We start from the raw sequence: 56786 nt of genomic DNA, 5'->3' as shown, positions 1-56786 counted from the left end.
TCCGCGACAATTTCAGCGGGTTTCCGATCAGTTTTACCTCGGCCGGGGCAGCCTGCATCGCGATCTGCATTTGCCGCGCCGCGACCTGCTCGGTGTCAAAAACCTGATCCAGGGTCTGGACCGGCCCAACTGGTACTTTGCGTGCCTCAAGTTCTGCGATGACGGTTGTTGTGTCATATGACTGAACCGCAGGGCGCAATAGGGCGTTCAACGCATCCCGGTTTTCCAGCCGCGCCGGATTCGTCGCAAAGCGGACGTCATCCGCCAGATCAGGTTGGTCGATGAATTCGCAGAACCGGCGGAACTGACTGTCATTACCTACAGCAAGGATCACATGGCCATCAGCGGTTTCGTAAACGTCATATGGAACGATATTTGGATGACCATTCCCACGGCGTTGTGGCACATTGCCGGATGTCAGATAATTCACGCCTTCATTGATCAGCCACGCAATCTGGGAATCGACCAGAGCCAGATCAATTTGCTGTCCCTCTCCGGTCTGGTCCCGATGGCGCAATGCTGCCAAAATGCCAACGCAGGCATACATACCGCACATGACATCAGCGATACCAACTCCAACTTTCATCGGCGCCCCTTGGGGATCGCCGGTCAGAGACATGACACCGCCATAGCCCTGCGCCATCAGATCATATCCGGGCTTTGATGCGTTAGGCCCATCCTGCCCGTAGCCTGAGATCGAACAATAGACGAGGCTAGGGAATTCCTGCGAGAGCGATTTGTAATCCAGCCCGTATTTCGCAAGCCCGCCGGGTTTGAAATTCTCGATCAGGATGTCCGCAAACGAGGCCAGCCGCCGAATTTCCGCCTGACCTTCGGGTGTGGTGATGTCGATGGCGACCGATTTCTTGTTGCGGTTGGCTGACATGAAATAGGCACTAAGATCCGATGGAACCCCGTCGGCATCAGCGACATAGGGTGGGCCCCACTGGCGCGTGTCGTCCCCTTTAGTGGCAGGGTTTTCGATCTTGATAACGCTGGCACCCAAATCGCCCAGCAACTGTGTGCAGGTCGGTCCGGCCAGAATGCGGGACAGGTCCAGAACCTTGACGCCCTTCAGCGGTCCTTCAGATCCGGCCATCATATCCTCCGCGGTCAATCTCAGCAGCGATTACGGTGAACCTATCAGACTTGGTTGCCGCTTCCAGAGCATCCCTCAGTTCGGCGCGGGTGCGCACCGTGTGACCATTCCCACCGAAGGCCCGGCCCATAGCTGCAAAGTCGTGGCGGTCGAAATCGACGCCTACGTTCCCCATTTGCCGCTGACGCTGTTTCAATTCGATCAGGGCAAGGCTGGCGTCGACGAACACCAGGAAAATCGGGTTACCACCCATCTCGGCAACGGTCGACAGTTCTCCGGCGACCATCAGGAACCCGGCATCGCCGGAAAAGCTGATGACCGGGCGCGTGGGTTCGGCCAGTTTCAGCCCGATGGCCATTGGCAGAGCGCAGCCCATGGTGCAGAGCGCTGAAGATTGGATCAGCCCGCGTTCTTCGGAACATCCCCACATCTGGCTGAGAAGGATGCGATGTGCGCCACTGTCAGCGGTGGCCAATGTCTCGGCAGGAAGAACCGCGCGGGTTTCCGCAATTACCGCGGCGGGACCCCATACGTCATCAGTAGGGAAGGCTCGCGCCAGGGCGGCCCGAACCTGTTCGGGCTCACCGCCGGGCCAGGTGGCGCGGGCAGGGTTGCCCTTTGCAACGGCCTCGAGGGTCGCGCCGGTATCAGCCACCAGGTTCAACCCGGCCTGATGCATGTAGTGATCGTTCGGAACCGCCGAAATGTCGATGACGCGCTTTTCTTCGGGGTCCCATATCTCGCGCCAGCCAGGGCGCATTTCGATCGGGTCATAGCCCAGACACAACACCAGATCGGCCTGTTCAACCAGCGGCACCAGATGGGTGTCAGCAAGCGGCGACAGGCCCGCGCCGCCAAGGCACAGTGGATGATCCTCGGGAACCACGCCCTTGGCCTTGTAGGTTGTCACAAAAGGAATGCCAAAATGTTCAAGGAACGCCTGCACCACATTGCGTGAGTCGTCGTATAGAACATCCAGGCCGATAATCGCGATGGGCCGTTCGGCCTGTGCCACCCAGCGGCGGGCTTTTTCAACGCAATCCCCCTCGGGCGCGACGGCGGCAGGTTTGACAAGACGGCGGCGTTTGACATCGGTCACAGGCGCATCCGCAACCGAAATCGGCACGTCGATATGCACCGGCCCTGGGCGCGGCTGACTGGCGAGCGACACCGCTTTGTCTGCGATAACATCCGCGCCTTTGGCGGTCAGCATGAATGTCCCTTTGGTGATCGAGCGATAGACCCGTGCGTGATCCATGACCTGATGGGTGTATGTCAGCGCCTCATCTGCGTCGACACAGCCGGTCAGCACGATCATTGGCACCCGGTCCTGCAACGCATTGGCGACCACATTGATCCCGTTCATCGCGCCTGGACCGAGTGTGGCCACCAGAATGGCCGGGGCACCGTCGCGGTGATGCACCGCCTCGGCCATAAAGCCAGCCGCGTTCTCGTGTTTGGTCAGGTGAAAGGTTATTCCCGCCTTTTCCAACGCATCCACTAGGGTCAGCACCTCGCCACCTGGCATGCCAAAAGCGTGGCGGCAGCCAGCCTCATAAAGCCGTTGGGCCAGAATGTCCGCAGCGCGGGGCGACGAGTCCTGCATCAGTAAAGCTCCGAAAACTGTTTCAACGCAGATTGCGGAGGACAGACCCGGACGCAAGGCGCATCACGCCAGTGTGACTATTTGACAGCGGCTTCGGCCACGATCTGAAAGGTGTCATCCAATTCCTGGGCAATGTCCCTCAGGGGGTCTCCTCCCTCATAGATATAGGGCGCGAATACAAAGCTGGGCGTTTTATAGGACAGGGTGGCGGTGCCGTCCTCGTTTTCAGTCACGTAAAACCGGATCGGTGCTTCGATCATTGCGCGCACCGAGGTTTCCAGCACGCGCACCGCATAGTCATTGTTGAAGGCGCCGATCACCAGATTGCCTGGGATTGTAATCCCCCGCGCGGCGGCGGCTTTGGTGGGGCCGGCCTGCGTGACCACGATCAGACCGTTTGCCTTAACCGCCGATTTGGTGTCCGAGACTAATTCACTATAGCTTTTGCCCGTTGGATACACGGCCCATCCCGAGAGCGGTTCGTCGGCCCAGGCGGGCAGAGCCAGCAGGGCGAAGACAGTCCAAAGCAGTTTCATCCAGAGGCCTCCTTTTAAGGTGTCTGCAGGAATCTTGCCAGAAATGTGAGAACGTCGCACTCACAATCTTGTGCGCATTCGGGATTGCGCCGCGCCGCTTAAAGCCGCAGAAACGGGCGCAGGACGAAGGGAAAGGTCTGGATCGGATGCGCCTGATGATCTGCAAAACCTGTGGCACCGCACGCGATCGGGCGGCCGAGGTGCAGGCTGTGAAGGACGCACTGAAAAGGGCTGGATTGACGGATCAGGTCGAATTGAGCGAACACGCCTGTTTCAGCAGCTGCGCGGAACCCACGGCGCTGGCTATACAGGCGCAGGGGCGCGCATCTTATGTGTTTTCGGGAGTCGATGTGGCGGCGGATGCTGCGGATATCGCTGAAACTTGCCGTACTTACCTGAACAGCCCGCAGGGCTGGATTGAAGACGCCCGACCCTGCGGGCGGCTTCGGATGTGTTTGCGTGCGCGTATTCCGGCGCTTTAATCGACCTGAACCGTAGCCGCAGCACGAACCGGCACGTTATCGACCGAAAGCGGGCTATGGCTGTTGGAATTCAGCGAAACCGAAACCTCGACCTCGCCTTTGGGCAACTGATCAATGTGCATCCAACTGCCGTAAAGCCGGGCGAGCTTTTCTCCGTTGATGTAAACATGCGCGTGCCCTTCGCCCACCATGTCTGCGGTCGATGCGTTCTGCGGTGCGAAGGTAAAGTTTTTTGGCATGACATGCAGGTTCCAGCCAGACATAGGATCCTGTGTCAGAGCGATGTCCAGTGTAGGTGCATCTGTGCCTGCCGGTAGGTTCAGGGCCGTGGAATGATCGTGGGCCATGGTCTCAGTGTGTGAGGCTCCGTGAAGAGACGGATCAGAATGGTCGTGGCCATCAAATGTGACGCCATTTGCAGCAGCAATTACAAATCCTGCACCGCCGCCAAAGACCAGACCGATCACGAATAGAGCAAGTGAACGGGTCATTGTATTTCCTTGAAAACATAGGGAAACGCGCCAAGTTTACACCCGGCGCGTTCATTCGAAGTGCGATCAGGCCGTTGCTTCGGAAGGTTGCGCTTCTTTCTGCCAGAAATAGCCAGCGAACGCGCCAACCAGAACCCATGCAACCAGACCGATTCCAAAAGCTCGTGCCGCGAACAATGCGCCAATTTCAGTCGGCACAGGGCCGGTGAAAACATCGGGCTCGGGTGCACCGATAAGATGTGGCACCAACAGAAGTACTGCGGCGATCACATAGCTGATCAGGTTACCTCCAAAGGCGATCAACCACATGGCGACAAGGGCTGCTGCAACCGTTGCGAACCACCAGACCTGACGTGCATAGACATCGGCTGCTGCGACACCCGGCACTTCGGGCGCCAGGGTGAAACCTGGTGCAAGGTGGAAGGCGATAAATCCGGCCAACCCCCAAAGAACGCCGGTCCGGCCATCAATCTGATGCCCTTGACCTTCGGCTACCGACATCAGCGCAACCATCACCAGCGCATAGCCGGTATAGGTCAGCATGGTAAAGATGACACTCAGCGCATCACGCGTCAGTTCAGAGAACATGCGCGGCAGCTCGGGATGAGCCGATACGGTCTCGCCCCCGAAATGCACCAGCTCTCCGGATTCATAAAGCTCGGCATGCAACAATACTGGTTGCACAAATACCAACTGCAGCAAGGCGGCAATCAGCCCCGCTGCAGCACCAGCGAACAACGCGCTGGTCAATATACGACTGAACACGGTCTTAGTGGCAGGGGAAGCCGGTCGCGTGACGCACGTCATGCGCTGCATCATGTAGGGCCGCTGCCTGAACGTGACCGGTCAGCGTGATGAGGCCCAGACCCAGAACCACTGCAAACATGACCGGAACAAAGCCTGTACGCGCGGCGGATGCTGTTTTCGTTTGTGTTGCCATTTTGTATTCTCCTCTGCCGCCGCACCCGACGGCCGGTGTTTCGTTTTTGCGCCTGGCAGGTCTCCTGGCTTGCGGGTCGATGCCTCTGTTCGCCTTCCCCCCGGATAACCGGGAGTGGCTGGTTGAACAGGGGCTCTCCGCTTACAGTCGCGGGGGCGGCTTTGGAGTTGACCACCGAGGCAGTCGCACCAAATTCCCTCTTAGCATCCGGATTTCTCCGGCAGGACCAGACACCCCCATTTAGCCGCTATAGCTGTGGCGGTGCAATCATCATTTGCGACGTATTGTGTCAGATTATGCGCTTTTTCAGCAAATAAATATCCATGATCCAACCATGGTCGGCACGGGCATGGGCGCGGCGGTCCAGAATCTGCTGCGCAACCTCGGCCAAAGGGCCTTTGATCAGGATTTCCTCTTTCATGCCGACATATGCGCCCCACCAAATGTCCAAGTCTTCCATGTCCAGGTTTTGGAATGAACATTCGCCATCCAGCATCACCGCCACGTTTTCTGCGGTTTCCGGCCATCCTTCTTCCCGGATGCGACGACCAGTTGTTACGATATAGGGCGCGCCCAGTTCGTTGATCGGAATCGCATGGGCCGCCGTCAGCGCTTGCAGCGCGGTGATGCCGGGAATCACCCGTGTTTCTGGCTGAGGGGTCAAACGTGCCGCGATTCGCAGCGAACTGTCATACAGCGACGGATCCCCCCAGATCAGCAGCGCCACATGGCGGGCCTTCGGGTGGGCTGCGATGGCCTCCTGCCAGCGCAATGCAATCGCATCGTGCCATTCGTCCACTCCGCGTAAATAGCCATCATCGGCACGGCGTTTGGGAATGTCGAAATACGCGATTTGCGGAAGAGTATCCGCGACCTGAGCGATGATCTGCTCGCGCAGCCCTGCCAGATCGGCCTTGTTTTCGCCCTTGCGGGGGATCAGGATCAGGTCCGCCGAACGGATCGCCTGCGCCCCTTGAAATGTCACATGATCCGGGTTGCCGGTGCCAATACCGATCAGCGTCAGGTCAATCATTTTCGAACTCTGCCAGAGGTCCATACAGGATCAGGGCCGGGGCGGTGCCGATCTCGGTTTCCAACTGCTGCGACAAGGCACCGATGGTCGAGCGTTGCAGCTTTTGGTCGGGGGTCGAGACGGATTCGGCCATCAAAGCAGGTGTATCCAGCGAAAGGCCGTGGGAATGTAAGGCCCTGACCAAAAGGGGAAAGGTGCGCTTGCCCATAAACACGACGGTCGTAGCCTGTGGATCAGCCAGTGCTGCCAGGTTCAGATCTTCGGGCAGTTTGCCACTGACATCGTGGCCGGTGACGAATTGCACGCGCCGCGCGGTCAGTCGCCGGGTCAGCGGAATGCCCGCCGCTGCCGCCGCCGCTACCGCCGAGGGGATGCCGGGGATGATTTCATAGTCGATCCCGGCCTCTTGCAGGGCCACCAGTTCTTCTTCAAGCCGGCCGAACATGCCGCCATCACCGGATTTCAACCGCACAACATGCTGACCGGTTTGTGCATATTCGACCAACAAGCGGCTGACGTGATCCTGCTTGGGCGAGGGGCGCCCGGCGCGTTTGCCGACACCAACCAGATCAGCATCCTCACGCGCGTGGCTCAGGATCGGGCCACTGCTGAGGTCATCAAACAGCACCGCATCGGCTTTCTGCATCCTGTCTACCGCCTTCAGTGTCAGCAATTCCGGGTCGCCGGGGCCTGAACCGATGAAGGACACAAAACCACTCATGCCGAGGCCTCGGCGATCAGATGAAAGAATGTCCCGGTGACATTGTTTCGCACCGATCCGGTTTGCGGGCCTTCCGCGCCTTCGGCGTCGAACACGCGCGCCAGCGGGGCGTCAGGCTGTTCGATGATCGAGGAATAGTGGAACTCATGCCCGCGTAGCGCTGTGCCTTCGGCAAATCCGGCCATTGGGGCCAATAATTCCGCCTTGCGATAACCCAGGTTGAACTTGCGCTTTTCATAGGAGGTCACAAGGCCCAGAAGGCCCGCCATTTCGTGCCGGGCACCCTCTTTGTCGATCAACGCCTGACCCAGCGCCATGTAGCCCCCGCATTCGCCATGCACAGGTCTTGTCTCGGCATGTTTGCGCAGCCCAGTCTGGAAGGTGTTGGCGGCGGCCAATGTGGCTGCGTGCAACTCGGGATACCCACCCGGCAGCCAGACCAGATCGGCATCCGGGGCAGGGGCTTCATTCGCCAGCGGTGAAAACGGTAGGATTTCTGCACCCGCCGTGCGCCAGCCTTCCAGCAAATGCGGATAGGTGAACGAAAACGCAGCATCCCGCGCCAGTGCGATCCGCTGCGCCGGAGGGCGGGGTAGCACGGCTGACGATGGCCTATTTGGGCTTGAGGAAGCCGCCCGCTTGATCGCCTCCAGATCGACATGTTCACGCAGGAACGCAGCATAGCCGACAATGGCGCTTTCCAGATCGGGATGTTCCACCGCCTGGATCAAACCTAAGTGCCGCTCGGGAAGTGTCAGGTCTCCGCGTCGTGGCAGAACGCCCAGAACCGGCAGGCCTGCACGTTCCATACCCAACCGGGTCAGACGCTCGTGACGCGGGCTGGCGCAGCGGTTCAAAATTACCCCGGCAAAGGGCAGGCCGGGGTTGTACATCCGAAACCCCAGCGCCGTGGCTGCAGCTGATTGCGCCTGACCGCCGACATCCAGAACCAACACCACAGGCCAGCCCATACGCTGCGCAGTTTCCGCGCTAGATCCATGGCCAATCTCACCGGGTTTGGCGACACCGTCGAACAGACCCATCGATCCTTCGGCTACGACGATATCCGCGCCGTCAGCCTGTGCCGATATTGCGTTCAGCAGAGGATCGCCCATCGCCCAGCTGTCCAGATTGAACGAGGCGCGCCCAGCCGCCGCCCGGTGAAAGGCCGGGTCGATATAGTCAGGGCCGCTTTTGAATGGTTGGACGGTCAGGCCATCCTCGGCCAGCGCACGCAGCAGGCCCAGCATCACGGTGGTCTTGCCAGTCCCCGAAGACGGTGCCGAAATCAGAATACCCGGAGGGTTAGTCATCACCATGGCTCCAGCTTGACCAAGGGCTGTCCGCGCTTTGCGGGCGATACCGGCGGTCGTAATCCTTTGAATACAGGCAGCTTTCGTCGAATCCTTCGCCAGCCAGTGCCGGGCCAACCATGATCAGCGCAGTGCGCGAGATGCTCTCGTCCAACGCGTCTTTTAGGGTTGCCAGCGTCGCACGGATGATCCGCTCATCGGGCCAGCTGGCACGATAGACAACGGCCACTGGGCAGTCGGCCCCATAGGCAGGTGTCAGATCGGCGATCACCGTACCCAGATTGCCGATCGACAGGTGGATGGCCAGCGTCGCCCCGGTACGGGCAAAATTCGCCAACGTCTCGCCCTCGGGCATCGACGATGCGCGTCCCGGTGTCCGGGTCAGGACCACTGATTGCGCAAGTCCGGGCAGGGTCAGTTCCGTGCCCAGTGATGCGGCCGCAGCGGCAAAAGACGGCACGCCAGGGGTCACGCTGACCGGGATGCCCAGCTCTTTCAGGCGGCGGATCTGCTCGCCCATCGCGGACCAGACCGACAGGTCGCCGGAATGCAGTCGCGCAACATCCAGACCGGCCTGATGTGCGGTTGCGATTTCGGCCATGATCTGGTCCAGATCCATCGCCGCCGTGTTCACGATCTTGGCGTCGTCGGGGCAATGGTCCAGAATTTCCTCTGGCACCAGCGAACCCGCATACAGGCAGACCGGGCAAGCGGCGATGATATCGCGCCCGCGCAGGGTCAGCAGGTCGGCGGCGCCCGGTCCGGCGCCAATGAAATGAACGGTCATGTCTGTCCTCCGATGGCGATGGCGCAGGTGGCCAGCCGGTCGTCTGAAATCTGTCGGGGTGAGATCAGCCGCGCACCAGGTCCGGCGGCGGCAAGGGCGGTCGCTTCGGCAACGCTGCCGGTGCCATAGGTGGCGCGGCTGCGGGTCGAGCAGGTGAGGGTGCGCTGCCCGGCCAGATCGGCGGGGGCAATGAAATGCAGCGGCAGGGCAATGGTCGAGGCAAAATCTGTCAGCGCGGCGTGACCTTCCTTGTCGGCAACTGTGGCCAGCGCGTCCACAGCGTGGCCGGCACTCGCCTGATCATAGGCGGCGCGCAGGCTGTCCAGCGTAGCGGTCGAGGAAAATCCGATGCCTGCGACGATCATAACGTGACGCTCCATTGCACAACCGGATAGGCCGATTTCCAACCGCGCCGTGGCCCCAGGGCCGAAGCCTGTGCCAATTCGATCCGCAGCAGCTCACCGCCCAGCTTATCCTGCCATTGCGCCAGCAGCGCTTCGCTCTCCAGCGTCACCGCGTTGGCCACCAGCCGCGTGCCGGAGGGCAGGGTTGTATGCAGCCATTGCAACAGCTCACTGCTCAGCCCGCCGCCAATGAACACGACATCGGGTAGGGGCAGGCCGTTCAGCGCATCCGGGGCGGTGCCGTGCACCACCTGCAGCCGGTCTTGACCCAGCGCGTCGGCATTTCGGCGAATGCGCTCGGCGCGGTCTTCGCGGGGTTCGATCGTTGTGGCGCTGAGCGTTGGATCACACATCAGCCATTCGATGCTGATTGACCCGGTGCCGCCGCCAATGTCCCACAGATGCTCGTCCCGCTGCGGGGCCAGCGCCGAAAGGGTCAGCGCACGGATAGGGCGTTTGGTGATCTGGCCGTCGGTCTCAAAAATCTCATCCGGTTTGCCAGAGGCGCGTGGAAAGGCCTGCCCGCCGCCAGCAACCTCGAGCCCGACGCAGACCGGGTGATCGAACCCACCCAGCAGCGCCTCGGTCAGCGAGACACTGCGCGCCCGTTCGCGCGGGCCACCCAGGGCCTCCATCACATGTAGGTGTGTGTCGGCAAAGCCGGTGTCAGTCAGATAGGTGGCAAGTTCCGTCACGGCCTTACCATCGCGCAACAGCAGAATTGCGCGCAGGCCGGGGGCCAGATGCGGGCGCAGCCGGGTCAGCGGGGCCGCGTGCAGACCAAATGTCTGCGTGCTTTCCAGCGGCCAGCCCAACCGCGCAGCGGCCAGCGAAAAAGTGGATTGGCCGGGTAGGGCGGCCCATTCCCCGGCTTCGAAATTCCGCGCGATCACGGATCCGGCGCCGAACCAGAACGGATCGCCCGAGGCCAGAACCACGGTTGATCGCCCGCGAAAACCGGTCAGGATCGGCAGACCATCGGCAAAGGGCACAGGCCATTCCACCTGCTGGGCTCCGAAATCGGGAACCAAGGACAGGTGTCGCGGTGGCCCCATGATGATTTCAGCGCGTTCCAGCACTTGACGGCTTGCGGGGGGCAAGCCATCCAGTCCATCTTCGCCCAAACCCAAAACGGTCAGCCACGGAGCTTCAGACATGTCCAACCTCCTGATATTGGGCGGCACGACCGAGGCCAACGCGCTGGCAAAAGCCATTGCCGACCGGGGTATTCCCGCGACCTACTCCTATGCAGGACGCGTGGACAACCCGCGCCCGCAAGCCCTGCCGGTGCGTGTTGGTGGGTTCGGTGGGGCCGAAGGGCTGGTGAAATATATCCATGACCACAGCATAAGCCACGTTATCGACGCGACCCACCCGTTTGCTGCCGGGATGAGCCGTAACGCGATTGAGGCCTGCCATGCGGCGCAGATTCCACTTGTTGCGCTGACACGGCCCGAATGGGCACCGCAGCCCGGTGACACCTGGCTGCGCGTCCCGGATATCGCCGCAGCGGTGGCCGCTTTGTCCGGTAATCCGCAGCGCGTGTTTCTTGCGGTCGGGCGCATGCATCTCGAAGATTTCGTCAGCCAGCCCCAGAACCATTACCTGTTGCGGCTGGTGGATGAACCCGATGTCCTGCCCTTGCCGAATTGCGAGGTTGTCGTGGCGCGCGGACCCTTTGCCGAGGCTGATGACCGGGCGTTGATGCAGCGCCACGGCACGCAACTGGTGGTATCCAAGAACGCGGGCGGCGCCGGCGCGCGCGCCAAGCTGGACGCCGCGCGGGCGCTGGACATACCGGTGTTGATGATCGACCGTCCAGCCCTGCCGCAGCGGCTGGAACTGTCGAGCGTTCCGCAGGTTCTGGACTGGCTGGCTCATTCCGGGGTGAACCTCGGCGTATAGACGATCGGGTCACCGGCGCGTTCTATCACGCGGGTCAGCGATGAGCCGACGATGACAACGGTCTGCATATCGGCCATATCAGGCGTGGCCTCGACCAAGGTTGAAATCCGGATTGCCTCATCCGCCCGGCTGACAGCGCGGGCGAACAGGATCAGCCGCTCGGGTTCACATTCTTCGCGCAGGATTTCCAGCGTTTTGACAAAGCCTTCGGGGCGGGATTTCGAGCGGGGGTTGTAAAACGCCATCGCGAAATCCGCTTGCGCGGCCAGACGCAGGCGCTTCTCAATCAGAGGCCAAGGTTTGAGGTTGTCACTCAGGTTGATGGTGCAGAAATCATGCCCAAGCGGGGCGCCAGCGCGGGCGGAGGCCGCAAGCATCGCGGTGATCCCGGGCAGCACCTCAACCGATAGGTCGCGCCATTCACGGGGGCCGTTCTCCAGCGCTTCGAACACCGCTGCTGCCATGGCAAATACGCCCGGATCGCCCGAGGATACGACCACTACGCGCTTCCCTTCGGCCGCCATTTGCAACGCATGCTGAGAGCGGTCGATCTCAACCCGGTTGTCGCTGGCATGCAGCGTCAGGCCGGGGCGTTCGGCGATGCGCGCGACGTAAGGAATGTAGCCGACGACATCCGTCGCCCCAGCCAGCGCAGCGGTCACTTCGGGCGTCACCAAAGCCTCGTTTCCTGGCCCGAGTCCTGCGATCTTGACCCAACCGCTCATGGCCGCCGCCCTTGTCCGTGAACGATGATGATCGAGAAATACGGAGTGATCCCCTCGCAATTTTCCGACAATTTGCACACGCGTTGATTGGGCATCTGAGCGTATTCCACGATCCAAGCACGGTCATACAAACCGGCCGTCTTCAGGGCCCGCTTCACTTTGTCGATATTGCGCCCGATCTTCATCACCACCAGCGCGTCGGTTTGGGCCATTCGGTGGGCCAGATCGTCTTCGGGCAATGTGCCGACCAGCACGGTCAATACGTCGTCTCCCCAGGTGATGGGGTCGCCGGTTGCGGTCCACGCGCCGGACATACCGGTGATCGCAGGCACGACTTCAACTTTAGCCTCGCTACGTAATCGATTGTAAAGATGCATGAATGATCCGTAGAAGAACGGATCACCCTCGCACAGGACCACCACGTCTTCGCCCTGATCCGACAGTGTCTTCAGATGCGCGGCACAATCTTCATAAAACGCCGAGAGCAGCTCATTGTACCGCGGATCACTCAATGGAATTTCTGTGGTCACGGGGTATTCCATCGGGAATTCCACCGCGCCTTCTGGGATCATGCCATTGACGATCTTGCGGGCCTGACCACTGCGACCCGGTTTGCGGAAAAAGGCCACGTGGCGGGCAGTGCGCAGTAGGCGGTCGGCCCGGACGCTCATAAGGTCCGGATCGCCTGGGCCGAGGCCCACGCCGTATATCTTGCCCGCGTTCATTCGGCGCGGCTCGCGATGGCGTTGATGGCTGCGACTGTGATGGCACTGCCGCCGAGGCGGCCCTTGACGATGCAGGACGGCACAGGCTGCGCCTCCCACAGAGCGTCTTTAGATTCGACCGCACCGACAAAGCCCACCGGGCAGCCGATGATGGCCGCAGGGCGCGGGCAGTCGGGGTCTTCCAGCATGTTCAGCAGGTGGAACAGCGCGGTGGGCGCATTACCGATGGCCACCACGGCGCCTTGCAGATGCGGGCGCCACAACTCCAGCGCAGCGGCGGACCGGGTGTTGCTCATCTCGGCAGCCAGCGGACGCACACGTTCGTCGTGCAGGGTGCAGATCACCTCGTTATCGGCGGGCAGGCGGAACCGGGTGACACCCTCGCTGACCATGCGGGCGTCGCACAGGATCGGTGCGCCGTCTTCCACCGCGGCACGGGCCGAGGTCACAAAACCGGTTGAGAAATGCACGAACTCTTCCAGCCCCACCATACCTGCCGCGTGGATCATCCGGACGGCGACCTGTTCCTCATCGGCGTCGAACCGTGCCAGATCGGCCTCGGACCGGATGGTGGCAAAGCTTTGTTTGTAGATCGCGGCGCCGTCGGTTTCGTATTCATAGGGCATCAGGTGAAGTCCATGGTCATAAGTGTTTCGGGGCTTAACCCGCGCAGGTTTGGCTCATCTCCCGCGCGGCCTTGTTTGACAAGATCAAATCGACCATCGTGGCCGACCAGGGTGACATCAGCTGGTCCCATGCGCGCGCATCCTTTGGCACAGCCCGAGACATGCAAGTGGCCGGGAATACGCGAGGCAAGCGCGCGGGCGATATCGCGGGTCTCCACCTGCGCCTGCGGGCAGAGCGGGGCGCCGGGGCAGGCGTCAGTGGTCATCAGCGGGTCGGTGCCATCGGTGACGAACGCTGGGGCGGGTATCGCCGCCCCGCCTTCCATCAGGAACAGCCGCCAAGGGGTGACCCGCAGCGCAGAGGCACCGCAGGTCTCAATCAGCCCCGCAAGCCCGCGCGCTGGCAACTGACCGAACGCGGCTCCGTAAAACGCACCCAGTTCCACGATGCCCGGCTCAGGCAGAGCGCCAACATCACCCGGTGCGCTGCCTTGGCATTCTGACGGCAAATCCTGTGTCGCAACCACGCGGGCCATGCGCCGGGCCTCGGGCGTGTGGTGATCCGCGAACCATTCGGCCAGCGCGATCAGGTGGTCGATGGCGATTTTTTCGGTCACGCGACGCCCTGTTTCGGCCCCATCAGCGCGTAGGATCAGCCCCTCGGGGCCTGTCTCCAGCCGGATATCCGCGGAATCCCCGACCAACAGGCGATTTGGTCCGGTGTCGATGGCAAACCCAAACTTGGCTGGTAGCGACGGCAATTCGCCCAACCGGTCGATCAGTTCCTGCGTCAGTCGTGCGGTAAGATCGCCGGATTGGTAGAGCGGTGTCACCAGAATATTGCGCCGCACCTCGATACCCGGTTCCGCATCCAAAAGGTTCAGCGCAGCGAGTTCTTCCAGCAAAGGTTGGTGATCGGCCTCGGCCACACCGCGCAGTTGCAGATTGGCGCGGTTGGTCAGGTCAATGGTGCCATTGCCGAACCGGTCGGCAAGTTCGCACAGGCCTAACATCTGCGCTGCCTCAAGGCGCGCCAGCCGCGGCCGAACCCGCACGACCAACCCGTCCCCCGACATCATCGGGCGATGGGCGCCGGGGCACCAGCCCTGAACGATCGGTGCACTCATCCCAACCCCTCCAGATCGGCTCGGATCGAGTTTCGGCGCGTGTTCCACAGGCCAGCCTCGAGCAGAGCACGGAACCGGTCCTGCATGGCCTGATGCGCCTGTGGGTTCTTCTCTTGCAGAAAGGCATCAACCTCGGCGTTACCCAGTGTGGCATCGTGGTAGATGTCAAACAGATGCGGTGCAACGGTTCCCGACAGATGGGCAAAGCTTGCCATATGATCCAGCGTTGCCGCGATCTCGGCGGCGCCGCGGAATCCGTGCCGTTGCATTCCTGCGATCCAGTCAGGATTAGCCGCGCGCGCGTGGACAACGCGGCTGATTTCCTCAGAGAGGGTTCGGGCGCGGGGGGTGTCTGGGTTGGTATTGTCCAGATGGTACAGCTGCGCAGTACCGCCAGTGACTTTCTTGGCGGCGGCAAAACCGGCCTCATGCGTGGCATAGTCATTGGCCAACAGCAGATCGGTTTCGGTCAGGTCCTGAAGGTGAACAAAGCTATCGGCGTGGGCAACGCGTTGGGTAATACCATCGACATCCCGTGCAATTTGCTCGCCCTCAAGCGCAAAGGAACTGGCATCCAGCCAAGCCTGACCGGCCTGTGCGCGCGCTTCGTCCGTATAGATTTCGGATAGCTGCGTCATGTTCAGGCCATAGCTGCCGGGGGCGGGGCCATAGACACGGGCGGCCGGTGCCTGCCCGGCATATGGGTTCCAGTCTGCTGCCTCGTCCCGTTCACACAATGCTCGCACTGCCTGGCCATACAGCGCAGAAAGCGTCGGGAATACATCGCGGAACAGGCCCGAGACACGCAAGGTCACGTCTAGCCGTGGACGGCTGAGATCAGTGATTGGCAGCACCTCGATACCGGAAACCCGCTCCGACCCCTTGTCCCAAACCGGTTTCACACCCAGTAGGTGAAGCGCCATGGCGAATTCTTCACCCGCAGTGCGCATCGTGGCCGAGCCCCAGAGGTCGACAATCAGCCCCTTGGGGTAATCGCCTTCTTCCTGCAGATGCCGTCGCACTAGTTCCTCGGCCAGTTTGACACCTTGGGTATAGGCCGCGCGTGTTGGAACCGAACGCGGATCGGTGGTGTAAAGATTTCGCCCTGTCGGCAGCACGTCCGAGCGCCCGCGATAGGGTGAGCCAGACGGGCCAGCCTCGATCCGTTTCCCGGCCAGTGCGTCCAAAAGTGATTGACGTTCCGCATGCGCCGAAGGCGTGGCATCAAAATTGCCGGTCACTTCGGGGACGCGGCCAAAGACGTGCAAGCCGTCACCGAACTGGCTTTCTTTGATGTCGCAGACAAATCGGTCGATACGGGTGATCGCTTCGGCGGTACAGGTTGCCTGATTCAGACCCAGATCGCTTTCCAGACCAATGGCCTGCGCCTCATCCCGTATGTCTTCTTGTAGTCGGTCGCGGCGTTTGGGGTCCAGCCCGTCGGCGTTCGAGAATTCGTCAAGCAGGGATTCCAGCCGCACCATACGGTCCGGCGTGTCACTTGTTCGCATCGGGGGCGGGATATGGCCCAGTGTAACCGCCCCGATCCGGCGCTTGGCCTGCGCGGCCTCGCCGGGGTCATTCACGATAAAGGGGTAGATCACCGGCAGATCTCGGACCAACGCCTCAGGCCAGCAGTTTTGGGACAGGGCGACCGATTTGCCTGGCAGCCATTCCAACGTGCCATGCGCGCCGATATGGATCAGCGCGTCCGCGCCATGCCCCTTACGCAGCCAGAGATAGAAGGCAACATAGCTGTGGCGCGGGGTGCGCGAAAGATCGTGATAGTCGTCATCGCGCAGCTCGGGTGTGCCGCGTTCCGGTTGCAGCGCGATCAGTGTCTTGCCCCGGTTCAAGGCGGTAAAGTGGAACGCACCATCGGCAAAAACCGGGTCGTCCTCAGGCTTGCCCCAAATGGATTGCAGATCCGTTTGCAACTGTTCCGGCAAGTCTGCCAGCGCGGTCTGATAGGCCGCGAGCGGCCAAGCCAGTCGCGCATCCAAAAGCGTCTCGGCTATCGGTTCGCCGGGTGCTGTATCATAGCCTTCAGCCTGCAGATCGGACAGCATCGCCTCGGCCGAGGCCAACGCATCCAGGCCAACCGCATGGGCCATCTGCCAGTCCTTGCCGGGATAAGTCGACAGCACCAACGCTGGAACCTGATCTGGCTTGGGTTTGTCGCTTAGGCGCAGCCAGCCGTCCACCCGATCAATGATCGCCTCAACCCGTTCCGGCTCGGGGCGGTGGGCAAAACGGGAATATTCCAGATACGGGTCGCGCTTGCCCGGTTCCTTGAACGAAGCGATGCCCGCCGAAATGCGGCCATCCACCTCGGGCAGGACCACATGCATTGCGAGGTCGGCGGGGGACAGCCCGCGTTCCGCATCGACCCAAGCCTTGCGGCGTGCGGTGGACAAGGCGACCTGAAATACCGGCACATTGGCGGCGTCCAGCGGGGACGTTCCCGAGGCGCCTTTGCCCGAAAAGGAGGTGGCGTTGATGATTGCCGAGGGGGCCAGCGCTACGACCTGTTCGCGCAGCCAGTCAGCGGCGGTAGGGGCTTTGAGCGACGGCGCAAATAGGCCAACAGCCTGAAACCCACGCGCACGCAGACGGTGGATCAGGGCCGCGACCGGGGCAGTGTCTGCCGAGGTCAGATAGGCGCGATAGAAGGTCACGAGGATGCGCTTGGCATCACCGGCGAATGCGGTATCCGCCGGGATCACACCGCGATCCGGGCACCATACGCCACATTCCGGGATCGTCTTGGCCCCCATCACCGGGCCAGAATAAAGCCCCGCGGCCAGTGCCATTTGCGCCAGCGCAGCCTGCGCTGCGACCTCACCGCCTGTGTCGCAAAGATGCGCCAGCCGCCGCAGGGTTGAAACGGGCAGGGTAGAATAGTCATCCAGGCGCGTATCTTCACGTCCATCCGCCGGCAGGACTGCCACAGCGATGCCTTTGGCGTGGGCCAGTGCCAGAACCTGCTGCAATCCGTAGGACCAGTAGGGCACGCCACCGATCAGGCGGATCAGAATGCCTTTGGCGCCCTCCAGCGTCTGCTCGACATAGGTGTCGACAGAAAGCGGGTGCTTCAGCGCCGTTAGATTGGCCAGCCGCAGGGTCGGCATCCGGCCTTCGGGTCCACCACCACGATGCCAGCCTGCCGCGAAAGCGCCAAGATCACTGTCGGAAAAGGACAGCACCACCAGATCCGCCGGGCTCTGGCCCAGATCGGTTGGGGTCTCCGTTTCCTCTAACCCGTGGCTTTCGCGGAAGACGACGTGCATGGCTTACTCGGCGGCCTCGGTTACACCCACGAGGATTTCGCGGATTTCAGCCTCTTTGATGTCGTCATGCTCGGCGATGACCACCAGACGCGAGCGACGCTCTTCACCTGGCTCCCACGGGCGGTCGTACTGATGACGCACACGGGCCCCGACTGCCTGCACCAAAAGGCGCATGGGTTTGCCGGTAACAGCGGCATAGCCTTTGACCCGCAGGATGTTCAGTTCATTCGCCAGACGTTCGATATTGGCGACCAGCTGGGCCGGATCGGTCTGTTCCGGCAGCTCGACAATGATGCTTTCGAAATCATCATGCTCGTGATCGTGGTGGCCATCGTGATGGCTGGGACGTGCCTCCATGTCATCTTCAGCAGCGGCCTCAAGCCCCAGCACAACACGTACATCCACAGCGCCTTCGGCCACTTCGACCACGGGCAGCGGGCGCGGAGCCTCTGCCGCGATGATTTCCTTGGCCTTGGCGACCCCCTCGGGGCCAGCAAGATCAGGCTTGGTCAGCAGAATGATGTCGGCGCAGGAGATCTGGTCCTCGAACACCTCGGATAGCGGCGTTTCGTGATCAATCGAGTCATCGGCCAGGCGCTGGGCATCCACCGCAGCGACATTCGGGGCAAAGCGACCGGCGGCCACAGCTTCGGCATCGGCCAGAGCAATTACGCCATCCACGGTGATTTTCGAGCGGATATCCGGCCAGTCGAACGCTTTCAGCAGCGGCTTGGGCAGGGCCAAGCCAGAGGTTTCGATCAGAATGTGATCGGGGCGCGGCTCTAGCGCCATCAGCGCCTCGATGGTCGGGATGAAATCATCTGCCACGGTGCAGCAGATGCATCCATTGGCCAATTCCATAATGTTTTCCGCCGGGCAATCGGGGATCGCGCAGGATTTGAGGATATCGCCATCGACGCCAACATCTCCAAACTCGTTGACCACAACGGCCAGGCGCTTGCCCTGCGGGTTCTGCATCAGATGACGCACCAGCGTGGTCTTTCCCGAGCCCAGAAAGCCGGTGATCACAGTGACGGGCAGTTTTTCGAGATTGCTCATATCTAAGCTCCAATCGGGGGAATGCGGGCCGCACAGTTTTTGCGGAAATGTTCAGGACGTTCGCGCCATTTAACGAGGCCATCTTGGGTCTCGAGATATTTGGTCGCACCTTCAACAATGGTCTCGACATGATCGGTTTCATCGAGATGCTCATAGACAAAGGTCCAACGTTCGGGTCCGCCACGCAGCACAATCGAGCAGCCCTGATCGCAATTTGAAAGGCATTCTACTGCCTTCAAAGTGACGCCATCAGGAAGTTCTGCCTGCTCCAACGCCTTGTGCAGCAACGCCCCAGGACGATCTGCATCATTCTCGACGGGCAGGCCGCGGCGGCAGGTCGTGCACACCAGCAGTTCAACAGGTGTGGTCTCGGTCATGTCTCTCATCCCCCCAAATCCTCTTCGCGGGGGACGGGGTTTCATGCGGGCCACGTATTGCGACATGGGCCCGACACCGGATCACCCCGTCCGGTTTCAACTTCGGATGTTGGCAGGTCTCCCGGCTTGCGGATGTCAGAGGCTGGCCTCTGGCAGATGTCCCGCCTTCCCGGCCTGTCTGGCCAGTGGCTTTGGGCACCCTCTCCGGTCACGGTCGCGGGGGCGGCTGCGTTTGACGGATGACCGCTGACGCATTCCCTTTTCATCTGCATGTGCAGACACCAACGGATGGGACATGCGGCACGGGCAGGGGGCTTGTCAAGCGCGGCAGACGCACGGAAATCATCGAGAATGGAAAAGCGACCTGCCAATGCCTGTCAGCGGCATGTTTGGTCAGCCACATGCAAAATGACGGCAGGCGAGTTTGGGCTTTGCGCCTCGAAGATATCCAGACGAAAGGATTCGCGGGCCAGTTACTTCAAAGGGCATATCGCGTGGATTCGATAGAGCGGTCAAATTTACCGGCCGAGCCAGTGAGTCCACCGCCTTCTGATCAATCCGGTGTCAAGCTTCACTCAGCAGAGCACTGCCGTAGCGAGACGGCATGTCGCAGGCTCGAAAAGCCGAATGCGAAGCAACTGTTTGAAAGTATTGGAGGCGAGTACCGGAATCGAACCGGTGTACACGGATTTGCAATCCAGAAAGAGCGTAAGCGAAAACAACGGCTTAAGGGTGCAAAGCACCCCCTGACAAAAAGTGAACAAAAAGCGAAAGTTCCAACGGATTTTCCGCGCCAGAATGCTCACAGTAACGCTTGCAACCTTGAGGCATTGCAATGAGTTGGGCGGTCGCAAATGAATGCGCCGAGCGCCGCTTTGGCAGCGCTGCACGCAAGCAGATCATCATGTTCCTGGCTGACAAGGCGAGTGATGACGGCTCAGGCATCTGGTGCTCCAAGGGGACGATCCAGCGCCACACAGAGCTCAGCGAAAGCACGGTCAAGCGCACAATCATCGACTTCCTGCGCGAAGGCATTTTGATCGAGACAGGGCGGCGGCACTGCAAGAATGGCTACACCGTCATTTACCGCATTGTTCTGGAGCGGGTGGCCGCGCTCGAACCCACGGCCGAGCCCGATATTGAGACGGGGGTCACTGTGAACCCCGCCCAGCCTGAACCCGGTACGGGGTCCACGGTGAACGGGGTACGGGGTTCACGGTGGACCCCAAACCATCCTAAAACCATCCATAAACCACCTACGCGCAAGCGCGAAGCGGCGGAGGAGGTTGAAGATCTTGAAGCTGAGAAGATCTTGGCGGCCTATCCCGAAGACAGGATCCGAGACCGGCGGACCACTCTGCGCCTGATCGCAGCGGCTTTGAGGGCAGGGGTAGAACCTGATGACCTGAAGCAAGCGATCAAAGCCTATGCCAAGGAAAGCGAAGGCTACACGCGGAGCAAGGTCTGTTTCTCGGACAATTGGTTCAAGATGCGCCGGTGGGAGAAGGGGCTTGCCCAGGTGCTGGCCGACCGCGAGAAGGCGCGAGAGGCCGAAGCCAAAGGCCGCGCGAGCCTCGCCGAGTGGATCTACGAGCGCCATCCCCTGTGCCGCCATATCACCAATCGGCAGATCGAGGACTTGATCGCGTCAAAGCTGGTGACGCCTGAGCAGGTGCGCGCTGCGGGGTTGCAAGCGTGAGAGTATTGGCGGAACTTGAGGTATGTATCTCTTTATCTCTGAAACCGCACGGTTTCTTGAGCCACGGGGCAGAGCAGGTTTGCTCCTTATGGTCTCTAGATCATATTTTCATTTTATGATCCGTGGATCATACAACGTCGGATCCGGAAGGTTCAGCATGTGACGGCCCTAGTCTATATTGCCAATTTCCAGTTTGATGCATAATCAAAAAGAGCGCCATCTTGCGGTTCATAGATCCGTGTTGCATCCGATCGCGGGGGCTGAGATCCTACGGGCAATGCAAGTAGGGCCGCACCTTCGCTGGTTCCAGTGGTCCCACCTGATGCCTCGACCGTACAGTTCGTCGCTGCGGCAAGCATTTTGCAGAAGCATGGGTTCCCTGCAAAGGGGCCTTCGATGATGACGGGCCCGTTGTGCCCAGTGAGTGCAAGGCATTCGGCTGTCATCAGGGCCAAATAGAACCCCGTTGCGATCGTGCGTTCGATGCTGCCCTTAGGCGGCTCGGAGCCAACCCACTCGGCACCGCGGTTCTGAAACGGTCCGCTCTCTGGAATGATTGAGGGCAAGAGCATTGGCCCGCGCTGCGCGACTTCGGTTATATGGTCGTCAGTGTATGCAGCCGCGTTACCCGCAATGATGGTATCATATTCCCGCCCGCCCATGAAGCGCGCGGACGGCACGGAGTCGCCCATGGCGTTAACGTTGATCAGTGTGTCGCGCATGGGGTCAAGGTGCGTTTGACCGCCCCCGATGCTCATGGCGATGACCCATGTGCCTGTCGAAACAACAGAAAACGGAGCGGTTTTATGCAAGATGTGGGGCAGCAGCGACGCATTAGAATCGTGGATGCCACAATAGACGGGTGTTGCCGGATCAAGGCCGGTTTGTGCGGCAATATCGGGCAAAATCGTCCCAAGGACGTCCGAACATTTGTGTGGCTCTCCGATCAGATCAGCCAGATCGAGGCGATCGACCAACTCGGAAAATGAGCCGGTGTGCGGGTTCCAGAGGTCCGTGTGGCAGCCCAGCGAGCTCACGTCGCAGCCATAGGCCCCCGTCAGCCGGTAGGCCCAGTATTGCGGATATGTGACGATGGCGACTGTTTGGCCCCGCAAGTCGGGGTCTTCGGTGAATTGCCAATGAAGCTGGGCACCGAGGTTGAGGCCCATGGGCAAGCGCGGTGCGCCTGTTTCTTCAAACGGCGGTCTGATGGCGTCATAGGCGGCGGCAGTGGCATCAGGCCCATTGTGTTCGTAGTCAAGGATAGGTGCTGCGAGATCACCATCGTGACCGATCAATGCAGCGCAGGCGCCGTGGGTCGTGATCGTGATCGCGTCGATAATGTGGCTTTGATGAAAACTGGCCATCGCATCCAGCAAGAAATTCCAGATGCCATCTACATCGAAATGGGGCCAGGGCGGCCCGGCCAGAACCGTGTTGGGGCGTTTGACGACCACCAACTCCTTAAGCGTAGACAAATCCACAAGTGCAAGCTTGGCGTTTGTCTTGCCGATGTCGATGACGGCCACATGGGTCATGGCATGTGAAACATGGGCGTCAGTGGCACGGCAACGGGTTCATTGTCTGGCTTAGTGTCCATGATGTCGGCCATATGGGCCCACCACTTTTGCATGATCTCTTGATCGGGCAGCGCGCCCATTGTGTGTTCGTCTTTGCGCCAAAGCACCCCGAACAGGATGTTGGTGTCCTCGTCCAGATGGATAGAATAATCCGAGACGCCAGCGTCTTTCAGTAGCGTCACAAGCTCGGGCCAAATCTCATCATGTCGTTTCTTGTATTCGTCCCGACACCGCGGCGCCAGATGCATTTTGAAGGCGTACTTTTCCATCAGCGGGTCCTCCACATCGTCCACAGGCGCGGCAGTGCGATAACGCCGATGAGCAATGCGCCAATGACGATGGACATTACGATGCCGGGTACGTTGAGCAACCCAAGGCCGAAGGTAACGAGGCCCATGACGAAAGCGGCGATGACGACGCCGGGGATCGACCCTGATCCGCCGAGGATGTTGACGCCTCCGAGGACGACCATCGTGACAATCTCTAACTCCCACCCCGTAGCGATGGACGGGCGGGTGGAGCCCAGGCGCGAGGTCAGGCAGATCGCCGCGATGCCGGACATCAAGCCTGTCAGCAGAAACAGGATGAACTTCACACGACCCACGCGGATGCCAGAAAACAGCGCGCCGGTGGGGTTGTTGCCGATCGCATAGACCGCACGGCCAAAGTTGGTCATGTGCAGGATCACGCCGTAGATCACGGCAATGATGGCGAACAGCACGAATTCAAACGAGATCACCCACCAGACGTAGCCCTGTCCGAAGAAGGCAAATTCAGGCGGGTAACCGCGATAGGCCTGATCCCCGAGGATGATGAAACTGATCCCGCGAAACAGGGACATGGTGCCGATTGTCACAACGATGGACGGCAGGCCCAGACCGGTGACAAGAATGCCGTTGAAAGCACCACACACCAGCCCTGTGGCCAGCCCGATCAGAACCAACCCTTCGGTGCCCACGCCCATTTGCGCGGTCGCCCCCATTGCGGTGGAGGCCAACGCGATGATCGACGCCACTGACAAATCGATCTCGCCCGAGATGATCAGCAGCGCCATGGCGAAGGCGATCATCGCCTTCTCGGTGAAGTTGAACGTCGCGTCGCTGAGGTTCCATGCGTTCAGGAAGTAGGGCGACGCGAAGGAATTGGCGACAAAGATGCCAATCGCCACCAGCATCAGAAGGCTTTCCCAGCTCTTGAGTTTGCGCTCCAGCGGGGATTGCAGGCGGTCGGGGATGCTGCGCGTATTCATGTTGCGTGCTCCGCTTTTTTAAGGATGATGCGGCCCCGCGTGCGGTTGGCTTGCGCATTTACGATCACGGCGATGATGATCGCGCCGCCGGAGATGGCCATTTGCGAGAAGGGCGAGATATTCACGACCGGCAGGGCGTTGGCGATGATGCCCAGAAACAGCGCGCCTAGCAGCGCCCCGAACACGGTGCCGATGCCACCCATGATCGACACACCGCCGATCACGCAGGCGGCCACAACGGTCAGTTCAAAGCCGCCTGCAACGTCGACATAGGCCACGGCAAAGCGAGACACCCAAAGGTAGCCCGTCAGCCCAGCGATGGCGCCCGAGATGGTGAAGGCCCAGAACTGCGTCTTGCCCACGTTGATGCCCGCATAGGACGCCGCATGGGGGTTGCCCCCCGCAGCGTAGAACGCGCGACCCAGCGATGTGCGGGTCATGACGATGGTGAACAGGATCACAGCAGCAATAGCGATCCAGCTGAGGATGGGTAGGCCCAGTAGGTCCGTGCGGGGGACGGATTTGAAGCTGTCCGACATCTCGTGGCTGTTCACCCATTTGCCTTCGGTCAGAAGGAAGATGACGCCGCGAAAGATCGTCATCGTGCCAAGTGTCACCACAATGGGCGGGATCGCCAGTTTCCAAACCAGAATGCCGTTGAACATTCCCAGCAGGGTTCCAAAGCCGATGGCGATGAGCACGATGAAGATCACCGGCAGGCCGGGGGCGGCGATGTTGATCAGGGATACGACCATACCTGTTAGTGCCAGATTGGCCGCGACGGACAGATCAATGCATTTTGTCAGGATCACGATCATCTGACCAATGGCCAAGAGGATCAGTGGTGAGGTGTCGTTGAACACTGCCAACAGGTTTGACGGGACCACGAAAGCGGGAAACCGCCATGCGATGATGGCCAGGAGGATCGCAATCGCGACCATCAATAGCGCTTCGCGAGATGCGAGGAGTTTGGTCATGCGGTGGCCTCCGTGATGCCTGCGGCGTGGCTGACCAGCACTTCGGGGCTGATGTCTTCGCGGCTCAATTCAGCTGCAATCCGGCCTTCGCGCATGATGATCACGCGGTCCGACATGCCGACGATTTCGGGAATTTCTGAGCTTACCATGATCACCGCCAGTCCTTGGGCCGCCAGTTCGGCCATGAATTCATGCACCGCCGCCTTTGATCCGATGTCGATGCCTTTGGTGGGCTCATCGAGGATGATCACCTTGGGTTCGGTCGCGAGCCATTTCGCGATGACGACCTTTTGCTGATTTCCACCAGACAGGCTCCCCACATGGGTGTCCAGCGATGCGGCGCGCAGATCCAAACGTTCAGTATATATCCGAGCCAATTTGAATTCTTCAGCCATTTTCAGAAAGCCCTTACGGGAGGTTTGCTTCAACGACGGCAGGGTCACGTTCTGGAAAATCGGCAGATCGACAATCGCGCCTTGTTTGCCGCGGTCCTCGGGCACGTAGACGATGCCATGGGACACCGCATCGGCGGGGGAGCGGATGGTCGCCTCGGCCTCGTCAACACGCACCGAACCGGCGGAGGGTCTCGTGGTGCCAAAGAGCGCCTGCATGAATTCCGACCGGCCCGCGCCCACGAGGCCGTAAAAGCCAAGGATTTCGCCTCGTCTGAGGGTGAAGCCGATGTCGGCAAATTCGGTCGGGTGGTCGTAGCCTTCGACGGTTAGGACCTCTTCGCCCAGATTACGGTCGCGTTCGGGGAAGATCTGGCTCACGTCGCGGCCGACCATCATCTTGACCAGCTCGGCCTCGGTGACGTCTGCAATGGCCCCGTCGCCAACCATCTGGCCGTCGCGGAAGACGGTGTAGTTGTCGGCGATGCGGAAAATCTCATCGAATTTGTGGCTGATGAACAGGATTGCTTTGCCCTGCGCCTTCAGACCATCGACCAGCTCATACAGCTCTTCGATCTCAGCGTGGCTGAGCGCGGCGGTGGGTTCGTCCATGATCACCACCCGCGCGTCCACGGACAAGGCGCGGGAAATGGCGACAAGGTGTTTGTTGGCAGTGCCCAAGTCTTTGAGGATTGCACCGGGGTCGATCTTTGCGCCAAGCCCGTCGAGGATTTCTTTCGCGCCCTGATGCATGGCGCGGATGTCGATCAGGCCGAAGCGCCCCTTTGGCGCATGTCCTAAAAAGATGTTTTCTGCAACGCTGAGTTCGTCAAACAACACGGTTTCCTGATGGATCGCGGTGACGCCTGCGTTTTCAGCGGATTGCGGTGTGGGGAATTGAACGGCTATGCCATCGACGCGGATCTCGCCGCCGTCGGGCTGGTAGATGCCGGTCAGTGTCTTCACGACCGTTGACTTGCCCGCGCCGTTTTCGCCCACAAGAGCGGTGACCTCGCCCGGATAAAGGTCAATGGACACCTCGGACAGTGCGCGCACCCCTGGGAAGGTCTTGGTCACTTTCTTAAGGGACAGAACGGGGGCGTCAGATGGGGACACGGTGGGCCTCATGTGCAAGTCAGGAATTCGAAGAAGGGGGAAGGATGGTCTGGCGCAGTAAACCGCGCCAGACCCGGTGACATCAGAAGATGTCTTTGAAGCCGTCGATGTTGGAGCTGTCATAGGTGAACGGATCGGCCATAGCGGCGCTGCCCGTTTCATCCAACGTGACAGAGCCCATCCGGCCCATCGGAATTTCACCGCTCGGGTCCGTTCCGGTGGCCAGCGAGTGCGCGATCATTGTCGCCGAGTAGCCCAGATCAATTGGGTTCCAAATGGCAAAACTCTCGGTCGCGCCGCTTTCCACGCAACCCGCCATCTCGGACGGAAGGCCAAGGCCCGTGACGTTGATCGCACCGATCTTGCCCGCGTCAGAAACCGCCTGACAGGCTGCAAGGATACCAACGGTCGTCGGCGCGATGATCGCCTGTAGATCAGGGTAGGTTTGCATCAGGCCCTGCGCTTCGCGGTAGGACTTGTCCGACAGGTCGTCGCCGTAAACCGTGGAGACCAGATCGATGCCCGGATAGTTCGGCAGCACTTCTTCGGCGGCCGCGATCCAGGCGTTCTGGTTGGTGGATGTGGTCGTGGCCGACAAGATCGCGACCTGGCCACCATCCGGCATGTGGTCGGCTGCCAGCTTGATGATTGTGTTGCCGATCAGCGGGGTAGAGGAGGGGTTCAGGTGCATCATGCGACCTTCCTCGGCCACGCCAGAATCCCAGCTGATGACGGTGATGCCACGGTCCATGGCGCGCTTAAGGGCCGGCACGACCGCGTCAGGGTCATTGGCAGAGATCGCAATCGCATCAACGCCTTGTGCGATCAGGCTGTTGATCACTTCGATCTGGCCTTCAGCGGTGGTGTCGGTGGGGCCTGTGTAGATGATCTCTACATTGCCAAGCTCGGCTGCGGCCTCTTCGGCGCCTTCTGCGGCGGCCTCAAAGAAGCCGATGCCAAGGGCTTTGACCACAAGTGCGATGCGCATGTCGTCCTGCGCCATGGCCGTTGTGCCCATCATGCCAGCAGCCATGCTGAGGCCTGCGACAAGTGAAGTGAAAGTACGACGTTTCATATTGGTTCCTCCCTGAAAGTACGTCTGGTCGTTGAGCGGTTAAGAGGCCGCTTCATCCTCGGCCTGTCCGGCACCGGTCTCGGCGACGATCAGGGTAATTTCTGCGGCGTCCAGCATTGCCGCTGCTTTGTCTGTGATCCGGTCATCGGTGATGACCGTGTCGATCCGTGACAGCGGGCACAACAAAAGGCTGGAGCGTTGTTCGAATTTGGAGCTGTCTACGAGAACCACTAGCTCGTCCGCCTGACCGATCAGCTTTTGTTCGGCCTGGATAAGGAGCGGGTCCGCCTCCATCAGCCCCAACGGCCCAATGCCTTGCGCGCCCATAAACATGCGTTTGGCGTAGAAGTTGCGAGTCACATCGTTGTCGAAGGGCGACAGGATGATGTTCTGTTCGCGGTAGATCGCACCGCCCGACAGCATGATCGTGTTCTTGGAATGCTTCAGCAGGTGTTCTGCGATGGGAAAGCTGTTGGTGAACACCTGACAGCGGCGTGACGCCAGCGGGTGCACCATCTGAAACGTCGTGGTGCCGCCGTTGATGATGATCGGGTCGCCATCTTCACAAAGATCGACCGCAGCGCGGGCAATCGCCCGCTTTTCGGGGCTGTGAAGCGTTTCGTTGACAGCGAACGGCCGTCCGGCAAGACCCACGAACTGCGGCGGCGTTATTGCCTCGGCGCCACCACGGATACGGCGTAGCTTCTTTTGCATGTGAAGGCTTGCGATGTCGCGGCGGATCGTGGCTTCTGACGCGCCGGTCAGCCCACATAGGTCACCGACGGTGACAACGGGTCTGTCCTGTACGGCAGATAGAATAACTCTGTGGCGTTCAGTTTCGTGCATTTCGTCCTCCCACCTTCATGGTTGTTCAGATTCGCATCACCTGTCAATCATTTTCAATCACAAACAATCACTCTGCACTGCAGCATGATTGAAGCTGATTATTTTTGATTGACAGCATGCCTTTGTATACGCAGCCTAGGGGCATGTTCAGAGGGCGCGATCGAGCGCCTGCAGGGAGGAAAAGATGTTGAAAACCGCTGAAAAGCAGTTGCTTGAAAACCGTTGGTCCGACGCTGATGCGGCAGGTATGAGCGAATCGGAACTGCTGCTCTACCGCTCCAACATGCTTGGTTCGGACAAGCGGGTGACCAATTACGGCGGCGGAAATACATCGGCCAAAGTGATGGAAACGGACCCTTTGACGGGTGATCAAGCCGAGGTTTTGTGGGTCAAAGGATCGGGCGGCGACATCGGCTCGATCAAGATGGACGGCTTTTCGACCCTGTATATGGAAAAGCTGCGGGCGCTGAAGGGGCTCTATCGCGGGGTGGAGTTTGAGGACGAAATGGTGGGTTACCTGCCCCATTGCACGTTCAACCTGAACCCGCGCGCGGCCTCTATCGATACCCCCCTGCACGCCTATGTGCCGCGCACCCATGTGGATCACGTCCATGCGGATGCGATTATCGCTATTGCCGCCTCGGCCAACTCTGAAGAGCTGACAAAACGCGTGTTCGGTGACCGGATCGGCTGGCTGCCTTGGAAACGGCCGGGCTATGAATTGGGTCTTTGGCTTGAGAAATTCTGTCTTGAGAACCCCGATGCCGACGGCGTGGTTCTGGCCAGTCACGGGCTGTTCACATGGGGCGACACGGCCAAGGAATGTTATGACACCACCATTGAAGTGATCAACGTGGCGACCGAATGGCTGGCCGCCGAAAGCGAGGTTAAACCGGCCTTCGGTGGTGCAAAGCACGAAAGCCTGGACGCCGCCGACCGCCGTGCGGTCGCCGCCCGTTTGATGCCCGCAATCCGTGGTTTCGTCAGTGGCAACCAGCACATGGTTGGTCATTTCAACGACAGCGATACGGTGCAGGAGTTTGTGAACTCTCAGAACATGGAACCGCTCGCAGCGCTCGGAACCTCTTGCCCCGATCACTTCCTGCGAACGAAAATCCGCCCCCTCGTGGTCGATTTTGATCCTGCAAAGAACAACATCGATGCTGTGCTGGACGGGCTGCCCCAGCAGATCGCCGACTACCGCGACGATTACGCCGCCTATTACGAGCGCTGCAAACACGACAACAGCCCGGCACTGCGCGACCCTAACGCAGTCGTCTATTTGGTCCCAGGCGTGGGCATGATCACCTTTGCCAAGGACAAGGCAACGGCGCGGATCAGTGGCGAATTCTATGTCAACGCGATCAACGTGATGCGCGGCGCATCTGCGGTCAGTGAATATCAGGGCCTGCCCGAACAGGAGGCCTTTGACATCGAATACTGGCTACTGGAGGAGGCCAAGCTGCAGCGCATGCCCAAGCCCAAGGCGCTTGCGGGTCGTGTGGCGCTGGTTACTGGCGGTGCAGGGGGCATCGGGTCTGCCACCGCAGAACGCTACCTGCGGGAAGGGGCCTGCGTGATGTTGGCCGATATCAATGACGAGGCGCTCGCCACCACGCTGGATAATCTCACATCACGGTTTGGGGCGGATGTGGTCCGGCAGGTCAACATGAACGTCACCGACGAGACCACTGTCGCCTCCGCCTACGCGGAGCTGGCCGTTGAATTTGGCGGCGTTGATATTCTTGTATCGAATGCGGGCATCGCATCCTCGGCACCGGTCGAGGACACCACGCTTGAGCTATGGAACAAGAACATGGACATCCTCAGCACGGGGTATTTCCTGGTCAGTCGCGAGGCTTTCAAGGTCATGCGGGTGCAGGACATGGGCGGTGCGATCATTTTCGTCGCGTCCAAAAACGGCCTTGCGGCATCGCCCAATGCGTCGGCCTATTGCACGGCCAAAGCTTCAGAAATCCATCTGGCCCGTTGTCTGGCGCTCGAAGGTGCAGAGGCGGGCATTCGCGTCAATGTCGTGAACCCCGACGCCGTGCTGCGCGGGTCCAAGATCTGGGAAGGGGACTGGCTGGAACAGCGTGCAGGCACCTATGGCACCGACAAGGACGGGCTGGAGGAAATGTATCGCCAGCGGTCAATGCTTAAACGATCGGTTCTGCCCGAAGATATCGCCGAGGCCGCCTATTTCTTTGCCGCAGACACTTCCGCCAAGTCCACTGGCAACATCATCAACGTGGACGCTGGCAACGTTCAGGCGTTCACACGGTAAGAGGCAGATATGAGCTATGACAGCGCAAAAGCCCAGTTTGCAGACTGGGGCATCGACACCGAAGCCGCGATTGAGCGCCTGAAAACCATCCCGATTTCTATGCATTGCTGGCAAGGCGATGACGTGGTCGGGTTTGAGCAGAAAACAGGATCGTCTGGTGGCGGCATTCAGGCGACTGGGAACCATCCCGGTCGCGCCCGCACGCCGGATGAGCTGCGGGCCGATTTAGAACTCGCCTACTCCATGATCCCCGGGTCGCACCGACTGAACCTGCATGCGATGTATCTAGACACGGATGAGACCCCCGACCGGGATGAGATCGAGTACAAACATTTCACGCCGTGGGTGGACTGGGCCAAGGATCAGGGTCTAGGTCTTGATTTCAACCCAACGTTCTTTGCCCATGCCAAGGCGGACGACAATCTGACCCTGTCGCACCCCGACCAAGGCATCCGCGATTTCTGGATCGAACATGGGCGCCGGACCCGCGAGATAGCAGCACAAATCGGGGCAGAGCTTGGCTCCACCTGCGTCAACAACATTTGGGTGCCAGACGGGTACAAAGACACGCCTGTTGACCGCATGGCCGCCCGTCGCCGGTTGGAGACGTCCATCGACCAGATGATCGCAGCGCCTCACGACCGCGCGCACATGCGTGATGCCGTCGAAAGCAAACTCTTTGGCATCGGAGTAGAAGCCTGCACCGTCGGGAGCCACGAATTCTACATGGGCTATGCCATGAAGAACGACACGGTGCTGTGCCTCGATATGGGCCATTTCCATCCCACAGAAAACGTGGCCGACAAGCTAAGTGCAGCATCACTCTTTGTGGATGAAATCCTGTTGCACGTCTCTCGTCCGATGCGGTGGGACAGCGACCATGTGGTCCTGCAAAGCGATGATGTGCTGCAGATTGCGCAGGAACTTGTGGCCTCTGATCTGCTCGATCGAACTTATATCGGGCTTGATTTCTTTGACGCCACCATCAGCCGGACAGCGGCCTGGGTGATTGGCACGCGGAACATGCAAAAGTCGCTGTTGCGAGCTCTTCTTTTGCCGCTCGACCGATTGCGCAAAGCGGAAGACGGGCTGGATTTCTCACAGCGGTTCGTCGTCACCGAAGAGATCAAGGATCTGGATTATGGTGCTGTCTGGGCCGAAGTCTGTGCACGCCATGAGTGCCCCACAGGATTGCGATTGATCAACCAGCTTGATGATTATCAGACATTAGTTGCCGTGCGCAGCTAGCGGCTGGGTGCAGAACGACTTGAGAATAACGGCGGCGACGTGAATTGCTAGGGATTTCGAGTTCGAATCCTCAGTGCCTGTCCAATTGCCAGGTTGTTCGTGTCGGGCTATTGAAGCAGATGTTTCAAATATCCGTGTTTGAAACTCACGCATCGCTTCAGGATTGCATCTAAGTGTTTGAAAACAAATGGAGGCGAGTACCGGAATCGAACCGGTGTACACGGATTTGCAATCCGCTGCGTCACCACTCCGCCAACTCGCCTTTTCAAGTAATATCAAATACTTGCCGTGGTGTGACAGGCGTTTTAGCAGCTTTAATCCGGGGCGTCCAGTGGGTTCGGTCTAAATTTGAGGTACTGAAAATTGGATCACCCATTCGGATCACTCTAAAATCTCCACGACAGACGAAAGTTTCCGCTTGCGGGCCGTTGCTGGTTTGCCCGGGATGTGGCACAAACCCATCAACCTTGGGAAATGAATGAGCGATCCAATGACAGATTTCGCAGCCCGCCGCCGCACCATGGTCGATACGCAGGTCCGGCCTTCGGACGTTACCAAGTTCCCGATCATTGATGCCATGCTGTCCGTCAAGCGCGAGAATTTTGTGCCAGACGCGCAACGCGAAGCCGCCTATGTCGAGGGTTTGATAGAACTTGAGGCTGGACGCTGCATTCTGGAACCGAGAACACTGGCCAAGATGTTGGATGTGCTGAACATTACCAATGATGAGGTTGTTCTGGATATTGCTCCGGCGCTGGGATATTCGACGGCTGTTGCAGCCCGTATGGCGCAGTTGGTCGTAGCGGTGGAAGCGGATGAAGCGCTAGCTGCCGAAGCGCAAACGCTGCTGATGGAGGCTGACGCGGATAATGTGGTTGTTCACGTGGGGCCGCTGGATGAGGGCGCTGCCGAGCATGGGCCTTATGACGTGGTCATGATCCAGGGCGGTGTAGAAGAGGTTCCGTCTGCATTGATTGACCAGCTTAAGGATCATGGGCGTATCGCCTGCCTGTTCATGGAAGGTGATCTTGGGACCGTCCGTATAGGCCACAAATCAGGCGATCGCGTTACCTGGCGCCAGGCATTCAACGCAAGTGCACCAGTTCTGAAGGCTTTCTCGGCCGAGAGTGCATTTTCGCTATAGTCGGCGGGCAGATATATCTGCTGCCTTGATTAGTTCAACACAAAGACGCAAACTGGCCTGAGGGCTGCGTTATTTTGATTTGAGAGGATTTCGCCATGCGTTTTGCAGCAGGAGGAAAGCTGGTCAGGACTCTGGCAGTGACTGCAGGTATTGCTTTGGGCACGTTGCCTGGACGGGCGGTTTGGGCCGACAACCTGACCGACGCGTTCATCGGAGCATATAATACTAGTGGTTTGCTGGAACAGAACCGGGCGTTGCTGCGGGCTGCGGACGAGGATGTGGCGATCGCGCTATCGGCTTTGCGCCCTATTATCAACTGGACCGTCGCGGTTAGCCAAGACTATACGCGCAGCAGAAACAGTGGTGTTACGAACAGTGTAGATCCTTCGAACTTCTTCTCGGGCCTGACGCTGAGCCAGCTGTTGTATGATGGCGGAGCCTCGATTCTAGGCAAGCAATCAGCGCAGGAAACGGTGCTGTCGACCCGGCAGGCGCTGATCGATATCGAACAGCAGGTCCTGTTCCGCGCGGCGACCGCTTACCTGAGTGTTCTGCTGCAGGAAGAGACCGTATCGATTCGTCAAAACAACGTTGAACTGTCCGCAGAAGAGCTTCGCGCCTCGCAGGATCGTTTCGAAGTTGGGGAAGTTACCCGCACAGACGTCGCATTGTCTCAGGCTCAGCTTGCAAGCTCGCAGGCCGATCTGGCGAATGCGCGCGGCGATCTGAGCACTGCTCAGGCGGAATATGTGAACGCAGTTGGCAAACTGCCGGGCCGTACTGCTGGTCAGCCCAGCCTGCCAAACTTACCCCGCTCCGAGACCGAGGCTGTCAGCCTGGCCCAACGCAATCACCCGTCCATTCTGTCCGCACAGCACCAAGTGCGGGCTTTTGATCTGGTCGTTCAGCAGCAGCGCGCGGGCCTGGGTCCGAATGTCAGCCTGAACGCTGATGCGGGCGTCACCGAGAGCTATGATGACGACGATTATGTGAATGATGCGAGTATCTCGCTGAACTTCAGCCAGCCGATCTATGCGGGTGGTCGACTCGCGGCAAGCGTGCGCCGCGCAATGGCATCGCGGGACGCGTCGCGTGCCAATCTGCTGAATGTTCAAAAGAACATTACGCAGGGCGTGTCTGATGCCTATGTCCGGTTCCAAACTGCAAGCGCAAGCCTGAGGGCCTCTTCGGAACGTGTACGCGCCTCGGAAGTTGCGTTTGATGGTATCCGCGAAGAGGCAACTTTGGGTGCGCGGACCACTCTGGACGTGCTGGCTGCTCAGCAGGATTTGCTGGACGCGCAGCTTGCCGAAATTGCTTCCAGAACCGAGCGATCTCTGGCGGCTTATCAGTTGCTGCAGGCCCAAGGTTTGCTCACGGCCGAGCGTCTGGGCCTGGCGGTTCAGATTTACGATCCGACCCTTTACTATAATCTGGTGAAGAAAGCCCCCGCGCAGGTCAGCAAGCAGAGCAAAGATCTGGATCGGGTCCTGAAAGCACTGCGTCGGGACTAAACACCCAATACTGCCTGTTGTGAGGTCTGCATTGTTTGGCTACACTTGGACCTGAGGTTAGAGCGGTAGAAAACAATGACAGACAATGTCGTGAACTCCGGGATCGAAGACGTACTGTCATCGGTCAAGCGGCTGGTCAGCGAAGAAGGTCGAAAAGTTCCCGATCTGGTGCGTTCCAAGTCAGAGCGAAAGCCAGGGCGGCTTGTTCTGACTGATGCGCTCAGGGTTGGCGAGCAAACAGGTGTCGAGACGCAGCCTTTCAAGCTGGATGCTGAGTACAGCGCTGAAAAATCGGTGAAACCGATGCTTTTGCGCGCCTGCGATGTTGTTGCGGGTGATGAAGCGGAGTCGGCTACAGAGCATTCACCTGATCCAGTTGCGGAAGAGGGCATAGCCAAAAGTCTAAGTGCCAAAATTGAGGCGCTGGAAGCCGCGATCGCCAGGACCGAAGATCAGTGGGAGCCCGACGGTGACAGCGTAGATGCCTATTCAGGAACGCCAAATCAACCGTTGGAATGGCAACCCCAAGACGAAGCCCCAGATGCAGAGACTGAGACTGTTGAAAAGGCAGTGTTTGTACGGGACCCAGAGGTATCGGCTGCCGCGGATACAACAGGTTCAGAAGCAGATGCTGCCATGTCCCGGCTTGATGACGATGGCTTGCGCTCTTTGATTGCGCAGGTTGTTCGTGAAGAACTGCAGGGCGTACTGGGTGAACGCATTACGCGGAACGTTCGAAAAATGGTTCGCCGCGAAATCTACCGTGCGTTGGCCGAGCAAAAAGCCGAGTAAAAGTCAGCCTTTAATCGGCGTTTCAGCCAGTTCCAGCAAGCGGTCCAGATCCATATGTCGTTCCAGATGGTCGGCCAGACGATCAAGCGTATCTTCGACACCGTCCTCATAGTGCAGGGTGGAAGAGACTCCCAAAACCTGTAGGTAGTCGGCCCGAAATTGATCGGATGAGAATATACCGTGTAGGTAGCTTCCGCGTATCCGGCCAGTCCGATCAGCTGCGCCCTCCGGGCGGCCCTCGACCTCCAGCCAAGCGCGGGTGCAATCGTTGCCTTCGGTGCGGCCCATATGGATCTCATATCCGGTTAGCGGTTGGTGCCCCGGCAGGGCGCGTGCAGTCCGCAGGGTCACCTTTTTCTCGCCGACCATAACGGTATCCACATCCAACAGCCCCAATCCATCGACTGTACCTGGCCGCCCGTCCACACCATCGGGATCAGCAATGGTGTTCCCGAGCATCTGGTAGCCGCCACATAGCCCCAACACATGGCCGCCACGTCGGACATGGGCATAGAGGTCGATATCCCAGCCCTGAGCACGGAAGTAGGCCAAATCGCCAATGGTTGACTTGCTTCCGGGCAGCAGGACCAGATCGGCGTCGCCGGGCAGCGCGCGGCCAGCGGGCACGATCTCGACCGTGATGCCAGGCTCTGCCGATAGCGGATCAAGATCATCAAAATTGGCCATCCGTTCCAACTGAGGTACTGCAACCTTACAGGAACCGCCACTGTGGGACCGGATATCCATCATATCTTCGGCTGGCAGCTTCCAGGCATCGTCGAACCAAGGCACAACACCGATACAGGCCCAGCCTGTTCGAGCGGCGATGTCATCGCGACCTTCGTCGAATAGGGATACATCGCCCTTAAAGCGATTGATGGCAAAGCCTCGGATCATTGCCAGATCGCCAGCATCCAGCACGGCCTGAGTCCCGACGATCTGAGCAATTACCCCACCTCGGTGAATATCGCCGACAAGTACGACCGGCACACCCGCGGCGCAGGCGAAGCCCATATTGGCAATATCACCCTGACGCAGGTTGGTCTCGGCCGGGCTTCCGGCCCCTTCAACCAACACCAGATCAGCGTCGGTGCAGAGCCGGTCAAAACTCTGGCGCGCGGCTGTCATCAGCTTGGATTTATCCTTGCGGTAATCGCCAGCCTGCATCGTTCCGGCGCGTTTGCCCTGAATGACGATCTGCGCGCCTGTATCTGTTTCAGGCTTCAAAAGGATCGGGTTCATATCCGTATGTGTGGCGCGTCGTGCCGCCAACGCTTGTAGGGCTTGCGCGCGCCCGATCTCGCCACCATTTTCGGTTACTGCGGCGTTATTCGACATGTTCTGCGGTTTGAACGGGGCAACCCGCAGGCCTCGGCGCGTATAGGCGCGTGCCAATCCGGCCACCAGAACCGATTTTCCAACATTGCTGCCTGTGCCCTGAATCATGATGGCGCGAACCATGCCGTGTCTCCTGTTAGCTAACGCGCAGATGACCTGATTTGACGGTGAAGGGAAAGCCCCGGATGACGCGGCATTGTCATCATTTTTCAGTCATCGGGTGAGGGCGCAGTTTCGCACCGGAATTCATATTCGGGGTCTATGCAACAAAAAAACACGCCTCCATCAATAGGAGGCGCGTTTTTTCAAACAGACTCGTGTCTGTGATCAGGCGGCTTCGGCCTGTTGGGCGGCGTTGCGGCGCTCGCTTTCTTCGCGCGAAAGAGCGACCGAAGTCCGCACACCGCGACCAACGAAATCCATCAATCCGCTGACAACCCGTTCATTTGGGTCGATACCCGCGCAAGACAGCACTTCGCGCCCATCGCGCGAGCGTGCCCAGCGGGCGATCTGTTCTGGGCCATTGCCATACTTTTTGTCGTCGGCGATAGCATCATCCAGCGCAGCCAAAACGACGGCTGCGAAAAGTTTACGAGCACGGTTGCCTTGCTCATTGTTAAAGGCGGTGCCGTCAACGAAATCTCTCATCTCGTCTTCCTTGTTGTTCTTGCTCTTGCATTTTCGGCGTGACGGTTCTTATGACCTATTAAGTGCGATTCGGATACACCTAATGTGCATAGTTGCGTTGCGTCACGCGCATAGCTTGCTGCGGCTGCAGCACAAGGTGTCGTTGTCTTGTCAGGTGCGGCCACGCCAGATATAGGGTGCGCGACTGACGCATCAACCGTTTGTGAAGGATTTAAGTCATGCCCAAGATAAATGGGAACGAAATTCGCCCCGGCAATGTGCTTGAGCATAACGATGGGCTATGGGCCGCTGTCAAAGTTGATCATGTAAAGCCCGGTAAAGGCGGGGCTTTTGCACAGGTCGAACTGCGCAATCTGCGCAATGGTTCCAAACTGAACGAACGTTTCCGCTCAGCTGACAAGGTCGAGCGTGTTCGCCTGGAACAGAAAGACCAGCAGTTTCTATACGAATCCGACGGCATGTTGGTGTTCATGGATTCCGAGACCTATGAGCAGATCGAACTGTCCGCTGATCTGTTGGGTGATCGCCGCCCGTTTCTGCAGGACGGCATGACTATCGTCGTAGAATTTTACGAAAGTGAGGCACTGAACGCCAAACTGCCACAGAAAGTGACGTGCAAGATCGTCGAGACCGAGCCTGTGGTCAAAGGTCAGACCGCTGCGAACTCGTTCAAACCGGCCGTTCTGGACAATGGTGTAAAAGTCATGGTGCCACCATTTGTGGGCCAAGATGAAATGATCGTGGTGAATACTGAAACCATGGACTATTCGGAACGCGCGTAACTGCACTTCTGCTTCAAGACACCGAGAACCGCGACAGCCCGCGCTGCGCGGTTCTTTCTATTTTTAGTCTTTGACGCGTCGGTATTTTTCGGGGTTCGGGCCAAATAGTTCGAGCATCAGTTCGAATTTGATCCGGTTTGCGCTGACCTGGCGATAATAGGCGATCAGAAAAGCCGTGGGGCCTTGAATACGGCTGAGCCCACTGGTGGCGGCAACAACTGTGCCGACATCGGTTCTGCCCTGAAGGACAAGCCAGCCACCCAGCATCAGAACCCCAACCGTCCCGGCGCCATTGATCACGCTTAGAAGGAATTTGGCCGAGAGCTTCCAGATGAACATCTTTCGGCGAGTTTCGTAGATTTTGTCGAATTCCGCTTCGATCTCGTGCGCGGCCGCGTCAATCTTTTCTGCTGTCAAACTGTCGGTGGCGCGGCGCAGTATACGAACGCGTTCGGCGACAAAGACGTTCACTTTGCGTTGCGAAACCAGAACGATGATGATCTGCGGCGCGACCATCGAAAAAGCGATCAAACCCAACCCCGGCTGTGTAGACGAGATATAGCCAATCACGCTGATCAGAGTGCCGATTTGGACCACCGGGTCGGAAAAGGCACCGCCTGCGAATTTACCCAGCTCTTCTGCTTCGGCAGAAATGGCGGTAGTCATGGTCCCCTTGCGCATGGTCTCGCCGGTTTCATCCAGATCGGCGGACCGGACCAGCAGCCTTTGCCGGATCAGGCGGATCATATCCTCGCCCAATGTTCCCGCCCGATAGCCGAGCAGCCATTTCAGCCCCAGGCTCAGCAAGATAACCACCATCATACCCGCACCAAGCAGGATCATTCGGTCCACAGATACATCGTCCGAGGTCAGGTGGTTGATGATATCGCGCTGAAACTCCAGCGGGACGGCTGCCAGAGCGGCAACCGCAATAGACAGGATGATAAGGATGATCTGCCGGGCGGAACTGGCACGCCAAATTGCTTTATACAGACGAAACATCAACTCACCCGGATCACTGAACCAAACCTAGTTTGGCAGCCTGTGCTGGGCGGATCAAATGGTTCCGGGGCTGGCGGGGCCATGACCAGGCTGTATTCGAGAATTTTCATTCCTTCAGGCGCACGGTCGCGTCGCCCGCCTGCATATCACCCTTGGCCCTGTCGAGCCTGAAATATGCGATCCCCTGGCCATCCGCTTGGGTAAACAGGCGCCCCACGGATTTCCCGTCAGCAGTTATTTCGGTTCCGACAGGCGTGGTGGCTGAGACAAGTACCGTGCGCAGCCCTTTACGCAGCTCGGTCTTGTGTTTCATGCGCGCGGTCACTTCCTGACCGACATAACACCCTTTTTTGAAATCAACGCCGTTCAGCAACTCGAACCCTGATTCCAGAATATAACTGTCTTCGGTCAGTTCGATTCCGGTTTCGGGAATGCAATGGAGCACGCGGATCGCGTTCCAATCGGTTCCGTCCTCGCTTTCCGCATCTTCGGTATATGCGCGCCAGCCCATATCTGAATGGCGCGGATCGGGCAGGGCCCCATCGGGTGCCAGGCCAGTGCCGCGTTGCAGATTCAGGCCGCTGGCTTCGATCGTTAGGTCGGCGCGCAGCTTGTACATGCTCAGACGTTTGATCAACCCGTCGGCAATAACCTCGGCGACGTCCAGCAAGATATCGTCGCCCTCGCGTTTCAGAAAGAAATCGGCCAGATACTTGCCTTGTGGGGTCAGCAGCGCCGTATAGACCAGACCCCGATCAAGCCCGGCAATGTCATTGGTCACCAGCCCCTGCAAGAAGCTGTCAACGTCGGCACCGGTTAGGCGCAGAATGCGGCGATTGGGCATGGCAGAGTCCTCGTCTTTTCCATGGTGCTCGTGATATATGAGAAGTCGCTCATAAGACCAGAGGATATCCGACGTGCCGGCACCGATCAGTATTGTAATTCCAACCCTGAACGCGGCCGAAACCTTGCCTGCGACACTTGGGGCGCTGATGGAGGGGCTGCGCGCAGGGTTGATCCACGAATTGATTGTGTCGGATGCAGGCTCTGCCGACAAAACCCATGAATTCGCCGAGAATGCCGGGGCCAGGATCGTGACAGGAGAAGCCTCGCGCGGGGGGCAGCTGCGCCGTGGCTGTGCAGCCGCCAAAGCCGATTGGCTGTTGGTACTTCATGCGGATACGGTTTTGCAGGACGGGTGGAGCAATGTTGTGCGGGATCATCTGCCCTCCGGGCGACCTGCGGCGTTCAGACTGGCCTTTGTGGCCGCGGGGTTTGCGCCATCCTGGGTTGCCGGATGGGCCAATCTTCGTAGCCGGATCTTTGGGTTGCCCTATGGTGACCAGGGCTTGCTAGTCCGGCGTTCTGAATATCAAGATGCAGGCGGTTTCCCGGAACAGCCCTTGATGGAAGACGTGGCGCTTGCCAAAGAGTTGCGCCGCATCACGCTGTTGTCCGCCCGCGCCTTTACGAGCGCGGACCGGTATGAACGGGCGGGGTGGTTGCGTCGTGGTGGTCGGAATCTGTGGACTCTGACCCGCTATCTTCTGGGCGCTGATCCCGAGCGGTTGGCGCGGGCGTACCGGCAGTAAGCGTCGTTCTGAGTTCGACAATGGATTTGCCCAGCCGGAACGGGGCGGCGAAACTGACAAGGCACAGTGCAATGATCTGAAGCACCAGAATATGCCCGTTTTCTCGCAAATACTCCCATTCATCCTTAAGCTTGCCGACCTGAGTGACAAGGTCATCGTAACTTTGGGCCAAGATCAAATAGTCGCCTGCGATTGCGGGAACTTTCCTGCGCAGATTGTCGATAGCTTCCTGTGTCGGGTCATCCAGCGTTGTGAACACCAGAAACTGGTCGACGTCGAATGAGTGCACTTTCGATGTCATCGCGCGCATGTCATCGCGCTCTTCCTGGGCCTGCCGTCCAAACAGGAATTGTAGCCCCCTCAGAGGGGCGACTTCGTTTGTTACGGCAATAAACAAGGGCAGGTCAGCGTTGCTTGCGGTTGAGGCTGAAAGGAACTCAACTTTTTCGCACAGCGCTCCGATATCCTTGTCATAGGCCGGGTCGCAGAACCGCAATCGAAACCGCGCGGCGTCGCGGTCAAAGGCAAGCGTTGCGGCATAGGCAACGTCAATCTGCCGGTCCAGACGGGAACTGTCCGCTGTATAAAGCCCGGCCATCACCGCAACCAATGCGCCGACCCCGCCCAGAACCACCCAGACCAGATCAGCCAGTTTCCATGCGCGATGCCCGGCTGGCTTGCGAAACAGGAACGCTGTGCCAACTGTGCCGATCAGAAAAAACAGAATCAGCAGCGGCAGCTGGTTTTCGGTAATAAATGTCATGGAAACAAAGTGACCAACCGCCGGTCAAGTGGCAACACTCCTCACGGGCAGTTGTAGTTTTGGAACAATCCGAAGCTAAGAGCCCGAACTTTGACCGAATTTCCTAAACAGCTTGGTGCGATCAAAGGCCTGTTCCAGTTCGACCGTGCGATCTTTGACCGAATCCCAAAGCCGTTCCTGAACTTCAGCTATGGCGCATTCCATCAGGGTCAGTATCGCAGCCATCGAATCCCAGGCAGAAGGCACCGAGATGCGCGCCGCGAATGTGTGTTTGGCCAGCCGGTGGATTGGCGAGCGCCACTGATCGGTCAACAGCACGATTTCGGCCCCGCGCTCGTGGCAGAGCTGACCAATCAACAGGCTCGCATTCTCATAGCGCCGGACATCCAGCGCGATCAGCACATCCCCTTGACGCACGTCCAACAGATCATGGGTCCAGGATGCGGCGACCGGCAACAGGCGGACATCCGGTCGGATCATTTGCAGGTGCAGATACAGGTATTGCGCCAGTGTTCCGGTAATGCGGCCACCGGTGATGAAAATACGCCGGTTCTGATCGCTCAGCAGGCTGCAGAAGCTATCGAATTCGTCGGGGTCGATCTCGTCGATTGTGCGCTTCTGGTTGGCCAGAGAACGCTGGGAATAGCGGTTGAGGATATGTTCTTCGGGCAGGTCATTCTGCCAGACATCACGTTTGGCTACTGGCCCCGAGATCATTTCTTTGACCTCACCACGCAGCGCGGCCTGAAATTGAGGATATCCGTCAAAACCGGTCTTTTGCAGCATCCGTGCAACCGTAGTGGTCGAGACTGAGGCGGTACTGGCCAATTCGGTGATACTACCCAGCCCGACCATCGGGTAATCATCCAGCAGAACGCTGACCAGTTGCCGTTCAGACGGGGTCATCTTGTCCCGATGGGCCAGAAGCCTGTCTGTCACCCGCACTGGCGTGTCCTCCTATTATGCGACCAGACCATAATGTGAATAATTTTTCAGCAAGATCAAGCTTGGAAAAATTTATACAGAAAAAATATTGACAGGATGATGTGGTCTGTGGAAATTTTTCCACAATGTCTCGTTTTGGAATCGCAGGACGGTAGATTGGACTTCGGCAAAGTTGTTCATACGGATTTGGCGGGCAATGCGCCTGTGGTCGTACTGGTGTGCGAACATGCGTCTAATCGTATCCCGGCTCTTCTGGGTGATATGGGGTTAAGCGCTGAAGCACGCGAAAGTCATATTGCCTGGGATCCAGGCGCCCTGGCCGTGGCGCAGGCTATGGCCAAACGCATGTCAGCACCTTTGGTCCATGGCGGGGTGTCTCGGCTGGTCTATGACTGCAATCGCCCGCCCGAGGCGGCGGGTGCAATGCCGATCCGCAGCGAGGATTACGAAATCCCGGCGAACATCAACATGTCGCCCGAGCAGCGACTGGCCAGAATCGAAAACGTGTATCAGCCGTTTTGCGCCGCTCTGTCGGATTTGATCGATCAGCACAGCGCTTCACTTAGGCTGATGGTGACAATCCACAGTTTCACGCCGATCTATCTGGGGCAGAAACGGCAGGTCGAACTGGGTATTCTGCACGGTGTGGACAACCAGTTTGCCACAGCGATGATGGCTGACGAAGCTATCGGCAGCCCTTTTATCATCAGGCTGAATGAGCCTTATTCTGCGGCGGATGGAGTAGCTCATACACTGGATACCCAGGCGCTGCCCCACCGCTTGCTGAACGTGATGATCGAGATCCGCAATGACTTGATCCGCACGCCTAAGCAGCAGGCAGAGATGGCCGATTGCCTGGTGCCCTGGATTGCGCGTGTTCTGTCCGGTTTTCAGGAAGGGGCGTCAGCGTGATCAAAGCGATGAGCGCATATGTCCGTATCGTGGATGCGATCAACTATCGGATCGGGCGGGTCATGATGTGGGGCCTGTTTGTCATGATGGGCATCCTGTTGTGGTCTTCGATATCAAAGACCTTCTTCCTACCGTCGCTCTGGACACTTGAAATGGCACAGTTTGCGATGGTGACCTATTACATCATGGGTGGGCCATATTCGATCCAGCTAGGGTCGAATGTGCGCATGGACCTGTTTTACCACAACTGGAGCCCCCAACGAAAAGCGTGGTTCGATGCATTTACCGTGCTTTTGCTGATCCTCTATCTGGGTGTGCTTTTCTATGGCGGGTTGGGATCGACGGCGTATAGCCTTGGTTATTGGGGCGACGAACCCGTTTCCTACTTCACCGGACTGCTGACCGGCAGTGAAGAGATCGGTCGGCTTGAACGTTCGTCGACTGCGTGGCGGCCGTATATCTGGCCGGTCAAATCCATCATGGTGTTGGGCTTCTTCCTGATGTTGCTGCAGGCAGTCTCGGAATTTTTCAAGGACATTGCGCGGATCAACGGGCAGGAAATCGGGGTACAGCGGGCATGAGCCAGGAATATATCGCCATCTTCATGTTCGCGTTGATGATGCTGATGCTGTTCACCGGTCAGCGCGTTTTTGGTGCGATCGGTGCGGTTGCGACGATCGCGGCGCTTTCATTGTGGGGAACCGGAGGGCAGGACATCACGTTTTCAGCCGCGATGAAGCTGATGAAGTGGTATCCGCTGCTGACCCTGCCAATGTTCATTTTCATGGGCTATGTGCTCAGCGAAAGCAGGCTGGCGGATGACCTGTATCGCATGTTCCATGTCTGGATGGGGCCGGTGAATGGCGGGCTTGCCATCGGGACGATTGGTTTGATGGTCTTGGTTTCTGCCATGAATGGCCTCAGCGTGGCCGGGATGGCCATTGGAGCCACGATTGCTTTGCCTGAACTGTTGAGACGCGGGTACGACAAAACCATGGTGACCGGTGTCATTCAGGCCGGGTCCAGTCTGGGTATCCTTGTACCGCCTTCGGTGGTTCTGGTGCTGTATGCGATGATCGCCCGTCAACCTGTGGGACAGTTATGGCTGGCGGGGATCGTGCCCGGCCTGATGATGGCTGGTATGTTCATCCTTTACATCTGGATCCGCTGTCGCATTCAGCCCGAGCTTGGTCCAGCGATGAAAGACGCGCACGAGGTTCCGCGGGCCGAGAAAATCCGGTTGCTGGGCGCGGGTGCGTTGCCGCTGATTATCTTCGCTGCGATGATGGTGCCCTTTGTGAACGGGTGGACGTCACTGGTTGAAAGTTCGGCCATCGGAGCGCTGGCGGCATTGGTGGTTTCGGTGGCCAAACGTCGAATGACCTGGGCGATTTTTGAAACCTGTATCAAGCATACGCTGGCGATATCGTGCATGTTCATGTGGATCATCCTTGCAGCACTTGGTTTTGGCGCGGTTTTCGACGGGCTTGGTGCGGTGAAGGCAATCGACAACTTGTTTACCGACCAGTTGGGCCTGTCACCCTGGATGATCCTGATCTTGATGCAGCTCAGCTTTATTGTCATGGGCACGTTTCTGGACGACACTGCGATGCTGGTCATTGTCGCCCCGCTTTATGTACCGCTGGTTGGTGCGCTGGGCTTTGACTTGATTTGGTACGGGGTTCTGTACACGATCACCACACAGATCGCCTATATGACACCGCCTTTCGGCTATAACTTATTTCTGATGCGCGCGATGGCCCCACCAGAAATCACGCTGAGGGATATCTATGGCTCGATCTTTCCGTTCGTCGCCGTGATGGTTCTGGCGCTTACGATTATCATGATCTTCCCGGAACTGGCTCTTTGGCTGCCCGGATATGTCTATGGAAATTAACAAGAATGCCTTTCGAAGAGGCACGAAGCACTTCAACAGAGAGGAAATTGACATGACGACAAGACGTAAGTTTCTGAAAACCGCCGGGGTAGGGGTCGCAGCCGCACCTCTGGCCGCACCGGCGCTGGCTCAAAGCACGATCACGTGGCGCATGCAGACCTATGCCGGTCCTGCGCTGGCGGCGCATGTGATCGACCCGGCAATCGAGATGTTCAATAAGATCGCCGGTGATCGGATGCAGATCGAGCTGTTCTATGCTGACCAGCTTGTTCCGACAGGCGAACTGTTCCGTGCCATGCAGAAAGGCACCATTGATGCAGTACAGTCCGATGATGACTCGATGGCGTCGCCCACCGATGTCACAGTGTTCGGCGGCTATTTCCCGTTTGCCTCTCGCTATTCCCTGGATGTACCGGTTCTGTTCAATCAGTACGGTCTGAACGAAATCTGGGACGAAGAATACTCGAAAGTCGGGGTCAAGCACATCTCGGCTGGCGCATGGGACCCGTGCCATTTCGCCACCAAGGACCCAATCAACAGCCTGGCGGACCTGCAAGGCAAGCGTGTCTTCACCTTCCCTACAGCGGGTCGCTTCCTCAGCCAGTTCGGTGTGGTACCAGTTACACTGCCATGGGAAGATATCGAGGTCGCCGTACAGACCGGCGAGTTGGACGGCATCGCATGGTCGGGCATCACCGAGGATTACACTGTCGGCTGGGCGGATGTGACCAACTACTTCCTGACCAACAACATCTCAGGCGCCTGGGCCGGGTCTTTCTTTGCCAACATGGATCGCTGGAACGAGTTGCCGGAAGATTTGCAAACCCTGTTCCGTGTATGCTGTGACCAGTCGCATTATTACCGCCAGTGGTGGTACTGGGGCGGCGAGGCCAGCTTGCGGGTCAATGGAGACAAAATGCAGCTGACCACGATCCCGGATGAGGAATGGGCACAGGTCGAAGGCGCGGCAATCGCATTCTGGGATGAGATTGCAGCAGAATCTGAGATCAAGGCGAGGGTTGTTGAGATATTCAAGCAATACAACGCCGACATGCTCAAGGCCGGTCGGCCTTATCGTTACGGATAATAAGCAACTTCCCGACGCGGGTAACTCCTCTCGCGTCGGGTTTGGACATCACCTGGCGACACCTCTTATGTTCATATCAATCCCAATAACAGAGATGCGAAACCGGATGCACAGTGCTGCTCACCGGTCGGACGGGGTATGAACACATGGCCATCGCTGGTTTTCTGATCGAGATTTTTGCCGCAACCATGTTGCTGCTTTTCGCCGTTCGCTTGGTTCGTACGGGGATTGAGCGGCGATTTGGCGCGCTATTTCAATCGCTTTTGACCCGACATTCAAACAGTTTTGTCGCCGGTGGCGCGGGTATGGTTCTGGCTACGATCCTGCAAAGTTCAGCCGCCGTGGCGGTTTTGCTGACAGGGTTTGCGGCGGCCGGAATGGTCAGTTTTGGCATCGCCCTGGCGGGGGTTTTGGGGGCCGATCTGGGATCGGCTCTGGTCATTCAGATACTGTCTTATGATTTGGGATGGTTGCAGCCAGTGTTGCTGGCGCTGGGCGGGTGGCTCTACCTCAAATCCGATCGGGCAAATGTTCGCCTGATGGGGCGGATTGTTCTGGGTGTGGCCTTCATTTTGGTATCACTGCAATTTTTGCGCGATGCTGTTGATCCGATCCGCGAAAGCGCCTTTTTGCCGGCCATCGCGGGCTATCTTGAAAGCGACTATTTCAGTGCCTTCATCGTTGGGGCTGTGCTTGCCTTTGTCATGCACAGCTCGGTTGCGACAATCCTGATGTGCGTGACGCTGGTACAGATCGGGGCAATCCCATTCGCGGCGGGTTTGTCGTTGGTATTGGGGGCCAATTTGGGCTCGGCCTTTATTCCGATCTGGCTGACGCGGGACCAGATCGTCTCGGCCCGCCGGATACCGATAGCCAACCTGTTGCTGCGCGGCAGCGCGGCGCTTGTGATGCTGTTTGCTGTCAACGTCACCGGTACCCATGCCGCATTGATGATCAGCGGACCTGGGCAATCGTTGATCTTTGCCCATATCGGTTTCAACCTCGTGGTGTTTCTGCTGGCAACCGGATTCGTCACCCGGATGGAAGCGCCGATGGCTTTGCTCATGCCCGAGACCGACCCTGAATCTGGTGTGGCAGATCAGTTCTCGGGTGCTCTTAATCCGCTAGGCGACCCCAGTGCCACAGGCCCTGATGTTGCGATGTCCTCGGTGCGCCACGAATTGTTGCAGATGGTCACGCAGGTCGAACGCATGTTCCGCCCGGTGCTGGATATCTATGAGCGTGACGACATTGATACCATTGCTGCCCTGTCGCAGCAGGATGAAATGGTAAACGCCCAGTTGACGGAAATCCGACGCTTTGTCGCGCGGTTGCCGCGGCAGAATATGAGCAAGTCTCAGATCAAAGCCGCCCGTGGTCTGGTGGAATACGCTATTCGGCTCGAGGCCGCTGGAGATGTCGTGTCGAACAGAATGACGCGTTCAGCAAAGATTAAACACATGGAAAGGGCCGAGTTTTCCGCCCAGGGGTGGAAAGAACTCAAGGATTTACACGCCACCATTCAGGAAAGTTTTTCGCTGGCGCGACACGTTTTGTTAGTAGATGACGTCGACTGTGCCCGCCGTCTTGTTCTGGACAAGGCCGAGATCAAAAGGATGTCCCGCGACAGCCGCAAGGCGCATCTAAAGCGGCTGGAGCGTGGTCAAACGGAAAGTTTCCAGTCCAGCGATCTGCATCTGGAGGCACTGCGCGCTATGCGCGATCTGCACGGCCATATTGCGGCCATCGCCTATCCGATCCTCTACAAAAGCGGACAGGTTCTGGAAACGCGGCTGGTTATGGAAATGGAGAAAGAAGCGGCCGAAGACTAACGGCCGTCGATGGGAACAGGGGCGCGGTGGGCCCGATTGTGATGAAGGATGAACATGATGGGTCATGATGTTGTGTTGGCGGACCTCAAAACCAAGGTTGAAGCAGGTGAAGTAGACACCGTTCTTGTTTGCATGGTGGACATGCAGGGGCGGCTGATGGGCAAACGGTTTCATGCCGGTCACTTTGTGGCAGGCGCTTGGCAAGAGACCCATTGCTGCAATTATCTGTTGGCGACAGATCTGGAAATGGGCACGCCTGACGGATATGCCTCGACCAGCTGGGAGCGGGGCTATGGCGATTACGTCATGAAACCTGATCTCAGCACTTTGCGCCCGGTGCCGTGGCTTGAGGGCACGGTGATGGTGATGTGCGATGTTCTGGATCACCACACGCATGAAGAGATCCCGCACGCGCCCCGGTCGATCCTGAAGAAACAGGTCAAACGCCTGAAAGCCATGGGTTACGACGCGATGTGCGCCACCGAGTTGGAGTTCTTTTTGTTTGAGAAGAGCTTTGACCAGATCCGCAAGGAAGGCTTTCGCGATCTGGCGCCGATCTCGGGCTATAATGAGGATTATCATATCCTGCAGACCACCAAGGAAGAGCATGTGATGCGTCCCATCCGCAATCATTTGTGGAACGCGGGCATCCCGGTCGAGAATACGAAGGGCGAGGCCGAGACCGGTCAAGAAGAGTTGAACATCAAATACGCCGCCGCCATGGAAACGGCCGAGTATCACTCGATCGCCAAGAATGCGGTGAAGGAAATCGCCTGGCAGCACGGGCATGCGGCCACGTTCCTGCCGAAATGGCATCATGACAAGGTTGGTAGTTCATCCCATGTGCATCAGTCGCTGTGGTCTGAGGGAAGGCCAATCTTTTTCGACGAAAAAGATCCGCTCGGCATGTCGGCAGTAATGAAAAGCTATATGGCCGGGTTGTTGAAATACGCTGCCGATTATACGTGTTTCATGGCCCCCTACATCAACAGCTACAAGCGTTTCCAAAAAGGAAGTTTTGCGCCGACGCGGATCATCTGGTCGGTCGACAACCGCACCGCCGGTTTCCGACTGTGTGGTGATGGAACCAAATCGGTTCGCGTGGAATGCCGTATTCCGGGCTCGGATATGAACCCGTATCTGGCGATTGCCGGTATGTTGGCGGCGGGTATCGCGGGCATCGAGGAAGGGTTGGAGCTTGATCCACCAACCAAAGGCGATGCGTATCAGAGCGAGTCCGGCATGATCCCCGGGAACCTGCCCGCTGCGCGGGATGCCCTGCTTGGCTCAACCATGTTGCGGGCCGCTATGGGGGACGAAGTTGTTGATCACTATGCGCGCGCCGCCGAGGTGGAAATCGAGGAATTCGAAAGCGTGGTTACTGATTGGGAAATTGCCCGCGGGTTCGAAAGGGCCTGAGGGTGGACGAAGCTGGGGGCCCTGCCTGCCGCTATTGGTGCTTGAGCCAATGGCGCATCAATGACGGCCCCCGAGGTTTGTGTTGGCCAGATAAAGCAGGAGATTCTGCTTTTTAGAGGATGGAGTGGAGATGGGGCAGATGTTGAAATGCATCTCGCCGATCGATGGATCGGTTTATGCTGAGCGCGAAACCTTATCGCGCGAAGCAGCGTTTGAGGTGGCCGCGCGGGCCAGGGAAGCGCAAACAGCCTGGGCAGCACGCCCATTACAAGAGCGAATTGATCTTGTGATGGCGGGTGTCGCCGCTGTTGGTGCGATGAATGACGAAATCGTGCCCGAGTTGGCCCATATGATGGGGCGCCCAGTGCGCTACGGCGGAGAGTTCGGCGGGTTCAACGAGCGCGCCGGCCATATGGCCGAGATCGCGCAGGGTGCACTGGCCGATATTGCGGTGGGCGAGGATGAGGTCTTCAGGCGCTATATCAAACGCATTCCGCACGGGGTGGTCTTTGTCGTGGCGCCCTGGAACTACCCGTACATGACTGCGATCAATACGGTGGCCCCGGCGTTGATTGCGGGCAATACCGTGGTGCTGAAACACGCGACCCAGACCTTGTTGGTGGGTGAGCGGATGGCGCAGGCTTTCCATTCGGCAGGTGTTCCTGAGGATGTGTTCCAGAATGTGTTCCTGAGTCATGATGTGACTAACGATTTGATCGCTGGAAATGCGTTTGATTTCGTGAACTTCACTGGCTCGGTCGGTGGTGGTCAGGCGATGGAACGTGCGGCGGCGGGCACATTCACCGGGGTCGGTACCGAGTTGGGCGGCAAGGATCCAGGCTATGTCATGGACGACGCCGATCTGGACGCAGCTGTTGATACGTTGATCGACGGTGCGATGTTCAACGCGGGCCAGTGCTGCTGCGGGATTGAGCGGATTTATGTGCACGAAAGCCTGTATGATGCGTTCGTTGCCAAAGCGGTTGAGATTGTTCAGGGCTATAAGCTGGGCAATCCGCTGGATGCAGAGACGTCGATTGGACCGATGGCCAATATACGCTTTGCCGATGAGGTCCGCGCGCAGATTGCCGAGGCAGTTGCGGATGGCGCAGTTACCCATATCGACACTTTCCCCGAGGATGATGGGGGGGCATATCTGACCCCGCAAATCCTGACCAATGTCACACACGACATGCGGGTGATGCGGGATGAGAGTTTCGGCCCCGTAGTTGGTATCATGAAAGTGTCGTCGGATGACGAAGCCATCGCGCTGATGAATGACAGCGAATTTGGCCTGACCGCCAGCCTCTGGACCCGCGACGTGGACCGGGCCGCGCAGGTCGGTGACCAGATTGAAACTGGCACCGTCTTCATGAACCGCGCCGATTATCTGGATCCGGGCCTGTGTTGGACCGGTTGCAAGAATACCGGGCGTGGCGGTGGTCTTTCTGTCATCGGCTATCACAACCTTACCCGCCCCAAATCCTACCATCTGAAGAAGGTGACATCATGAGCCTGTCTGGAAACTGGTCTTATCCGACCGCGATCAAATTCGGCGCTGGCCGCATCAAGGAACTGCCCGAAGCCTGCGCTGCGGCCGGAATGAAACGCCCTCTGCTGGTCACGGACAAGGGGCTGGCTGATCTGCCGATCACCTCGGCGACGCTGGATATTCTTGAGGCTGCGGGTCTGGAGCGTGGCCTGTTTAGCGAAGTGGATCCGAACCCCAATGAGAAGAACCTTGAGGCCGGCGTTGCGGCATATCGGGCAGGCGACCATGACGGGGTAATCGCATTTGGCGGTGGCTCGGGGCTGGATCTGGGTAAGATGGTGGCTTTCATGGCCGGGCAGACGCGCCCGGTCTGGGATTTCGAAGATATTGGCGACTGGTGGACCCGCGCTGATGCCGATGCCATTGCTCCGATCATTGCGGTTCCGACCACCGCTGGCACCGGGTCCGAGGTCGGGCGCGCCAGCGTCATCACCAATTCGGAAACCCACGCGAAAAAGATCATCTTTCACCCTAAGGTACTGCCAACTGTGGTGATCTGTGACCCGGAACTGACCGTGGGAATGCCGAAATTTATCACCGCCGGCACCGGTCTGGACGCATTTGCCCATTGTGTCGAGGCGTTCTCCAGCCCGCATTACCACCCTATGTCACACGGCATCGCGCTGGAGGGGATGCGGCTGGTCAAGGACTACCTGCCGCGCGCCTATGCCGACGGCACCGATATCGAAGCGCGGGCGCAAATGATGAGCGCGGCAGCGATGGGCGCGACCGCCTTCCAGAAGGGCCTCGGTGCGATCCACGCGATGAGCCACCCGATTGGCGCGGTATTCAACACCCATCACGGGACGACCAACGCGGTCTGTATGCCCGCGGTGCTAGAGTTCAACGCCCCCGCCATCGCCGACCGGTTCCAGCAGGCCGCGGCCTATCTGGGCATCGATGGAGGCTTTGACGGGTTCCGCGCCTTTGTGCAGGAGTTTAATGACTCGCTGGGTATCCCCCGCAAACTCTCGGATATGAAAGTGACCGATGCGGCAATCCCCGAACTGGTCAAGGGGGCGATCATCGATCCCTCTTGCGGCGGCAACCCGGTTGAACTGACCGAGGACAACCTGACGGCGCTGTTCAAAGCGGCGCTGTAAGCCTCTTGCCGATCCGCTCCCTCATCTCTCATAGTGATGGCAGGTGAGGGGGCGTTTCCATGACCAAAGAGATTGTTCTGATCCACGGAGCCTTTGCCGGACCGTGGTGTATGGCCGATTATGCGGGGTTCTTCCGCGACCGGGGCTGGACCGTGCACACGCCTGCTCTGCGGTACCATGGCGGCGACCCCAAGGCCGAACCCGATCCGGGCCTGACCGACGTCAGCGTCACCGACTATGCCAACGACATTGCAGAGTTCGTGCAGGGGCTGGACGGCAAACCGGTGCTGCTGGGTCACGCCATCGCAGGCGTAGTGGCGCAGCAGGTGGCAGCGCGCGGCTTGGCCAGCGCCATCGTTCTGATCAATCCGAACGCGCCATGGGGCACGCTGCCCGAAACCGACGACGAACGCGCCGTTCCGCGTGCGCTGATGGAGGGCGGGGCGTTCTGGAAACAGCCCATGCGGGTTGAGTTCGATCTGATGGCGCCCTTTGCGCTGAACAAGATGCCCGAGGCGCAGCAGCATGAGGTGTTCGACCAGCTGGGTGCCGAAAGCGGGCGGGTGATGTTCGAGATGTTCTTTTGGATGTTCGACGACGACCACGCGATGAAGGTGGATATCGACAAGGTCGACTGCCCGGTTCTGATCGTCTCGGGCACCGAGGATCGGGCCGTGAACCCCAACACCTGCCGCGCGTTGGCGAAGCTCTACGGAGACCGCGCGACGTTTCTGCCGGTCGAGAACCACGCGCATTTTCTGTTCATAGAGCCCGGGTGGGAGGGGCCAGTCGGGCAGATTGCGGAGTGGTTGGACGGGGTGTCGGTGATGCCGGGCTGAAGCCCGGCCTACGGATAGTGGAGACGTACTAAACTATTCACACAATGCTTGATGCAAAGCATCAAGCACGCGCTCGACCCGCCCCTTAAGGCGGGCGCGAAGCGTTTTGGGCAGCGCTGAGAACATACAGCTACTTCAGTGATTTCCAGTCCAACTCGCCTCAATGGCCACGATACGATCGTCTTCTGCCAAACCGACATTGAAGGCGTACCCGCCGATTCCGTAAGTGTTTGCAAAAATATGAAACAGTAAGCTTTTGCGCGCCATGTATTGGGATTTGAACTCTGCACCGCTCCATTTGGCGGAAAGGCCTTGCACCGATTGAGTTTCATATCGTGGTTTGTAGCTTTCAGAAAATGATCTGTTTGGCCCTTTTGTCAACACGACCTAGTCAGGTATACCCGACTGGATAGGCGAGCAAATTCAGAACTCAGAGTTACCCAGCACCCATTGAGAAAGAACTAGATTTCTTCCTCAAACATCCAACTCCTCCACAAACCGCGCGTTCTCTTGAATGTATTGGAACCGCAGTTCGGTTTTTTTGCCCATCAGGCGCTCAGCAAGGTCGCAGGTTTCGCCACGTTAGTCCTTTCTGATGTGCGAAAGCGTTTGCCTCATTGGCGTTTGTACACACTCTTTTTTATTAGATACAGCAACAACGCCGCTGGCCACCAAGCAAAGATAAAGATGTACGCTTTGGATTGCGAGATGCCGGTAGTTGGAAATAGGTGAGGAAAGAACAAGACCCAGATTACAGTCAATGCCCAACACGTACTAAAAACTGCTATCGTGCGATTGATTGCTCGGATTTCTTCCTTGGCGTTCATCTTTTTTTGTGGGGGAAATCTATTATCGGCTGAAGCTCGTTTCAAACATCCAACTCCTCCACAAACCGCGCGTTCTCCTGAATGTATTGGAACCGCAGTTCGGGTTTTTTGCCCATCAGACGCTCGACTAGGTCGCCGGTCTCGCCAGGTTCGTCCTCGTCGATGGTGACCCGGATCAATTTCCGGGACGCGGGGTCCATGGTGGTTTCTTTCAGGTCCTTGGCGTCCATCTCACCCAGACCCTTAAAGCGTGAGACGTCGATCTTGCCTTTGCCGCCCAGACCTTTTTCCATCCATGCGTCGCGCTCTGCCTCGTCCAGACAATAGACGCGTTTGGCGCCTTGGGTCAGGCGATACAGCGGCGGGCAGGCGAGGTAGAGGTGGCCCGCGTCGATCATGGGCCGCATCTGGGTAAAGAAGAACGTCATCAGCAGCGCCGCGATATGCGCGCCGTCGACATCCGCGTCGGTCATGATGATGATCTTATCATAGCGCAGGTCATCGACGTTGAAACGGGTGCCAAGCCCGACACCCAGCGCCTGGGTCAGATCGTTGATCTCGGCATTGGTGCCCAGCTTGGAACTGGCCGCGCCCAACACGTTCAGGATTTTGCCGCGCAGGGGCAGCAGCGCCTGTGTTTTGCGGTTGCGGCCCATCTTGGCCGAGCCGCCCGCCGAGTCGCCCTCGACGATGAATAATTCGGTGCCGTCGCGGGTTGAACTGGAACAGTCCACCAGCTTGCCGGGGAGACGAAGTTTCTTAGTGGCGGACTTGCGTTGCGTTTCCTTTTCAGCCCGTCGGCGCAGGCGCTCCTCGGACCTTAGAATGAGGAAGTCGAGGATCGCTCCGGCGGATTTGTTATCTGCGGCCAGCCAGTTGTCGAAATGGTCACGGACCGAGTTTTCGACCAGCCGCTGTGCTTCGACCGTGGCGAGGCGGTCTTTGGTTTGGCCAACGAATTCAGGCTCGCTGATGAAGCAGGACACCAGGGCGCAGCCGCCGGTGACCAGGTCGTCGCGGGTGATCTGCGCGGCCTTTTTGTTGTTGATCAGCTCGCCGTAAGCTTTGATGCCCTTGAGGACAGCGGCCCAGAAGCCTGCCACATGGGTGCCGCCTTCGGGCGTGGGGACGGTGTTACAGTAGGATTGGATGAACCCGTCGCGTGAGGGGGTCCAGTTGATCGCCCATTCGACCTTGCCAGCGGCATTGAATTTTTCCCGAAAGTCCACGGTGCCGGCAAAGGGCTGATCGGCATAGGTGGACGAGCCGTTCATCGTTTCCTTCAGGTAATCCGACAACCCGCCGGGAAAGTGGAACGTCGCCTCGGTGGGGGTTTCGCCGTCATCGATGGCGGTTTTCCAACGGATTTCGACGCCCGAGAACAGGTAGGCCTTGGAGCGGATGGATTTGAACAGCCGCGCCGGTTTGAACTTGTGGTGGCCAAAGATGTCGGGATCGGCGTGGAAGGTCACCGTGGTGCCGCGCCGGTTGGGCGCTGCGCCAACCTTTTCAACTGGTCCCTGAGGTACTCCGCGCGAGAAGCGTTGTTCGAACAGCTGTTTGTCCCGGGCCACCTGAACAACCATGGAATCCGACAAAGCATTGACCACAGATGCACCAACCCCATGCAGACCGCCCGAGGTCTGATACGCCTTACCCGAGAACTTGCCGCCCGCGTGCAATGTGCACAGGATGACCTCAAGCGCGGATTTGTCGGGGAATTTCGGGTGCGGATCGATCGGAATGCCGCGCCCATTGTCGCGCACGGTCAGGGCGTAATCGCCGTGCAGTTCGACCTCGATCCGGTTGGCATGGCCTGCCACCGCTTCGTCCATCGAGTTGTCGAGGATTTCAGCGACCATATGGTGCAGCGCACGCTCATCCGTGCCGCCGATATACATGCCGGGGCGTTTGCGAACAGGTTCAAGACCTTCGAGCACCTCAATGGATGAGGCGTCATAGGTATTGGTCGCTTCGGGCGTCAACAGATCGTCGGGCATATGGGCTGCTCTTGTTTTTGAGTTTCCCCCTATTATGGCAGGTGATGTGGTCCGGGGGAAGAGGGACGCGAGGTGTTGTGGGTGGATTGGGGCTGGTTGGCCGATTAGAGGATAATCAATATGGTTGCGGCACCAGCTATCACTAATGGAAACGATGCGGACAAAGCGGACTTAAATTCAACGGCTGACGCGGTATCCTGTGTATGCCCAAATACATAGAAGAACGACTGCAGCAAATGCTGGATCGATGAATCCCAGGCTCATCTCGCCCGGCATCTTTTCCTGCAACCATTCTGATACAAAGTTGTCGTTGCGCAGAACGATCCCGATGATAGCAAATCCACCCAAAAACAGAGTTGCGGCACCTGCTTCACCAATTGCTTTGTGTTGGTCTTGAGTTAGCGATTTTGGCAGCAACCTACTAAAGGTGTACAGTATTTTTTCCATTGCCCAAATAAAGAGCCAAATAAAAACGAAGAACAACAGGAAACCAAACCCAACATACAAGTTCTTGAATGCTATCAGGCTGGAAATCACTAACGGGATAACAAGCCAAAACTTGTACTTCTCGGCTAAACCATCAATCTTCTCATTCAATTGATCCGATTTCCTGTCCGACAATGCCATTTCCTCTCATAACGAACTTACTAGAATTTGAGACATAGCAATCGTTTAGTCAAACTGTCACCTTGGGCTCAGAGCAGAAGTTCGACGATTTCGTTTCGCGACCTGTTCTAAGGCCTCTTAGGCTGCGGATAACAAATCACCGCGACAGCAGGAATCTTAAAATGAGCTGGATAAAAACCATCCCCTACAATACGGCCACTGGTCGGTTGAAGAAACTCTACGACCGCGTCACCGGCCCCGACAACAATGTCGACAACATCATGATGGCGCATTCCTTGCGGCCGCATTCGATGGAAGGACATATGGCGTTGTACAAGAATGTGCTGCACCATTCGGCCAATCAGATTCCCAAGTGGTTTCTCGAAACTCTGGGTGTCTGGGTCAGTTCCCTGAACCACTGCGGGTACTGTGTCGAGCATCATTTCAACGGGCTGCAAAGGCTGTTAGGCGACGAAG

The 56786-nt window shown here is 58.5% G+C and carries 53 protein-coding genes, 1 tRNA gene and 2 riboswitches (2 of these 56 running past the window's edge); of the genes, 20 read left to right on the top strand and 34 right to left on the bottom strand.

Annotation, left to right across the window (positions count from 1 at the left end; all coding sequences use genetic code 11):
- The 3 genes from AC2FIM_RS05085 to AC2FIM_RS05075 form a co-directional block, all read right to left on the bottom strand.
- A protein-coding gene (locus AC2FIM_RS05085) for a CaiB/BaiF CoA transferase family protein (protein ID WP_142632866.1) crosses the window boundary here: on the bottom strand, positions 1–1099 show its 5' portion. The gene continues 86 nt to the left of window position 1, outside the view; only the first 1099 of its 1185 coding nucleotides appear in the window; it begins with the start codon at positions 1097–1099; its stop codon lies beyond the left edge, outside the window.
- Complete coding sequence (locus AC2FIM_RS05080) at positions 1086–2705, bottom strand: thiamine pyrophosphate-binding protein (protein ID WP_496731796.1); 1620 nt, start codon at positions 2703–2705, stop codon at positions 1086–1088. The genes AC2FIM_RS05085 and AC2FIM_RS05080 overlap by 14 nt, the downstream gene beginning before the upstream one ends.
- Before the next feature lie 77 nt (positions 2706–2782).
- Positions 2783–3241 (bottom strand): DUF302 domain-containing protein, encoded by a 459-nt coding sequence (locus AC2FIM_RS05075; protein ID WP_496677942.1) that lies wholly within the window; start codon positions 3239–3241, stop codon positions 2783–2785.
- A 68-nt stretch (positions 3242–3309) separates the two neighbouring features.
- Here AC2FIM_RS05075 and AC2FIM_RS05070 point away from each other — a divergent pair, with 68 nt between their 5' ends.
- On the top strand, positions 3310–3723 hold the full coding sequence (locus AC2FIM_RS05070; protein WP_496677940.1) for a DUF1636 family protein: 414 nt from the start codon (positions 3310–3312) through the stop codon (positions 3721–3723).
- On the opposite strand, the gene AC2FIM_RS05065 is transcribed toward AC2FIM_RS05070, so the two are convergent.
- The 9 genes from AC2FIM_RS05065 to cbiE all read right to left on the bottom strand — a co-directional run bounded on the left by AC2FIM_RS05065 (position 3720) and on the right by cbiE (position 10569).
- A complete protein-coding gene (locus AC2FIM_RS05065) occupies positions 3720–4214 on the bottom strand; it encodes a hypothetical protein (protein ID WP_496677939.1) in 495 nt (164 codons plus the stop codon). The two genes, AC2FIM_RS05070 and AC2FIM_RS05065, sit on opposite strands and share 4 nt — an antisense overlap.
- A gap of 66 nt (positions 4215–4280) precedes the next feature.
- On the bottom strand, positions 4281–4979 hold the full coding sequence (locus AC2FIM_RS05060; RefSeq protein ID WP_142632874.1) for a CbtA family protein: 699 nt from the start codon (positions 4977–4979) through the stop codon (positions 4281–4283).
- A gap of 4 nt (positions 4980–4983) precedes the next feature.
- Positions 4984–5154: a CbtB domain-containing protein gene (locus AC2FIM_RS05055; RefSeq protein WP_142632876.1), complete on the bottom strand. Its 171-nt coding sequence runs from the start codon at positions 5152–5154 to the stop codon at positions 4984–4986.
- Between the two features lie 37 nt (positions 5155–5191).
- A riboswitch (cobalamin riboswitch) is annotated at positions 5192–5400 on the bottom strand.
- Between the two features lie 43 nt (positions 5401–5443).
- Positions 5444–6187 carry a precorrin-6A synthase (deacetylating) gene (gene cobF, locus AC2FIM_RS05050; protein ID WP_271947970.1) on the bottom strand — a complete coding sequence of 248 codons (744 nt, stop codon included), beginning with the start codon at positions 6185–6187 and terminating at the stop codon, positions 5444–5446.
- Positions 6180–6908 (bottom strand): uroporphyrinogen-III C-methyltransferase, encoded by a 729-nt coding sequence (gene cobA, locus AC2FIM_RS05045; RefSeq protein ID WP_271947968.1) that lies wholly within the window; start codon positions 6906–6908, stop codon positions 6180–6182. Before cobA ends, cobF begins: the two co-directional genes overlap by 8 nt.
- Positions 6905–8227: a cobyrinic acid a,c-diamide synthase CobB gene (locus AC2FIM_RS05040; protein WP_271947966.1), complete on the bottom strand. Its 1323-nt coding sequence runs from the start codon at positions 8225–8227 to the stop codon at positions 6905–6907. Before AC2FIM_RS05040 ends, cobA begins: the two co-directional genes overlap by 4 nt.
- Positions 8214–9008 (bottom strand): precorrin-4 C(11)-methyltransferase, encoded by a 795-nt coding sequence (gene cobM / locus AC2FIM_RS05035; protein WP_271947964.1) that lies wholly within the window; start codon positions 9006–9008, stop codon positions 8214–8216. The genes AC2FIM_RS05040 and cobM overlap by 14 nt, the downstream gene beginning before the upstream one ends.
- Entirely contained in the window at positions 9005–9373 is a 369-nt protein-coding gene (locus tag AC2FIM_RS05030) for a cobalamin biosynthesis protein (protein ID WP_271948085.1), read from the bottom strand. Before AC2FIM_RS05030 ends, cobM begins: the two co-directional genes overlap by 4 nt.
- The gene (gene cbiE, locus AC2FIM_RS05025; protein ID WP_271947962.1) at positions 9370–10569 is read right to left on the bottom strand and encodes a precorrin-6y C5,15-methyltransferase (decarboxylating) subunit CbiE; all 1200 of its coding nucleotides are present in this window, start codon (positions 10567–10569) and stop codon (positions 9370–9372) included. The genes AC2FIM_RS05030 and cbiE overlap by 4 nt, the downstream gene beginning before the upstream one ends.
- On the opposite strand from cbiE, the gene AC2FIM_RS05020 reads away from it, so the two are divergent.
- Positions 10568–11317, top strand: a complete 750-nt coding sequence (locus tag AC2FIM_RS05020; protein ID WP_271947960.1) for a cobalt-precorrin-6A reductase — start codon at positions 10568–10570, stop codon at positions 11315–11317. The genes cbiE and AC2FIM_RS05020 overlap by 2 nt on opposite strands.
- Here AC2FIM_RS05020 and cobJ read toward each other — a convergent pair.
- The 7 genes from cobJ to AC2FIM_RS04985 are packed head-to-tail and all read right to left on the bottom strand — an operon-like array spanning position 11290 to position 19246.
- Positions 11290–12042 (bottom strand): precorrin-3B C(17)-methyltransferase, encoded by a 753-nt coding sequence (cobJ, locus tag AC2FIM_RS05015; protein ID WP_271947958.1) that lies wholly within the window; start codon positions 12040–12042, stop codon positions 11290–11292. The two genes, AC2FIM_RS05020 and cobJ, sit on opposite strands and share 28 nt — an antisense overlap.
- Positions 12039–12767, bottom strand: coding sequence for a precorrin-2 C(20)-methyltransferase (locus AC2FIM_RS05010; protein ID WP_496688603.1), 729 nt, complete (start codon positions 12765–12767; stop codon positions 12039–12041). Before AC2FIM_RS05010 ends, cobJ begins: the two co-directional genes overlap by 4 nt.
- Entirely contained in the window at positions 12764–13393 is a 630-nt protein-coding gene (locus AC2FIM_RS05005; protein WP_496707892.1) for a precorrin-8X methylmutase, read from the bottom strand. The genes AC2FIM_RS05010 and AC2FIM_RS05005 overlap by 4 nt, the downstream gene beginning before the upstream one ends.
- Complete coding sequence (gene cobG, locus AC2FIM_RS05000; protein ID WP_496677936.1) at positions 13393–14520, bottom strand: precorrin-3B synthase; 1128 nt, start codon at positions 14518–14520, stop codon at positions 13393–13395. The genes AC2FIM_RS05005 and cobG overlap by 1 nt, the downstream gene beginning before the upstream one ends.
- Positions 14517–17810 (bottom strand): cobaltochelatase subunit CobN, encoded by a 3294-nt coding sequence (gene cobN / locus AC2FIM_RS04995; RefSeq protein ID WP_271947951.1) that lies wholly within the window; start codon positions 17808–17810, stop codon positions 14517–14519. Before cobN ends, cobG begins: the two co-directional genes overlap by 4 nt.
- Positions 17811–17813: 3 nt before the next feature.
- Positions 17814–18869 carry a cobalamin biosynthesis protein CobW gene (gene cobW, locus AC2FIM_RS04990; protein ID WP_271947949.1) on the bottom strand — a complete coding sequence of 352 codons (1056 nt, stop codon included), beginning with the start codon at positions 18867–18869 and terminating at the stop codon, positions 17814–17816.
- A gap of 2 nt (positions 18870–18871) precedes the next feature.
- A complete protein-coding gene (locus AC2FIM_RS04985) occupies positions 18872–19246 on the bottom strand; it encodes a DUF1636 family protein (protein WP_271947948.1) in 375 nt (124 codons plus the stop codon).
- A 94-nt stretch (positions 19247–19340) separates the two neighbouring features.
- A riboswitch (cobalamin riboswitch) is annotated at positions 19341–19547 on the bottom strand.
- A gap of 534 nt (positions 19548–20081) precedes the next feature.
- On the opposite strand from AC2FIM_RS04985, the gene AC2FIM_RS04980 reads away from it, so the two are divergent.
- Positions 20082–20945, top strand: coding sequence for a hypothetical protein (locus AC2FIM_RS04980; RefSeq protein ID WP_496677935.1), 864 nt, complete (start codon positions 20082–20084; stop codon positions 20943–20945).
- A 173-nt stretch (positions 20946–21118) separates the two neighbouring features.
- Here AC2FIM_RS04980 and AC2FIM_RS04975 read toward each other — a convergent pair whose 3' ends face one another.
- The 7 genes from AC2FIM_RS04975 to AC2FIM_RS04945 all read right to left on the bottom strand — a co-directional run bounded on the left by AC2FIM_RS04975 (position 21119) and on the right by AC2FIM_RS04945 (position 28180).
- On the bottom strand, positions 21119–22483 hold the full coding sequence (locus tag AC2FIM_RS04975) for an FGGY-family carbohydrate kinase (RefSeq protein ID WP_496677934.1): 1365 nt from the start codon (positions 22481–22483) through the stop codon (positions 21119–21121).
- Complete coding sequence (gene rhaM / locus AC2FIM_RS04970; RefSeq protein WP_496731794.1) at positions 22480–22794, bottom strand: L-rhamnose mutarotase; 315 nt, start codon at positions 22792–22794, stop codon at positions 22480–22482. Before rhaM ends, AC2FIM_RS04975 begins: the two co-directional genes overlap by 4 nt.
- Positions 22794–23774 carry an ABC transporter permease gene (locus AC2FIM_RS04965; protein ID WP_496677931.1) on the bottom strand — a complete coding sequence of 327 codons (981 nt, stop codon included), beginning with the start codon at positions 23772–23774 and terminating at the stop codon, positions 22794–22796. The genes rhaM and AC2FIM_RS04965 overlap by 1 nt, the downstream gene beginning before the upstream one ends.
- Positions 23771–24751: an ABC transporter permease gene (locus AC2FIM_RS04960; RefSeq protein WP_496677930.1), complete on the bottom strand. Its 981-nt coding sequence runs from the start codon at positions 24749–24751 to the stop codon at positions 23771–23773. The genes AC2FIM_RS04965 and AC2FIM_RS04960 overlap by 4 nt, the downstream gene beginning before the upstream one ends.
- Complete coding sequence (locus tag AC2FIM_RS04955) at positions 24748–26271, bottom strand: sugar ABC transporter ATP-binding protein (protein WP_496677929.1); 1524 nt, start codon at positions 26269–26271, stop codon at positions 24748–24750. The genes AC2FIM_RS04960 and AC2FIM_RS04955 overlap by 4 nt, the downstream gene beginning before the upstream one ends.
- A gap of 70 nt (positions 26272–26341) precedes the next feature.
- A complete protein-coding gene (gene rhaS, locus AC2FIM_RS04950; RefSeq protein WP_496677928.1) occupies positions 26342–27334 on the bottom strand; it encodes a rhamnose ABC transporter substrate-binding protein in 993 nt (330 codons plus the stop codon).
- A gap of 39 nt (positions 27335–27373) precedes the next feature.
- A complete protein-coding gene (locus AC2FIM_RS04945) occupies positions 27374–28180 on the bottom strand; it encodes a DeoR/GlpR family DNA-binding transcription regulator (RefSeq protein WP_496677927.1) in 807 nt (268 codons plus the stop codon).
- 184 nt (positions 28181–28364) lie between these two features.
- Between AC2FIM_RS04945 and AC2FIM_RS04940 the strand changes: the two genes are divergently transcribed.
- Both AC2FIM_RS04940 and AC2FIM_RS04935 read left to right on the top strand, forming a co-directional pair.
- Positions 28365–30467 carry a bifunctional rhamnulose-1-phosphate aldolase/short-chain dehydrogenase gene (locus tag AC2FIM_RS04940; RefSeq protein ID WP_496677926.1) on the top strand — a complete coding sequence of 701 codons (2103 nt, stop codon included), beginning with the start codon at positions 28365–28367 and terminating at the stop codon, positions 30465–30467.
- A 9-nt stretch (positions 30468–30476) separates the two neighbouring features.
- Positions 30477–31715: an L-rhamnose isomerase gene (locus AC2FIM_RS04935; RefSeq protein WP_496677925.1), complete on the top strand. Its 1239-nt coding sequence runs from the start codon at positions 30477–30479 to the stop codon at positions 31713–31715.
- 188 nt (positions 31716–31903) lie between these two features.
- Here the strand turns inward: AC2FIM_RS04935 and AC2FIM_RS04930 are convergent.
- Positions 31904–31977, bottom strand: a tRNA-Cys gene (locus AC2FIM_RS04930).
- A 228-nt stretch (positions 31978–32205) separates the two neighbouring features.
- Between AC2FIM_RS04930 and AC2FIM_RS04925 the strand changes: the two genes are divergently transcribed.
- The 3 genes from AC2FIM_RS04925 to AC2FIM_RS04915 all read left to right on the top strand — a co-directional run bounded on the left by AC2FIM_RS04925 (position 32206) and on the right by AC2FIM_RS04915 (position 35165).
- A complete protein-coding gene (locus AC2FIM_RS04925; RefSeq protein WP_142635071.1) occupies positions 32206–32859 on the top strand; it encodes a protein-L-isoaspartate O-methyltransferase family protein in 654 nt (217 codons plus the stop codon).
- Positions 32860–32954: 95 nt separating this feature from the next.
- Positions 32955–34373, top strand: coding sequence for a TolC family outer membrane protein (locus AC2FIM_RS04920; protein WP_271947946.1), 1419 nt, complete (start codon positions 32955–32957; stop codon positions 34371–34373).
- A gap of 75 nt (positions 34374–34448) precedes the next feature.
- Positions 34449–35165 (top strand): hypothetical protein, encoded by a 717-nt coding sequence (locus AC2FIM_RS04915; protein WP_271947944.1) that lies wholly within the window; start codon positions 34449–34451, stop codon positions 35163–35165.
- Positions 35166–35168: 3 nt separating this feature from the next.
- Here AC2FIM_RS04915 and AC2FIM_RS04910 read toward each other — a convergent pair whose 3' ends face one another.
- Both AC2FIM_RS04910 and AC2FIM_RS04905 read right to left on the bottom strand, forming a co-directional pair.
- A complete protein-coding gene (locus tag AC2FIM_RS04910; protein ID WP_271947942.1) occupies positions 35169–36626 on the bottom strand; it encodes a cobyric acid synthase in 1458 nt (485 codons plus the stop codon).
- A 204-nt stretch (positions 36627–36830) separates the two neighbouring features.
- The gene (locus AC2FIM_RS04905) at positions 36831–37151 is read right to left on the bottom strand and encodes a DUF6280 family protein (protein WP_108785849.1); all 321 of its coding nucleotides are present in this window, start codon (positions 37149–37151) and stop codon (positions 36831–36833) included.
- Positions 37152–37369: 218 nt separating this feature from the next.
- Here AC2FIM_RS04905 and efp point away from each other — a divergent pair, with 218 nt between their 5' ends.
- Entirely contained in the window at positions 37370–37933 is a 564-nt protein-coding gene (efp, locus tag AC2FIM_RS04900; protein WP_142632922.1) for an elongation factor P, read from the top strand.
- Positions 37934–37996: 63 nt separating this feature from the next.
- Here efp and AC2FIM_RS04895 read toward each other — a convergent pair whose 3' ends face one another.
- Together AC2FIM_RS04895 and ygfZ are read right to left on the bottom strand one after the other, a co-directional pair.
- Positions 37997–38935, bottom strand: a complete 939-nt coding sequence (locus AC2FIM_RS04895) for an ABC transporter transmembrane domain-containing protein (RefSeq protein WP_271947939.1) — start codon at positions 38933–38935, stop codon at positions 37997–37999.
- A 106-nt stretch (positions 38936–39041) separates the two neighbouring features.
- Entirely contained in the window at positions 39042–39779 is a 738-nt protein-coding gene (gene ygfZ, locus AC2FIM_RS04890; protein ID WP_496677923.1) for a CAF17-like 4Fe-4S cluster assembly/insertion protein YgfZ, read from the bottom strand.
- A 73-nt stretch (positions 39780–39852) separates the two neighbouring features.
- On the opposite strand from ygfZ, the gene AC2FIM_RS04885 reads away from it, so the two are divergent.
- Positions 39853–40527: a TIGR04283 family arsenosugar biosynthesis glycosyltransferase gene (locus tag AC2FIM_RS04885; protein WP_496677921.1), complete on the top strand. Its 675-nt coding sequence runs from the start codon at positions 39853–39855 to the stop codon at positions 40525–40527.
- A gap of 838 nt (positions 40528–41365) precedes the next feature.
- On the opposite strand, the gene AC2FIM_RS04880 is transcribed toward AC2FIM_RS04885, so the two are convergent.
- Positions 41366–42235, bottom strand: a complete 870-nt coding sequence (locus AC2FIM_RS04880) for a MurR/RpiR family transcriptional regulator (protein ID WP_496731791.1) — start codon at positions 42233–42235, stop codon at positions 41366–41368.
- Positions 42236–42391: 156 nt separating this feature from the next.
- On the opposite strand from AC2FIM_RS04880, the gene AC2FIM_RS04875 reads away from it, so the two are divergent.
- The 9 genes from AC2FIM_RS04875 (at position 42392) to AC2FIM_RS04835 (ending at position 52876) form a co-directional block, all read left to right on the top strand.
- Complete coding sequence (locus AC2FIM_RS04875; RefSeq protein ID WP_496677920.1) at positions 42392–43147, top strand: N-formylglutamate amidohydrolase; 756 nt, start codon at positions 42392–42394, stop codon at positions 43145–43147.
- An 8-nt stretch (positions 43148–43155) separates the two neighbouring features.
- Entirely contained in the window at positions 43156–43728 is a 573-nt protein-coding gene (locus AC2FIM_RS04870; protein WP_496677919.1) for a TRAP transporter small permease subunit, read from the top strand.
- On the top strand, positions 43725–45044 hold the full coding sequence (locus AC2FIM_RS04865) for a TRAP transporter large permease (RefSeq protein WP_496731789.1): 1320 nt from the start codon (positions 43725–43727) through the stop codon (positions 45042–45044). The genes AC2FIM_RS04870 and AC2FIM_RS04865 overlap by 4 nt, the downstream gene beginning before the upstream one ends.
- Before the next feature lie 52 nt (positions 45045–45096).
- On the top strand, positions 45097–46131 hold the full coding sequence (locus tag AC2FIM_RS04860) for a TRAP transporter substrate-binding protein (protein WP_142632938.1): 1035 nt from the start codon (positions 45097–45099) through the stop codon (positions 46129–46131).
- A gap of 146 nt (positions 46132–46277) precedes the next feature.
- On the top strand, positions 46278–47963 hold the full coding sequence (locus AC2FIM_RS04855) for a Na/Pi cotransporter family protein (protein WP_142632940.1): 1686 nt from the start codon (positions 46278–46280) through the stop codon (positions 47961–47963).
- A gap of 57 nt (positions 47964–48020) precedes the next feature.
- Complete coding sequence (locus tag AC2FIM_RS04850; protein WP_496677918.1) at positions 48021–49382, top strand: glutamine synthetase family protein; 1362 nt, start codon at positions 48021–48023, stop codon at positions 49380–49382.
- Between the two features lie 130 nt (positions 49383–49512).
- Positions 49513–50895 carry an aldehyde dehydrogenase family protein gene (locus AC2FIM_RS04845; protein WP_496677916.1) on the top strand — a complete coding sequence of 461 codons (1383 nt, stop codon included), beginning with the start codon at positions 49513–49515 and terminating at the stop codon, positions 50893–50895.
- Positions 50892–52037, top strand: a complete 1146-nt coding sequence (locus tag AC2FIM_RS04840; protein WP_142632946.1) for an iron-containing alcohol dehydrogenase — start codon at positions 50892–50894, stop codon at positions 52035–52037. The genes AC2FIM_RS04845 and AC2FIM_RS04840 overlap by 4 nt, the downstream gene beginning before the upstream one ends.
- Before the next feature lie 59 nt (positions 52038–52096).
- On the top strand, positions 52097–52876 hold the full coding sequence (locus AC2FIM_RS04835; protein ID WP_496707894.1) for an alpha/beta hydrolase: 780 nt from the start codon (positions 52097–52099) through the stop codon (positions 52874–52876).
- An 868-nt stretch (positions 52877–53744) separates the two neighbouring features.
- On the opposite strand, the gene parE is transcribed toward AC2FIM_RS04835, so the two are convergent.
- Together parE and AC2FIM_RS04825 are read right to left on the bottom strand one after the other, a co-directional pair.
- Entirely contained in the window at positions 53745–55703 is a 1959-nt protein-coding gene (parE, locus tag AC2FIM_RS04830) for a DNA topoisomerase IV subunit B (protein WP_496707895.1), read from the bottom strand.
- A gap of 177 nt (positions 55704–55880) precedes the next feature.
- Positions 55881–56330, bottom strand: coding sequence for a hypothetical protein (locus AC2FIM_RS04825; RefSeq protein WP_496731786.1), 450 nt, complete (start codon positions 56328–56330; stop codon positions 55881–55883).
- A 161-nt stretch (positions 56331–56491) separates the two neighbouring features.
- On the opposite strand from AC2FIM_RS04825, the gene AC2FIM_RS04820 reads away from it, so the two are divergent.
- Positions 56492–56786, top strand: partial view of a carboxymuconolactone decarboxylase family protein gene (locus AC2FIM_RS04820; RefSeq protein ID WP_496731784.1) — the beginning only. 314 nt of this gene lie beyond the right edge of the window; 295 of the gene's 609 nt are visible here — the first part of the coding sequence; it begins with the start codon at positions 56492–56494; its stop codon lies off the right edge, out of view.

This window comes from Ruegeria sp. CDSC052 (assembly GCF_059610685.1).
This window is presented reverse-complemented; position numbering and strand designations above follow the sequence as displayed.

Bases quoted from the DNA above. Each gene is read 5' to 3' on its own strand.
- AC2FIM_RS05005 (WP_496707892.1), bottom strand. From the start codon at position 13,393: ATGCCCTATGAATACGAAACCGACGGCGCCGCGATCTACAAACAAAGC.
- cobJ (WP_271947958.1), bottom strand. From the start codon at position 12,042: ATGAGCGGTTGGGTCAAGATCGCAGGACTCGGGCCAGGAAACGAGGCT.
- rhaM (WP_496731794.1), bottom strand. From the start codon at position 22,794: ATGGAAAAGTACGCCTTCAAAATGCATCTGGCGCCGCGGTGTCGGGAC.
- rhaS (WP_496677928.1), bottom strand. From the start codon at position 27,334: ATGAAACGTCGTACTTTCACTTCACTTGTCGCAGGCCTCAGCATGGCT.
- AC2FIM_RS05040 (WP_271947966.1), bottom strand. From the start codon at position 8,227: ATGGTGATGACTAACCCTCCGGGTATTCTGATTTCGGCACCGTCTTCG.
- AC2FIM_RS04910 (WP_271947942.1), bottom strand. From the start codon at position 36,626: ATGGTTCGCGCCATCATGATTCAGGGCACAGGCAGCAATGTTGGAAAA.
- cobW (WP_271947949.1), bottom strand. From the start codon at position 18,869: ATGAGCAATCTCGAAAAACTGCCCGTCACTGTGATCACCGGCTTTCTG.
- AC2FIM_RS05030 (WP_271948085.1), bottom strand. From the start codon at position 9,373: ATGATCGTCGCAGGCATCGGATTTTCCTCGACCGCTACGCTGGACAGC.
- AC2FIM_RS04945 (WP_496677927.1), bottom strand. From the start codon at position 28,180: ATGCACGAAACTGAACGCCACAGAGTTATTCTATCTGCCGTACAGGAC.
- AC2FIM_RS04915 (WP_271947944.1), top strand. From the start codon at position 34,449: ATGACAGACAATGTCGTGAACTCCGGGATCGAAGACGTACTGTCATCG.
- parE (WP_496707895.1), bottom strand. From the start codon at position 55,703: ATGCCCGACGATCTGTTGACGCCCGAAGCGACCAATACCTATGACGCC.
- AC2FIM_RS04925 (WP_142635071.1), top strand. From the start codon at position 32,206: ATGACAGATTTCGCAGCCCGCCGCCGCACCATGGTCGATACGCAGGTC.
- cobN (WP_271947951.1), bottom strand. From the start codon at position 17,810: ATGCACGTCGTCTTCCGCGAAAGCCACGGGTTAGAGGAAACGGAGACC.
- cobA (WP_271947968.1), bottom strand. From the start codon at position 6,908: ATGAGTGGTTTTGTGTCCTTCATCGGTTCAGGCCCCGGCGACCCGGAA.
- AC2FIM_RS04935 (WP_496677925.1), top strand. From the start codon at position 30,477: ATGAGCTATGACAGCGCAAAAGCCCAGTTTGCAGACTGGGGCATCGAC.
- AC2FIM_RS04870 (WP_496677919.1), top strand. From the start codon at position 43,156: ATGAGCGCATATGTCCGTATCGTGGATGCGATCAACTATCGGATCGGG.
- AC2FIM_RS04980 (WP_496677935.1), top strand. From the start codon at position 20,082: ATGAGTTGGGCGGTCGCAAATGAATGCGCCGAGCGCCGCTTTGGCAGC.
- AC2FIM_RS04825 (WP_496731786.1), bottom strand. From the start codon at position 56,330: ATGGCATTGTCGGACAGGAAATCGGATCAATTGAATGAGAAGATTGAT.
- AC2FIM_RS04960 (WP_496677930.1), bottom strand. From the start codon at position 24,751: ATGACCAAACTCCTCGCATCTCGCGAAGCGCTATTGATGGTCGCGATT.
- AC2FIM_RS04835 (WP_496707894.1), top strand. From the start codon at position 52,097: ATGACCAAAGAGATTGTTCTGATCCACGGAGCCTTTGCCGGACCGTGG.
- AC2FIM_RS04865 (WP_496731789.1), top strand. From the start codon at position 43,725: ATGAGCCAGGAATATATCGCCATCTTCATGTTCGCGTTGATGATGCTG.
- AC2FIM_RS04985 (WP_271947948.1), bottom strand. From the start codon at position 19,246: ATGACCGAGACCACACCTGTTGAACTGCTGGTGTGCACGACCTGCCGC.
- AC2FIM_RS04905 (WP_108785849.1), bottom strand. From the start codon at position 37,151: ATGAGAGATTTCGTTGACGGCACCGCCTTTAACAATGAGCAAGGCAAC.
- AC2FIM_RS04895 (WP_271947939.1), bottom strand. From the start codon at position 38,935: ATGTTTCGTCTGTATAAAGCAATTTGGCGTGCCAGTTCCGCCCGGCAG.
- AC2FIM_RS04860 (WP_142632938.1), top strand. From the start codon at position 45,097: ATGACGACAAGACGTAAGTTTCTGAAAACCGCCGGGGTAGGGGTCGCA.
- AC2FIM_RS04840 (WP_142632946.1), top strand. From the start codon at position 50,892: ATGAGCCTGTCTGGAAACTGGTCTTATCCGACCGCGATCAAATTCGGC.
- AC2FIM_RS05010 (WP_496688603.1), bottom strand. From the start codon at position 12,767: ATGAACGCGGGCAAGATATACGGCGTGGGCCTCGGCCCAGGCGATCCG.
- AC2FIM_RS04855 (WP_142632940.1), top strand. From the start codon at position 46,278: ATGGCCATCGCTGGTTTTCTGATCGAGATTTTTGCCGCAACCATGTTG.
- AC2FIM_RS05080 (WP_496731796.1), bottom strand. From the start codon at position 2,705: ATGCAGGACTCGTCGCCCCGCGCTGCGGACATTCTGGCCCAACGGCTT.
- AC2FIM_RS04920 (WP_271947946.1), top strand. From the start codon at position 32,955: ATGCGTTTTGCAGCAGGAGGAAAGCTGGTCAGGACTCTGGCAGTGACT.
- cobM (WP_271947964.1), bottom strand. From the start codon at position 9,008: ATGACCGTTCATTTCATTGGCGCCGGACCGGGCGCCGCCGACCTGCTG.
- cbiE (WP_271947962.1), bottom strand. From the start codon at position 10,569: ATGTCTGAAGCTCCGTGGCTGACCGTTTTGGGTTTGGGCGAAGATGGA.
- cobF (WP_271947970.1), bottom strand. From the start codon at position 6,187: ATGATTGACCTGACGCTGATCGGTATTGGCACCGGCAACCCGGATCAT.
- AC2FIM_RS05065 (WP_496677939.1), bottom strand. From the start codon at position 4,214: ATGACCCGTTCACTTGCTCTATTCGTGATCGGTCTGGTCTTTGGCGGC.
- AC2FIM_RS05075 (WP_496677942.1), bottom strand. From the start codon at position 3,241: ATGAAACTGCTTTGGACTGTCTTCGCCCTGCTGGCTCTGCCCGCCTGG.
- AC2FIM_RS04845 (WP_496677916.1), top strand. From the start codon at position 49,513: ATGGGGCAGATGTTGAAATGCATCTCGCCGATCGATGGATCGGTTTAT.
- efp (WP_142632922.1), top strand. From the start codon at position 37,370: ATGCCCAAGATAAATGGGAACGAAATTCGCCCCGGCAATGTGCTTGAG.
- AC2FIM_RS04955 (WP_496677929.1), bottom strand. From the start codon at position 26,271: ATGAGGCCCACCGTGTCCCCATCTGACGCCCCCGTTCTGTCCCTTAAG.
- AC2FIM_RS04850 (WP_496677918.1), top strand. From the start codon at position 48,021: ATGGGTCATGATGTTGTGTTGGCGGACCTCAAAACCAAGGTTGAAGCA.
- AC2FIM_RS05020 (WP_271947960.1), top strand. From the start codon at position 10,568: ATGTCCAACCTCCTGATATTGGGCGGCACGACCGAGGCCAACGCGCTG.
- AC2FIM_RS04965 (WP_496677931.1), bottom strand. From the start codon at position 23,774: ATGAATACGCGCAGCATCCCCGACCGCCTGCAATCCCCGCTGGAGCGC.
- AC2FIM_RS05055 (WP_142632876.1), bottom strand. From the start codon at position 5,154: ATGGCAACACAAACGAAAACAGCATCCGCCGCGCGTACAGGCTTTGTT.
- cobG (WP_496677936.1), bottom strand. From the start codon at position 14,520: ATGAGTGCACCGATCGTTCAGGGCTGGTGCCCCGGCGCCCATCGCCCG.
- AC2FIM_RS04940 (WP_496677926.1), top strand. From the start codon at position 28,365: ATGTTGAAAACCGCTGAAAAGCAGTTGCTTGAAAACCGTTGGTCCGAC.
- AC2FIM_RS04975 (WP_496677934.1), bottom strand. From the start codon at position 22,483: ATGACCCATGTGGCCGTCATCGACATCGGCAAGACAAACGCCAAGCTT.
- ygfZ (WP_496677923.1), bottom strand. From the start codon at position 39,779: ATGCCCAATCGCCGCATTCTGCGCCTAACCGGTGCCGACGTTGACAGC.